This is a genomic window from Acinetobacter sp. NIPH1876 (genome assembly GCF_022808535.1).
Classification (GTDB): domain Bacteria; phylum Pseudomonadota; class Gammaproteobacteria; order Pseudomonadales; family Moraxellaceae; genus Acinetobacter; species Acinetobacter higginsii.
Map to the genome: position 1 here is coordinate 115343 of NZ_JALGBR010000012.1, position 57671 is coordinate 173013.

Below are 57671 nucleotides of genomic sequence, written 5' to 3' on the forward strand. Positions count from 1 at the left end.
GTTCTACGCCAAAGTGATTTTATTTTTTGTGTTGTGGTCTTCTTTGATCAAAACCTATAAAAGGGACAGCAGCATTTTATTGGAACAACGCCGTGCAGGATTACTCATCGGGACAGTGGCGATGGTGGGTATTCTTGGTTTGGTGATGATTAAGCCTGTTTTTGCCTGATTGTTCGACACATTGTTTGAGTAATTGTTTTGTCACTAGGTTAAACTGCGTGCAGTTTACAAAAATATTATAGAGGGAAATCATGTTAACGCGTGTGGTGTTTAACCAAAAAGGTGGTGTGGGGAAATCAAGTATTACAGTCAATCTCGCTGCGATTAGCGCGAAGCAAGGATTCAGAACCTTGGTGATTGACCTTGATCCACAAGCGAATTCAAGCCAATACCTTTTAGGTGAAGATGCAACCTATTCTGCTGACAAAGCAGCATTAGAGCCAAACATTGAAAACTTCTTTGATGATATTTTAGGGAGTACGCAGCAAAAGGGCTTGATCGGCAATGCGATTGGTTCAATCCTGAAAGCACCACGTGGCAAAGGCTTGGATAGTTATGTACATCGAACTACTTTTGACAATCTGGATGTGATTCCTGCAAGCCCAAGCCTAGGTGCATTAGAGCATGCACTAGAAAGTAAACACAAAATTTATAAATTACGTGATTCGATTCAGTCTCTCAGTGCGCGCTATGACCGTATCTTTATTGATACACCGCCTGCGTTTAACTTCTTTACTTTATCTGCATTAATTTCAGCAGATCGCGTGCTGATTCCGTTTGATTGTGACGTGTTTTCAAAACGTGCGTTACAAACTTTGATTGAAAATGTGCTCGAAACCCAAGATGATCATAATGATCGCTTGGAGATTGAGGGAATTGTGGTCAATCAGTTCCAATCTCAGGCAAAATTACCTCGTGAAGTGGTTCAACAGTTAAAAGATGAAGGTTTGCCTGTGCTGGGTAGCATGTTGCCGCCATCAATCTTGATGAAAGAATCACATCAAAAGAATTTACCCTTGATTCATTTGGCATCTGACCACAAATTGACCGTCGCTTATGTGACCCTGTTCAATGAGATTGAATCAAAGAAATAAGAGAATCTTATGAAACGCTTATATTGGATGCCTGTTTTGGCAGCGAGCATGTTATTGGGTGCATGTGCATCAACGGTTAAGCCAGCTTATGTATCGCCGACACAATATCAAGCACTGAATTGCCAGCAGTTGCAAGCCGAGTACAACCGTATTCAGCTTTATATCGAAAATGGTGTGCAAACGCCAAAACGTACAGGTGTGGGTGTCGGTCTTGGCCTTGGTGGTGGCTGGGGCAGAGGCGGTTGGGGCTTTGGTCCATCGATCTCGGTCAATATGGGACAGTCGATGAATACCAAAAATACTGAACTTGCCAATGTATTAGGCCAACAAGATGCGATTGTACAGGCAGCAAAATTTAAAGGTTGCCCAATCATTGTAAAACAACGCCCAAAATCGTAAATTTTGAGAACTGATCGTCATCGCAGAAGATGGCGGTCAGTAACTAAATTATAGCAAAATGTTTCAAAATATACTGATAAAAATCAAATAATTGAATTGGTAACGCCCCATAACTTACTGATTTGTCTCGTTCAGTCACACTGCTAAAATTTGTGTTTTTGCCCTAAATTCGTTTAAGGTGGCGCCCATGTATAGTCGTTCGGTATGTATATGATTGAGAGTTGGTTTTTTGTTTTGGCGATGTTGGCGGTATTGTTAATACCCGGTCCGACCAATGCTTTGCTTGCCAGTGCAACACATCAACACGGTGTTCCTAAAACGATGACTTTTATCCCAATTGAATGGTTGGGTTATCTGTATGGCATTAGTTTATGGGCGCTTTTCATTCATTTATTTGATCCGATTTGGCCCGCAATTGGGGCGATTCTACATACGCTCAGTTTGCTCTATGTGCTGTGGATGGCATTCCATCTGTGGAAAGGCTCACATCTACAAAAACTAGATCAACATCACCAACATATCCGTAAAAGACAGCTGTTTTTATCAACCTTGAAAAATCCTAAAACAGTCTTGTTGGCATCTGGTATTTTTCCAAGTGAAACATGGAACTCGATTGAGCAAGCCGCGCTGGTTTTTGCTATTTTTAGTCTTATTCTGATTCCAGTCAGTATTTTCTGGATGCTGTTTGGACGTGCTTTACTGGCGGGAAGTTTGGTGGGAATCAAAGCCGACCACTTATATAAAGGATCGGCCATGTTATTACTGATTTGTATGCTGCCAATGATCTTTCGTTTGTTTTAAACCAAGCTTCAACTTATTACGCTTTGGCGCCCTTCATTTTCTGGCGAATGAAGCCAATCACACCTGGTAATACACTGATAATAATGATACCGAAAATGAGATGGGTAAAATTATCTTTCACGATTGGCATATTTCCGAATAAATAGCCAAGGGTAATGAACGATGCGATCCAGCAAAATGCACCCACAACATTATAGGTCAAGAAATACTTATAGTTCATACTGCCAGCACCCGCCACAAAAGGAGCGAAGGTACGCGCAAAAGGCACAAAGCGGGCAAAAATAATGGTTTTACCACCGTGACGTTGAAAGAACGCTTGGGTTTTAAGCAAATGTTGTTTATTGATGAAGCGTGAATTGGTTTCAAATACGCGTGGGCCAATATAGCGACCAATATGATAGTTTAAGGTGTCACCTAAAACAGCGGCGATAAATAATAGAACGCCAAGCACCCATGGGTCCATTGCACCTGTAGACGCTGCTAATGCACCAGCTGCAAATAACAAGCTATCTCCTGGTAAAAATGGCATCACCACCAAACCAGTTTCAACAAAAATAATTAAGAATAAAATGGCATAAATCCAAACGCCATAATTGGTAATAAATTCTAAAAGGTGTTCGTCAACGTGCAGAATAAAATCAATGAGTTCCATGAAGGTGTTAACACTATGAATGTGGACTAAATCCTAGCAGCGCCTCTGTAGAAAGTCAGTATAAAAAGCAAATTAATTGGTAACTTTTCAGAACAAATGAGGAGAGGGCTTGAGACAGAAAAATATTTTTATTGTTGCAAATTAGGAACGATATGTTAACTAAATTGGTGTTTATTGCAAAATCAAAGCTACATAAACTGCTAGCATGTTAAAAAACAAACAGTGTGGAACTGAATTATGTTTAATCCGAATGTTGTTGTAAAAAATATCGTAACACAGTCTGGCGTGGCCAATGTTGTGACTTTGATTGCGCGTTTGTTATTGGCTTATATTTTTCTTGTTGCAGGTTGGGGCAAGATCGTAGGCTATGCGGGTACAGTGGGTTATATGGAATCCATGGGTGTTCCAGGTGCGTTATTACCTTTGGTGATCTTGGTTGAGTTTGGTGGTGGCTTGGCTCTACTATTTGGTTTCCAAACACGTTTTGCATCTTTGGGTTTAGGTCTTTTTAGTATTATTACAGCCTTTATCTTCCATGCTGGTGCAGAAGATGCGATTAACTTTATGAAGAACTTTGCGATGGCAGGTGGCTTCTTTATGTTGATGCTCTATGGTGCAGGTCGTATTAGCCTCGATCATCTGATTGAAAAATAATAAGCTCATCAGAGATTGCCCCGCGCTCAGTCGCGGGGTTAAATTCGTATGTCTCACTCGCTTACTTACAAACTGAAGCCGACAGCCGTGCTTATTTCTGTTTAGATCATAAATGGTTAAAACAAATAGGGCATGAAAATGAAAAAAATGTTGATCGGTTGTGGGTTGGTGGTCGTTACAGGTTTATCGAGCCTAGCATGGGCAGGTAAGGATGATCATGTATTGGTACAGGAAGCTGCAAAGAATGTGGTAACCGTAAGCCAAGTCGCGAAATTGGCCGATGAAACGGGTATCACCCTGACTGGCCAGATTAGCAAACACTTGAAAAGCGACCATTATGAGTTTAAAGATTCGAGTGGTACGATCGGCGTCGAAATTGATGATGATATTTGGCGCCAAGCAGGAATTAAAGTGGGCGATCACGTGCGTTTAGTCGGTGAGGTGGATACGCATCGTTATAAACCGACGGATATTGAAGTGATTAAAATCGAAAAGCATGCGCATAAATAATGCTATTAAAAAAGGAAGCCGAGGCTTCCTTTTTTATCGTTGAAATGATTAAAGCATAAAATGAATTTGCATTTCCCCAACCAGAAAACCGAGCACAGCACCGACAATAATCAATGACCACTCATCTTCTTTAAAAGCAGGACGTAGCATCCCTTCAAATTCTTCTGGACTCAGTTTCTGCATCCGTTCAACCAGCGTATTGCGCACATTCATCGCATCTTCCGCATAAGACTCCACATAGCGCATGGTGTCTGGAAGTTGCTTGAGAATACGCTCTGCCACTTCGGTTTTCAGGTTTTGATATTTCTCACCACCAATCGCATAGACCACCAATGGACGTACAATACCGGCCTGTAAATCGATTTCTTGTTTGACTTGACGACTCACTAACTCGATGACTTTGTCTGAATGCGTGCCTGAGAACAGCTCTTCCATCATATTGCGGGAGGTCAGCAACTGTTTAGAAATGAGTGCGGCATAGTCAGCGGCGACTTCATTTTGACGTTTAATGAATAGACCCTGCCAAGTATAACCCATGATCTTTTTTGGGTATAACGGACGGAACATCATTTGCAAGGCCATCCAGTCGCTAAAGAAGCCGACAAAGCCACCAAACATCGGCAGCATCCATGGATATTTACCTTGGGTCACAATCCAGCACAGCATTTGGACCACACCAATCGCAAAACCAAACACGAAACCGACATTACTAAAGAATTTAAATTCCTGTTTACCGACTTTCTTAAAGATTTCATTGAGTAGGCGTTTGTCTTTGAGCAGGTTGTTGATCACCATATGTTTGATGTCGAAGTACTTGGCAACGTCCTTCTGCACTTCACTCATAATGTGTTCAACAATCTCTGGTGCTTTGGCTTGAACACGCTTAATCAGTTTTTGTCGTGCAAACTCAGGCATGCCTTCCCATAGACCGGGTTGGTATTGTTGAGCCACTTCACGGGTAATGTCCTCAGCCGCTGCCATCAATGGTTTTTCAATTTCTTGGGCAATACGTTTGGGGTCGAGTCGGGCAAAAATTTCTTCGGGTTTAATCAGCTTGGAGGTCATCAACTCCACTGCTGTGGTGGCCATCTTCTCTGCTTTACGGGGAACAATCCCTTGCCATCCGAGTGGAAGACCAAATAATCGCAACCCTTTAAATTCAAGCGGTGAGAACATCATTTGAATGGCAATGACCTTGGTTACATAACCAATAAAGCCACTGATAAAGGGGATTGAAATATATAACCAGAAATTCTGTTGAAAATCCGCAATCATTTCTTGAAACATTATTTTATTGGTCCTTTCAAGTCCTAATTGTTGCTCGTGGTCGGGCAAGCGCTAGATGATAGTGAAATATTTTCGGCCATTGATGAAACATCAGGACCATTAATTTTTGAGTTACCCTTTTATTTTTCCTTTGAATCAGGACATCACAATCGTATAAAAAGGCAACGATGCTGTCGATTGAATACCTTTCCATGGTAATGCATATCTTGACTCGTCATCTTAGCACCAATTTTTGCTTTGTGTTGAGCAGAATGGGCAAGAATTGTTGATTTAATACTCCTTATTTTGTGCTTTGCTGTGAAATTTTAGTTTAAATATCAGTGTCGATTCAGCTGTTCAATGAAAAAACAAGATAGATGATGAATTGCGATGCGCCAAAGCGTGAAAAATGTTAGAATATGGCGCTTAATTCATTTGCCTTTAAGATGAACCATGACGACCAATACTCAAATTACTGAAGATCGTATCCTTATTTTGGATTTCGGCTCTCAATATAGCCAGCTCATTGCACGTCGTGTACGTGAAGCGGGTGTCTATTCTGAAATGTATGCATTCGATATGTCTGAAGAAGACATTCGTGCGTTTAATCCGAACGGGATTATTTTATCAGGTGGCCCTGAGAGCGTACATGAAGAAGGAAGCCCACGCGCGCCGCAAGTTGTATTTGAATTAGGCGTACCAGTGTTGGGTATTTGCTATGGTTTACAAACCATGTCTGAACAACTTGGCGGTAAAGTAGAGCCAGGTACAGTACATGAGTTTGGTTATGCAGAAGTGGATATTCTAGTACGTGATCATTTAATTGGTAACTTGCAAGATCGCGAGAACCAACTTCACGTATGGATGAGTCATGGCGATAAAGTAAGTGCAATTCCGGAAGGTTTCCAAGTTACCGCAAGCACACCTAGCTGTCCATTTGCTGCGGTGAGTGATGAAGCACGTCGTTTCTATGGCGTTCAGTTCCACCCAGAAGTGACTCACACTGCAAAGGGCGCTGAACTACTGTCGAATTTCGTACATCAGATTTGTGGTTGCCGCGGTCTTTGGACGCCTGAACACATTATCGACTTACGCGTAGAACAGTTACGTGCACAAATTGGCGATGAAAAAGTTCTATTAGGTTTGTCTGGTGGTGTGGATTCATCTGTGGTTGCTGCGTTATTGCATAAAGCTATTGGTGATCAGTTGACCTGCGTATTTGTAGACAATGGTTTACTTCGTTTAAACGAAGGTGATCAAGTGATGCAAATGTTTGCAGAAAACATGGGGATCCGTGTCATTCGTGCTGATGCTGAACAGCGCTTCTTAACTGCGTTGGCAGGTGAAGTTGATCCTGAGAAAAAGCGTAAAATCATTGGTCGTGAGTTCATCGCAGTTTTTGCCGAAGAAGCACGTAAACTTGATGGCGTGAAATTCTTGGCACAAGGGACGATTTATCCAGACGTAATTGAATCTGCTGCAAGCAAACAAGGTAAAGCACACGTGATTAAATCACACCACAACGTGGGTGGTTTACCTGATGACTTAGAATTTGAATTGGTTGAGCCATTACGTGACTTGTTTAAAGACGAAGTACGTAAATTAGGTACAACCATTGGTTTACCGCATAGCATGATTTACCGTCATCCGTTCCCAGGTCCAGGTTTGGGCGTGCGTATTTTGGGTGAAGTGAAAAAAGAATATGCTGATATTCTTCGTCTTGCTGACGACATCTTTATGCAAGAACTGCGTGACAGCGGTTGGTACGACAAAACTGCACAAGCATTTGCAGTATTCCAACCGGTAAAATCAGTGGGTGTAGTAGGTGATGGCCGCCGTTATGCATGGGTGATTGCACTTCGTGCGGTTGAAACCGTTGACTTTATGACAGCACGTTTTGCGCATTTACCGTATGATTTGGTTGATAAAATCTCAACCCGTATCATGAACGAAATTAAAGATGTTTCACGCGTCGTCTACGATGTGTCATCTAAACCACCAGCAACGATTGAGTGGGAATAAGACCAAGGGCAGGATGAAAATCCTGCCTTTTTTATGCGATTGAAAAAGAGGTCAAGTATGTCCGAAACCTTGCAACTCGAACAGTTAACAGGATCTTTACAGCAGCTTTTGGGTGAATCCCTCTTTGCTATTTATCTGTATGGTTCAGCTGTTGATGGCGGGCTAGGTCCAGAAAGTGATCTGGATGTTTTGGTTGTGGTGAGTCAAGCGCTGACACTCCAGCAACGACAGCAACTGGCAGAAACCTTATTAAAAATTTCGCATCCAATTGGTACTGCACAACGTGCACTTGAAGTCACCATCGTACGCAAAGATCATATTGTTTCGGGAAGTTATCCGCTCAGCTACGAACTGCAATTTGGGGAATGGTTACGGGAGGAATTAAGCCAAGGCAATATACTTAGCGAACATGCAGACCCAGATCTGAGTATTTTGCTGAAGAAAGCACAACTGCATCATCGTAGTTTGTTGGGGCCAAGTTTGACGCAGTGGTCAGCTGAGATTCCTGAACAGCAACTCTGGCAGGCGATGGCAGACACCTATCCATCGATTGTCGCGCATTGGGATGAGGATGCCGATGAGCGTAATCAAATTTTGGCCTTATGCCGTATTTATTTTAGTTTGGTGACGAACGAGATTGCACCTAAAGATCAGGCTGCGCAATGGGTGGTTGCTCAGTTACAACGGCAACATCAGCCTGTTTTGCAGCGCATGATCCAAGAATATAAAGGTAAGATAGGCAAGCAAAATTGGCAACAACAACATCAGGCTTTAGGTCCTGTTGTTGATTTCCTCAGTATGAAAATAAAAGTGCTTTTAGAGCAAAAGATACATAAATAATAAACAGTAAAGGACATTGCTTGGATTGTTGCATGGATAAGACTTAGTATTGCAATAACAGACTATTCAAGCAGGCACGATTAGACCTAACATCAATCTACGACTAAACCCAGATAGGGAGTGCCTTTTGAACCAGATTGTTGAAATGCAAACTTATATCGCTGTGGTTGAAGCAGGCAGTATTACCCACGCAGCGAAACGTCTGGGCATTACCAAATCGGTGGTGAGCCAACGAATTCAACAATTGGAACAGCGTTTATCTGCCGCACTGATTCATCGTGGTCGGAGTATGTTGCTCACCGAGGCTGGGCAGGAATTTTATCGGCAGTCGACCAAGATTCTGGCGGAGCTAAGTGACTTGGAAGCGTCCATTGGTGCTCGGCATGAGCATTTAAGTGGCAGTTTTCGTTTATCGGTACCACAGGCGTTTAACATTCAATTTCTCGCGCCTTATTTGGTGGAGTTCATGCAACTGTATCCTGAACTCAAGCTGGATATTGAGTCGAGTGATCAATTCGTCAATTTGAATAATGGTCATTATGATGCAGCGATTCGGATGGGAGAATTACCCGATTCCAATCTAATCAGTCAAACGATATCACCGAATCATCATTATATTTGCGCAAGTCCAGACTACTTACAAGCATATGGAAGACCAACACATCCCAATGAGCTGTTGCAACATCGTGGTCTGTTGTATTTGTCCCGAGAACCACATGGTATGTGGCAACTCCCTGTCGATGCTAAGAAGGCATTTTTTCGCATTTCACCTTATCTGCGCACAGATAGTGGTCATCAATTATTGGAAGCCGCCAAGCTGGGCTTGGGGATTGCGATTTTACCTAGTTTTCTTGCTGCAGATGCCATTTTCCAGCAGCAACTCAAGGTGATCTTGCCTGAGTTTTCTCCTTCGGGAGGCAATATTTCAGTGGTTTATCGCATGTCGAATCGAGCTTCTCCTAAAATTCAAGCTTTGGTTGATTTCCTATCCAGAAAAATTGGCCATCCCACGCCTTGGGATAGCCAGATTCAGAGCATTTTGCAACAGTCGTCATAAGGCATTGTTCGGAAAAAGCGAATCATGGTTTTGCTTTTTGTGGTCTAGCGAACAAAAAACTTCATTTGGTAGGGTGTTTGCCTCGCTTTAACCCCTATTGATATCGGGTGATCTCAGAAGATCGGGAATTCAATCCGCATTTACGCTAGCGATGTATTGCCATCACAAGTCAAACCCATGAATCCAAAGTAACTTGCAAGTGTTGTTTAGAAATCGCATGGGTTGCAGTTTGGCAATTGCTTAGATTGTCGATTGTGTGAGTGAAAGAGGATGGTGAACATGGTAGCAAACAGATATTTGATTGAGGACTCAGCCGATCTTCTCTTATTTTCATTTTAGGATGTGCAGATGAATAGACTAGCTAAAAACTGGATTAATGGTGAGTGGGTGGACTCTCATCAGCATATACAGTCGATTAATCCAGCAACGTATGAAGTGATCGGGCAATATGCCAATGCGACGGTAGAGCAGGTGCAGAATGCGATATGGGCAGCAAAGACCGCATTAAAAAAAACCGATTGGAAGCGTGACCGCCGTTTACGCGCAAAAGTACTCAATGAAATGGCCGATGCTTTTGAACGCCATGCAGATGAGTTGATTGAGATCCTTGCCACTGAAAATGGAAAAATTAAAGCAGAAGCCAGCTTTGAAGTGACGATGGTTCCTGCCAAATTACGTTATTACGCGGCATTAACCTTGACCGAGTACGGTCGAGCATTAGAACCAAAGCCAGGCAGCTATTCCATGGTTTTGCGTGAACCGATGGGTGTGTCTGGAATTATTGTGCCGTGGAATTCTCCAGTGGTTTTAATGATTCGTTCACTGGCACCTGCATTGGCCGCGGGCACTACAACAGTCATTAAGATGCCGGGTCAAACCGCACAAACCAATGCGGTGATCTCCCGAATTTTTTCTGAGCTTTCTTCATTACCACAGGGGGTGATCAATCTTTTTAGTGAGTCAACTGGAGGTGGAGCACGCCTATTGGTTGAATCAGCAGATGTTCCTGTGATTAGCTTTACCGGCAGCACGGCAACTGGTAAGGCCATTTCGGCCACAGGTGCGCAACATCTGAAACGATTTGGCTTAGAGCTAGGGGGTAAAACGCCGATGATCGTGTTTAAAGATGCTGATCTCGATCTGGTCTTGCCGAAGTTAGAAAAAGCGCTCACCATCTTCGCGGGGCAGTTCTGTATGACTGGTTCACGTTTATTGGTGCAACGTGAGCTGGCAGATGAACTAAAACAGAAACTGGCTCAGCGCTTGGAAGCAGTTAAAGTTGGCCCTGCTGCTGATCCAAGCAGTGATATGGGACCATTGATCGACAAAAATAATGTAGCACGTGTAGATGCGGTGGTTGAAAAAGCGATTGCCGAAGGAGCGAAGGTCATTGTTCGTGGTGGGCCGATCACTGAGGGTGAGTTGGCGAAAGGGGCTTTCTACCGCCCAACTTTGCTTGAAGTGAATGATAATTCGATGGAAATCATTCAGGAAGAAACCTTTGGGCCAGTGCTGACTTTACAGGTGTTTGATACGGAAGCGGAAGCGATTGCGCTCGCCAATGACAACCAATATGGTTTAGCGGCTTCAATCTGGAGTCGTGATGTGGATTTACCGTTGCGGGTGGCGACGGAAATGGAAGCAGGCACGGTTTGGATCAATGATTGGGCTGTGGTTTATGATGAGTTTGAGGAAGGCGGTTTCAAAAATTCTGGACTTGGCCGAATGAATGGTATGGCGGCGATGGATGACTTTATTGAATATAAGCACATTACCATTTCAACCGGTATTTCTAGAGCGGAATAGGTGTTCTGTTAGTCATTGAATCAGATATCAAATAGCGCATCGATTTCGATGCGCTATTTTATTTTAAGCTTGCTCTAAGCATTAGGTCGAGAACAGTTTAAAGCAAATTTGCCTTAACCACTGATTACTTGGGGTCTGATGGACACGTGAATGCCAGTGTTGTTTGACACTGAATTGAGGGAAATTATAAGGCGGTTCAAAAGTCTTGAGTCCACCTTGGGTCATAAAAACCCGCGCCAGATAGTGAGGGATTGTCGCAATGGTATCCGTATCTCGGACAATTAGACCAACTCCCAAATAGCTCGGTAAACGCACCAGAATATTTCGATTGACGCCGTGTTTTTGCAGCTCATGTTCCACTACATAATGTCCCCCAGTCGCCAAGATATCGACATGTAACTCCTGAGCGAACTCCAAAGCAGACAAGCTAGTTCCTGTCAGTCTCGGATGTTGTTGACTGGCGATACAGGTGTAATGCTGCTGAAACAGGGTTTGTTGGTAAAAACCAGCTTCCAACTGAGGGAGAAATCCAATGGCGAGATCAATATCCCCATTCGACATCATTGGTGCGGTTTGGCTATCAATCGGTAAAATTTCCAGTCGAATTGAAGGTGCGTGCTGGCGCATGTAATTCATTAGACGTGGTAAAAATACCAAATGACTGATGTCGGTCATGCTGATACGGAATTGATAAGTCGAAGTCTGTGGATCAAAGTCAATATTGTAATTCTGGACTAACTTCAAGCGGTTTAAGATTTCGACAACCATCGGATAGATCTGTTGAGCAAGCTCAGTGGGCTGCATTTTATTTTCAATACGCACAAACAATGGATCACGAAAATGTGCTCTGAGTTTATTCAGTGCAATACTCAACGTGGGTTGACCAATACCCAACTGTTCCGCTGCTTTAGAAATACTTTTGTGCTGAAAAATTTCAAAGAAAATTTTCAGCAGTCGTGTATCCAGATCAAACATGTCGATGAGCTACCGTATTGATTTTATCAATACAGCCTATTGTTTTTTGTGCATAGATTCAACACATCCTGATTGTTACATTGAGCCAACACCGAATATTGATGAAATTATCGTCATTAGTATTGTGCTCCATGCGCAGAAAAAGGAATGACATATGGAACAGTTAGGCACGCTCGAAGAGCTACCAGAACGTTATCGTGAAGAACTGAATGCATCCAATCTGGTGCCATTGTGGCCCAATTTAAGAAGCTTTATTCCACCTCATAAACCAAGACCGCAAACGGTTGCCACTGCTTGGTATTTTCAGCAGATCAAGCCGCTGTTGTTAGAAGCAGGTGAGTTAACACCGATTGAAAAGGCCGAGCGTCGTGTCTTGGCACTCGCCAACCCTGGGCATGGCTTGGAGAATATGAAAGTCAGTCCTGCCATGTATCTCGGCATGCAATTGCTGCTTCCGCAAGAGTGGGCGCCTGCACATCGACATGCACCGAATGCGGTGCGTCTCATTGTTGAAGGAGAGGGTGCCTATACCACGGTCGAAGGGCAAAAATGCATTATGGAACATGGCGACATGATCCTGACACCGTCTGGGTTGTGGCATGAGCATGGACATGATGGCGATCAACCCGTGATCTGGATGGATATCCTTGATTTACCGCTGGTTTACTATATGGAAGCCTCTTTTGTAGAAGAGGGTCGCCGTCAGGAAGTGGATCGGATTAATCAAGGGTCTACGCCTCAATATGCCGCGGGTATTGTGCCAACACCACATTTTAGTCGTGAAGATGCCCCTTATCCGATGATGCGTTATGCCTGGAAAGACACTAAAAAAGTACTGGATGCTTTGGCCGAAAAAGTTGGCTATCAGGACCCGTTACAAGTGGCCTATGTCAATCCTGAAACAGGTCAAGATTGTCAGCATATTCTCGGTTATTCAGCTTTACTCCTGCGTCCGAATGAAACCCTGTCTTTGCCTTTACGTTCCACTGCACAGGTCTTTCATGTGGTTGAAGGTGGACTGACCATCCAGATTGATCAACAGGACTTCCATTTAACCCAAGCAGATACCGCGTGTGCACCGTGTTTTGCTGCTATTGATTTAATCAATACATCTGCGCAGCCATGCTATGTGTTTATTGCCGATGAGGCTCCTTTGCAACGGAAGTTAGGCCTGTATTCGGTGCGTGAACGTCATGTTGAAGGAGTGAGTCCATGAAACTGTATGGTTTTTTCCGCAGTGGCACATCGCACCGTACCCGCATTGTCCTGAATCTCAAGGGTTTGGATTATGAGGCGAGCTATGTATCGTTGGCGAAAAATGAGCATCATCAAGCTGCTTTTCAAAGGCTAAATCCACAGGGTTTTGTTCCCGTCTTGGAAACGGAGACAGGTATGTTGTTACAAAGCCCCGCCATTATCGAATGGTTAGAACAGCAATACCCTGAGCCTGCTTTGCTGCCAGCAGATGCATTGGGTAAAGAGAAAGTACGTGCCATTGCAGCCTTGATCGGATGTGATATTCATCCCTTAAACAATAAGCGTGTACTGGAGTATTTACGCCAGCTTGGACTGGATGATGCCCAGATCAATGCATGGTGTGCCAAGTGGATTCAGGATGGCTTTTCAGCCTTAGAGCACATATTGGCTGAAGATTCAACTCGGGAAAAGTTCTGCTATGGCAAGCAAGTCAGCATTGCTGATGCGTATTTGATTCCACAAGTGGTATCGGCACAACGCTTTCAGGTCGACCTGTCGGCGTATCCTCAAATTAATGAAATTTATCAGCATTGTATGACCCTCGACGCGTTCCAGAAAGCTGCGCCTGAACAGCAAGCCGATGCGTTTTAAGGCTCTGATTTAACCTATATCAACAAGGAATATGCCATGACTTTTATTTTCCAGCCAATGACACCCGCGGGCCTGTTTATTCATGGCTCAGATCAGCAATTTCCAGTACGTCGTGTCTATTGTGTCGGCCGTAACTACGCTGCCCATGCACGTGAAATGGGTTTTGATCCAGATCGTGAGCCGCCATTTTTCTTTTGTAAGCCGAACGATCTAGAGTCGATCGTACCCGTTAATCAGGATGCAGTAGAGATTCCTTATCCAACTGAAACTTCAAACTATCATTATGAAATTGAGTTGGTGGTGGCGATAGGACGCGATGCTAAAAATGTTTCGGTCGAAGATGCCGTAAATTACATTTATGGTTATGCCGTTGGTTTGGACATGACGCGCCGTGACTTGCAAATGAGTATGCGTGAAAAAGGGCGTCCATGGGAAATTGGCAAAGCATTCGATTTTTCTGCGCCGATTGGCCCCATTCACCCGATGACGGAAACTGGTGAAATCAATCAGGCCAATATTCATTTGACCGTGAATGGTGAAACGGTACAACGCAGTGATATCACCCATTTGATCTGGTCAGTTGCCGAGACCATTGCCAATCTGTCAACCTTATTTGAACTGAAAGCGGGTGACTTGATCTTTACCGGTACGCCTGAAGGGGTCGGTGCTGTGGTTCGCGGTGATGTGATGCGTGCGGAGATTACAGGCCTAACAGGCATCACCGTGAATGTGAAATAACTCACTTGATCTGAGTGGTTTAAACAGGTGCTCACGCTGAACAATAAATAGAGTTGAGCACCTTTGCTAAGGATTGCACTAGCCAAGGTATTGGCAAAAGGAGTCGTTATGTCTCAGAAAACCATAGACGTACAAAATTTCATTGATGAAATTCCACTTTCAGCTTTGCAAAAGCTAATCATGTGGTTGTGCTTTTTGATTGTTGCAATTGATGGTTTTGATACCGCGGCAGTCGGTTTTATTGCGCCTGCATTGAAAGCCGAGTGGGGGTTACAACCCACTGATCTGGCACCTTTATTCGGCGCAGGTTTATTTGGCTTGATGGCAGGCGCACTTATTTTTGGCCCTTTGTCCGATAAACTTGGGCGTAAGCCGATTTTGATCGGCTCGGTGATCATGTTTGGTTGTGCCAGTCTATTTGCAGCTTTCTCATCCGACTTACAAACCCTGATTATTTGGCGTTTTCTCACTGGGTTAGGTTTAGGCGGTGCTTTACCGAATGCCATTACCTTAACGTCAGAATATGCACCGACTTCCCGTCGTTCCAATTTGGTCACCATGATGTTTTGTGGTTTTACCATTGGCTCTGCCTTGGGTGGGATTCTGTCGGCACAACTGCTGCCGCATATCGGTTGGCATGGCATTTTATTGATCGGGGGAGTTGCACCTTTATGTACAGTGCCTTTCCTATATTATCTATTGCCTGAATCGCTGCGTTTTCTGGTTTTGAAACAGAAAAGTGCCGAACAAATTGAAAGCATCATTCGTCGTATGGCACCGCATATCAGGCAGATTCCAAGTTTGGTCCCGCCTGCAAATGAAGTGGCAAAATCAAGTCTTAAAGACCTATTTAGCAAAGGTCTTGCTTTAGGTACTTTTCTGATTTGGTTTACATTTTTCATGAGTCTGCTGATCATTTATATGATCTCAAGCTGGATGCCGACTTTACTCACCAATGCAGGTTTTAACTTATCCAATGCCTCATGGCTCACCTCGATCTTTCAGATTGGTGGAACAATCGGTGCCATCGTCTTAGGTTTGCTGATGGATAAAATGGATGCGACTAAAATTTTAAGTGCAGCTTATGCTTTTGGTGGTTTGTTCCTGATCTGTTTAGGTCTCGGGATTGAACAGTCCAATACCATATTGCTGATGTTTGCCATGTTTGGTGTGGGTGTCGGGATCAGTGGCTCACAGGTTGGCGCAAATGCCTTTTCATCCAGCTTTTATCCAACACATTGTCGTGCAACTGGCGTGAGTTGGGCCAATGCGATTGGACGTGTGGGGTCTGTTGTCGGTTCTATCATGGGCGGCTGGCTGATGTCGTTGAATCTTTCTAGCTTTGCCATTCTCAGTTTGCTCGCCATTCCTGCTTTTTGTGCAGCCATTTCATTGTTGTTAATTAAACGTCTTAAAAAAGAACAGCCTAGCGTTGTGACAAGCCTCGGCTGAGATCACGCCATTCTCAATAAAAATAGATCGCTGTGCCAGTGGATGGCACGGCAGCTCAACACAGGATGATTTATTCGATGAACCATTTTGATACGAAAATTTTAACGCTGAGTATCTTGCTGCCGATGTCTGGAGTGAGTTCAGGCGTATGGGCAGCAGATCCAACCCAAGCCATCCAAGATGAATGGAAATTTAACCTAAAGAATGCCTATCTATATCGGGATTATGACAATCCGAATGCCAAAAATTTTGGCAGTTGGTCGCAAGGGGCATCTTTATTTTATACTTCAAATTTACACGACACGCCTTTCGTGATCGCAGACCAGCCGATTCGTATTGGCGCAGATGCTTCGCTGCAATATGCCGTACGTTTAAGTGCAGATCGACATGTCAGCGATATGGTTTTGCCCTTTGATCGGCAGACCCAATCGCAAGCGTCTGATTATTCAAAATATGGGGCAACCCTAAAATTGGGTTATGGCAAAACGTTATTGAGTGTCGGAGAACTTTGGTTGGACTTGCCTGTCACCACTTCAGATGCCAGTCGCCAGTTGATCACCTCCTATTGGGGAAGTAATTTAAAATCCCAGATTTCGGATCAGCTCTATGTTGAACTGGGTCGGGTGACAAAAGTATCTCCGCGGAATGAAGATAACTTTCATAAGTTCTCCTTCACTTCGAATGGTAAAACCGCCTATTCCGATGGTTTGAATTATCTTGACTTCCGTTATCAGTTTACGCCTAGCCTGAAAGGAGAATACTATTTTGGTAATCTGGAAGATTTATATAACAAACACTATCTCGGTCTAGAGCATACGTGGAAACAGCCGACTTTTTCGCTTAACTCCAAGTTTAAATATTTCAACGCCAAAAATGATGGCAATAACTTCGAGGTTGATGCGCAAAATATTGGGTTACTGGAAATGCTGAAAGTGAATAATCAGAGTTTTGGTTTGGGTTATCAACAGATTGTTGGTGAATCTGCCTATCCCTTACCCGATGGATTTTTACCTGAATTGTATTTTATTAACTGGAATGCCACAGGTTTCTTTAAAAAGAATGAAAAGTCCTATCATCTGATGTATGGCTATGATTTTAAAGATTATGTACCTGGACTAAATGCCATGGTGAAGTATGTCTATGGCTATGACTTTAAAGCGGCCAATGGTGTGAAAAATCATGAAACTGAATCCAATGTCTTGATCAATTATGCTTTTCAGCAGCCTTATTTAAAGGGATTTGCCATTCAATATCTGCGGGTTGATTACAAGGTCAAACATGGCAATGACTTTGGTGAAGATCGGTTATTTGTGAACTATACGAAGCGGTTTTAGTCGTATTTAAGGTCGTAAAAAAAGAGTGTTTGAGCACTCTTTTTTATTTTTTAAAATAAATTTTAAATGTTTGATATTAATTAAAAAATTTGGATTTTTTCTGCATAAACCGTATTATGCTAATTTTATAAAAATTAAGAAATGGGGAAGTGAAATATGTGGTTTCTAATAGTATCTATAGGTTTAATTTTTATTGGCGAATTTGCGATTAAGAATCGAAAACCAGACATTGCAAAAGATGACAGAAAAATGCGATTTATAAGAGCAATATTATTAGCTATAACCTCCCCTTTCTTAGCTATCGGATTACTTTCACTTAGAGGAGATGATCTAAGTGAAAATGTATGGTTTATAATTCTATTAACTACAGCATTCATTGGTATAGCAATAAAAAAAGCAATTGATTTAAAAAATAATGCTTAGGATAGTTCTATAACAGCAGATAAGCTACGCTATCAAAATAAAGGCATTATGGAAAATTACCTTAAAATATTTATTATCAATATCTTAAATTACATTAAGACTGTATTTAAAGGTAAATAGACCTTTTTTGATCAATTTCAATACTTACTACCAATAAAATAAGAGCGCTTAGAAGCTCTTTTTTATTACTTAATTTTCCAAAAGTTCTTTTGAGAATAAATAACTCCATAAATATCAAATTATTAAAATTTAAGTTATATCTTAACTTGATAAAAGATATATTAAGATATATCTTAATAAGCGTAAATTAAGCAAATATAGAGAAAAATAACAGATGAAACATCAATCCGAGCATCCTCATGATGAAGCCGAAGCGGCTTTACACCATCGAGAACATCACCGTTCAGGCCGTCGTGGTCGCTTATTTGAATCAGGTCGCATGAAACTGTTGGTACTGCATTTGATTCAGCAAAGCCCCAAACATGGCTATGAAATTATTAAAGAAATTAGTGATCTGGTCGGGGATGGCTATACCCCAAGTGCAGGAACGATTTATCCAACATTAACTGCGTTGGAAGAAATGAATTTGATTCGCGTGCTGGATGCTGAACGTAAGCAATACCAGATTACCGACTATGGCGACAGCTATTTAAAAGAGCAGCAAGACATGCTGTTGGCACTTCTACAAAAGCTGCGACTAAGACGTGAAATTCATAATAATGATCAGTTGATTGATATTCATCGCGCGATGGAAAATCTGAAAACCGCATTGCGTTTAAAGCTAAATATTGCAGATTTGCAACAAGAACAGATCCATCAAATTGCAGAAAAAATTGATCAGGCTGCCATCGCCATTGGACGTTTATAAGTTGGGAGCGAAACATGTTAGAGCTACAACAGAAAATCAAGCAGGCGGGTCTAAGGGTGACTCATCCACGTATGGCGGTATTGTCTGTGCTGGCACAACAATCAGACGAGCTCACGGTAAAGCAGATCTATCAACGACTTCATGAACAGAAACAGCAGTTGAGTTTGGCAACGGTGTATCGGGTGGTTAGTGATCTGGTGCAGGCAGGCTTGATTGCCAGTTATCAGTTTCATCGTGCTGAGACCAAGTTTAATTTAGCTTCAATCCCTAACGGCCAAGTGCTGCAAATTCGTTGTGCCGATTTAACCACAGCCAAACAGACTGCATTTTTACAGTCGTTGGCTGCGGTCTTTCATCAATTTCAAGTCGACCTAATGCAGGTTGAAATTAAAGAGAGTGCTTAAAAGCCTCTTGGAGCAGAAGCATGAAACAACATCAATATCATGTCACGGTACAGCATTTAAAGGATGCGAAAGGACAGGTTTCAACCTATACCGAGCGTTTAGAGTTTTATACGGGTAATCATGATGATATTTTCGAGATTGTCGAACGTTTGAAGAAAGCCGATTTTTTTGATGATCAAACCACCAAATCATTTGCAGTAGGTTTAAAGCTGTTTAGTGAAGTGATGTTGGAAAATAAAGATCATCCTTTATTTGAAACTTTTCTACCTCAGTTTGGTCAGTTTATGAAAAATTTAAAGCAGCAGGTGAAGAAAGATCACCCTGAATAAGTTTGCTTTAAAACAAGGTTTATTGCTGATTCGATGGCAGATTGTTGCATAGATAGCATCCTGCGTATCATGAATTGGTGATGTTGATAAAACCTTAAACTGTTAAAATTTACTAAAGATTGTTTTTATTAAAACGAGCTAAAAATGCAAGAATTGAAAGCAAGCCCACGACTGATTGCGAAATTACCCGCGAAGTATGCAGTGTGGATCTTACCGCTGATTTTATCTTTTTTTATGAGTGGGACTTTATCACTGGTTAATCTATGGATGAGAACGGGCTTTATTTCAGGATTTACCATGATCTGGTTGGAAACATGGATGTTTTCTTGGTTGATCGCTTATCCATTGGTCTTGGTTTTATTGCCTGTGGTAAGGCGTTTAACAGGCTTGATTGTCGATATGCAAGCTAAGCCATAAGCCTCATGAAGCGTTATTTTATCGAAGCATATTAGGTCTATATCAAGATTGTCTCATGAATAACACTCTGTGTATTACTAAAAGACTATATTGCTGAGTAATGGTATTGTTAAGATCAAGCTATCAACTCATTGCATTAGCATAGGTAAAAGAGAGCAATATCATGAGCAATAATAACGACTACGATATTTCTGATTCAAAAGACTGCGAAACATATATTAATCAATTTATTCAGGAATTTACCATTCGTTCTGCCGAAATTGGCAAGGGAACCGTGATTAAACGTGCTCTGCCGAGTCGACAAAAACGCTTGGTTGGGGCATGGTGTTTTCTAGATCATGCTGGGCCTGTGAGTTTTCCAGCGGGCGATGGTTTAGATGTGGGACCGCATCCGCATATTGGTTTGCAGACTTTCACATGGATGATTGAAGGCACCATGATGCATACCGACAGTCTGGGTTCAAAACAATTAATCCGTCCGAAGCAGGTCAACTTGATGACGGCTGGTCACGGGATTTCACATACCGAAGTTGCACCCGATACCGAAACTAAAATGCATGCTGCTCAGCTTTGGATTGCTTTACCAGATAACAAACTGAATATGTCGCCTAAGTTTGAGCACTATCCAGAATTACCAATCGTGAATAAAGATCAGGTTGAATTTACGGTACTGGTCGGAGATTTCCTCGATACAACTTCACCTGTGCAAGTGCATACGCCTTTGGTTGGGGTAGATCTGACTGCACAAGCCGATACCAAAACCCGTATTCCACTCAATCCAAAGTTTGAATATGCTTTTATGGCGTTGGAGGGCACGGCTCGCGTCAATGGTCATGAGCTGACTGCCGATAATATGGTGGTTTTGGAAACTGGACTCACTGAAATTGAAGTCGAGTTAACTCAAGGTCATCGCGTGTTATTGATTGGTGGTGAACCGTTTGAATCGCCGATTTTACTATGGTGGAATTTCGTAGGGCGTACCATGGAAGAGTTAAAGCAAGCGCGTGAAGACTGGATTAATCACGATGCTCGTTTTGGGGAAATTCCAGATTACCAAGGTAAACGCCTAGAAGCACCTGTATTACCTGATCAAATGAGGGCATCAAAATGAGTATTATTGCTAGTGCAACCGTCCAGACTTTGCCTGAACCTTGGAAGGGGGCGGTGAAGAGTGGTACACATCAATTTCTTACTGATAAGCCAGAACAGTTTGGTGGACACAATACAGGTCCTGCACCTTATGATTTCCTCACCACAAGTCTGGCCTCCTGTACCATGATTACCTTGCGAATGTATGCGCAGCATAAGGAAATCGATTTGGGTGAGTTTGCGGTGGAAGTGGACTTCCATACTAATCGGGAACAGCAGGAAAGAATTGAGCGTCGAGTAATATTTAAACAACCTGTTTCACAAGACTTACAAGAAAAGCTTCTCAATGTCTGTAGCAAAACGCCTGTTACTAAAACTTTGTTACGTAGTTTAGACATACAGACCATGATTCTTTAAGACTAAAGTGCTATTGTGCTTGGGCAAAACATAATTCTAAGCGTAGCTATGAGAGGGACTAAAACCATAGTTACGCAGCTAAAAAGCAGGCACAAAAATGATTACCTTACATTACCTACAATGCTCACGTTCGTTCCGCATCTTGTGGGCGTTAGAAGAACTTGGTGTGGATTGCCAAGTTGAGTATTACCAAAGGTCAGCCAGTTACGCAGCGCCAGAAAGCCTTAAACAAATTCATCCTCTCGGTAAAGCACCTATTTTGGTCGATGGGGATGATGTGATTGTTGAATCTGCTGTGATTCTAGATTATTTACAACAGCAGTATGATCTTCAAAGCACATTTAAACCTCAACAGGCATCTGATCAACGTCAATATTTGTACTGGATGCATTATGCAGAAGGTTCATTGATGCCTTTATTGGTCATGACCCTAGTGATGAATAATGTCAGCAAACACGTTCCTTGGGTGATTCGTCCGATTGCGGAAAAAATTACCGATGGTGTTAAAGCTGGCTTTGTCCGTCCACGAGTGAAAGAACATATATTGTATCTTGAGGATTATTTGTCAAAACATGATTATTTTGCAGGTGATTTTTCTTTTGCAGATATTCAAATGGCCTTTCCACTGATTGCGATTCAGAACCGCTTACATGGTAAGTATCCAAACATTCAGGCTTTTGTACAACGTGTTCAGCAGCGTCCAGCTTTTCAACGTGCTGAACAAGGAACGCTGCATTCTCAATGCGCATAAATTTTTAAGCATAAAAAAGGGAACTAATTGTTCCCTTTTTTATTGTGACTCTATTTTTAGCGTTTAATGACAATTGAATCAATGCCGCTATGTTGTAAGGTCTGTTGAGCAGCAAGCGCAGATTCTTGGCTGTCATAAGGCCCAGAGAACACACGATACCAAGTTTGGCCATTTTCAACGCTTTTCACCACATCTGCAGATAAACCATTCAGGATGATTTCTGCACGACGTGCGTCAGCACTGTCTGGGTCAGGGTAGCTACGTACTTGTAAAATATAAGTCGCATGTGCAGGCGCTGCAGCTTGTTCACTAGGGGTGATGCCACTTGGATCTTCTGTTGTTGTGGTTTCAGGTTTTGGTGACTCGATAATCACAACATTGCCCTGAGGTTTGGCCTCAGGCACAGCTTGTTCAGGAATTGGGGTTACCTGCTGTTGCGGAAGTAAGTCATAAAAACGGTAGTCTTTATTGGTATTTTCTTCTTCATAGTGTTCAGACGTTACCTGATTTTTTGCAGGAACAGGCTGCCATGGTTGCCAAAGCATGAGCATCACGGCAGCGCACAGGATCGCGAGAACTGCGACAAGCATTCCTAACCACTTCGGAATGAGTGGTTTTTTAGGCTTGTTTGGTCGTTCAGATACACCACGTTGCGTTTTTCCAAACACCAGAAATTCCTCTTGATCCTATTAGGTTATTTGTAACTTGAATCTGCTTAAAAACAAAGCATTATGTTTGAAAATAATGCTTTGTTTACCATATTGTTTAACAATCATGGTTTAAGTTTACATGTGTTTAAAGCGTTACTTTGCTGATTACCGCTCACCTCAGGCATAGCCTTCGGTCTTGCGACGATGTGCAAAGCGTTGCTTTGCTATTTACATCGTTACTTCGGGCACAGCCCTCCGTCTTGCGACCATGTGTGAAGCTTTCGCTTCACTTTTTTACATGGTCTCAGGAGCGGATACACCGAGTAATTCTAGGCCATTGCGTAAAACTTGCTGTACATTGATTGAAAGCAATAAACGTGCTTGTGTAAGCGCTACATCATCACCCAAAACCTTATGCTCATTATACCAAGCATGGAATAGCGCAGCTAACTCTTTAAGATAGTTCCCAATTTGGTGTGGTTCATAGACATTTGCCGCACGGACTAAAATATCAGGATAAGCAGCAAGCTTAGACAGAATTTCTGTTTCAGCATCAAGTTCTAAACGATTGGCTTGCTCGCGTGCTGCAACAGCATCAAAATTGATCCCTGTCGTAGCTGCTTTTTCTAACATACGACAAATACGTGCATGGGCATATTGAATGTAATACACAGCATTGTCCTTGCTTTGTGAAACCGCAAGGTCTAGGTCAAAGTCGATGTGTTGTTCAGACTTACGCATCACATAGTAGAAACGCGCGGCATCATTACCCACTTCTTTACGTAGATCACGTAAAGTCACGAACTGACCCGAACGAGATGACATTTGTACCATCTCGCCACCACGCCACAAGCTCACGAACTGAACCAAAAGTACAGTCAGTTTCTTCGAGTCGTAGCCCATGGCATCAATCGCTGCTTTGACACGTGAGATATAACCGTGGTGGTCAGAACCCCAAATGTCAATCAGGTCGGTATAGCCACGTTGTAATTTATTTAAGTGATAAGCAATGTCAGAAGCAAAGTAAGTGGTTTGACCATTACGACGTTTCACTACGCGGTCTTTTTCATCACCAAATTCAGTTGATTTAAACCAGATGTTACCATCTTTTTCATAGAGGTAGCCACGTTGGTCCAGAGTCTCTAGTGCTTCGTCAATTTTGTCGGTCAATGAGTCTTCACTGAACCATTTATCAAAGGTCACGCCAAAGTCAGCCAAGTCATCTTTGATGTCATCTAAGATGGCATGCAAGGCTGCTTGATGGAAAACACGGTAGTCCGCACCCAAGTGTTGTTGTGAGTTTGCAATCAAACCATCGATGTGTTTTTCTTTGTCGCCGGAAAGGACAACTTTGTTGCCCTCTGCGTCGAGTTCTTCAGCGTATTGAACATCTTCTGGTACATCTTTATAAATGTCAGCAACTGCACGAACATGTGCATTGCCATCTTTATCAATAATTTCTTGTGCAATTTCTTTGACGTAATCGCCTTGGTAGGCATTTTTAGGGAAAACTAAGGTTTGTCCTGTCAATTCTAAATAACGTAAATAAGTTGAAGTCGCCAAAATGTCCATTTGACGGCCTGCATCATTGACATAATATTCACGATCAACTTTGGCACCCGTTGCTTCTAATAGATTCGCAACGGTCATGCCATAAGCAGCACCACGACCATGGCCGACGTGCAGACTAGAAGTTGGGTTTGCAGAGACAAATTCGACTTGGATTTTTTTAGCTGCATTGGCTTGGCTACGACCATAGTCATTTTTTTGTGCTTGGATTTGATCAAGCACTGCATAGCGTTGGTCTGCATTTAAAAAGAAGTTGATAAAACCCGGACCTGCAATTTCTGCTTTGGTAATGTCAGCCACTTCTGGGAGGGCTGCCAAGATTTTTTCAGCAAGATCGCGAGGTTTCATCCCTGCAACTTTTGAGCCGATCATGGCGATATTTGAAGCAAAGTCTCCGTGACTTCGGTCTTTGGTACGGGTTAAATGGCTCGTGTTGGTCCAATCTGAAGGAAGTACACCTTGTTGTTGCAGGGTTTGTACCGCATGATCGAGAGCTGCTTGTATTGCCGTATTCATAGTTACCGAAAATAAATGTCGCGGAAAAACGACCAATATAGCAAATTTTATCGGCTTAAGGGGAGTGGGATTTGTGCGGAATTAACATATTCACATAAATCTTTTTGCAGTGAGTAGCAACTTGGTGATCATGCAGATGCTATGTTATTGATAAACATAGCATCTGATGGTTTTAATCTTCTAAAATCTGTTCTAATAATTCATCGCTTGGCGCGAAATAATAAGCACCATCAATGGCAGTGGTGAAATGCAGCAAGCGATCATGAATACCATCACCTGTGGTCCCAAACATACGTTTCAGCATCTCGTCAATAATGCTTAAATTATTGGTGTAAGCGACAAAGAATAAGCCTTGCTCACCTTTGCCATCACCATAAGGCAGGCTGTGACGCAAGATTTCCATTTCCTCACCTTCAGCGTCTTCAACCACGGTACGTGCCACATGTGAGTTTTCTGGTTTCACATCATCATCAAGCTCAATTGATTCAAGTTTGGTACGGCCAAACACATGTTCTTGTGCATCGACTTTGAGCATTTGCCATTTTGTAAGATCATGAATATAACGCTGTGCAAAGATAAAGCTGCCATCGGCAAAGGCACCTGCTGTTGCTGGAAGTAATGCTGCTTCTGCGCGGTCATCTGGAAATTGTGGATTCTCGGTTCCATCAATAAAGCCGGTCATATCGCGGCCATCAAAGAAGCGGAAGCAAGCACGCTCTTCCAAAACTTCGACTTTATCTTGAATGCCGTTAAAAAAAGCTTGGCTCATGGCAAAACAAATATCTGCACGGGCGCTGGCGAGATGAATAAATACATCAGCAGGCACCACTGGCATATTAAACGCACCCTGTTGCGGATCGAGCTGTTTAAATCCTTCAGGTGTTTGTGAGTTGAGTTGCGCCCAAAGTTCGGGACCAAACGCGATGGCTGTTTTAATCTGGTCATTGGGGTGCTGTGTGATTAAACGGTCACGGGTCGAAAGGAGTGCTTCAATCTGTTGTTTTAATTCGGCAATGCTTAAATCTTTTAAACGTAAAACAATAAAGCGGGCGTGGTCAGAAGGTAATGGAAGAATGACAGATTGCGCAGCCATTAAAAACTCCTTAGTTATTTTTAAGGGGAAAACAATAATTGTGCCTGATGTTATGTGGGCTGAGTAGCTTATTTGCTAAATTTTCTTGCCTAAAATATCAATGCGATGCGCTGATAAAACGGTATAATTCACCTTTTATTGTTCGACCGTCGTTGTTATGTCTTTGCAGATTTGGTTTGCTTTTATGTTGGCATGCTGGGTGATTAGTATCTCACCAGGCGCAGGCGCAATTGCCTCAATGTCGAGTGGGTTAAACTATGGATTTCGACATGGCTATTGGAATGTCATAGGCCTACAAGTGGCTTTATTGATACAAATTCTGATTGTGGCAGCAGGTGTTGGTGTGCTGTTTGCGACAACACCTTGGGCTTTTCAGGTGGTGAAATGGTTTGGCGTCGCTTATTTGGTTTATTTGGCGTATAAGCAGTGGACTGCACCGATTCAGGCGATCGAGATTCGACAGGAACAACCTCAATCCGCTTTAGCCTTAATATTGAAAGGCTTTGTGGTGAATATGAGTAATCCTAAAGCCATTGTATTCTTGTTGGCTGTTTTACCGCAATTTCTGGATTTGAGTCGACCGCAATGGCTGCAATACTTCATCATGGCGGTCACGATGGTGACGATCGACCTGATTGTCATGGCGGGCTATACTGGGTTGGCTTCGAAAGTATTGAGACTGCTTCGCTCACCGACACAGCAAAAATATTTAAATCGTGGTTTTGCGGTGATGTTTAGTGGTGCAGCACTTTTACTCAGTGCGATCCAACAGTCAAGCTGACTGCCCGATTAGGCAGATTGAGCTTGGCTTTTGAGTTTTTGCGTGATGAAAATAGCGGCAAAGCAAAGTGCCATACATAGCACAATACTTAAGCCTGTAGAAATATTCAGTGCAGCACTTGACCATAGACCAACCGTAACCCCGAGCTGTGCCAACACAAATGCCCAAACCACCATTTGTTTTGGTGAGTGCGCCAATAAGCGTGCACTCAAGGCGGGAATCACCAGTAAAGCACCCATCAATAATGAACCGACTGCACGTAACGCCAATACGGTAAACAGTGCCAATAACAACATGAAGATCAAACGTTGCCAGTTCGCACTCACGCCTTCACTCATGGCGATATCTGGATCAATCGCAATTTGAATCTGCGCTGACCACGAACGATAAAGTACGATTAATGCACCTGCAATCACCATTGCAAACATTGGTAAATCAGCCCACTCGATACTCAGCAGATCACCAAACAAATAGCTAAGCAATTCAGGACGCAAACTTGGTACTTGTTGAATCAGTAGCAGACCAGAGCAGAGTAGGGTGGCAGAGCTTAAAGCGAGTAATGCATCATTGGGTAGGCGTGAATCGTGCAAAACCCAAAGAAGAGCAACCAGCAACAGCGCCAGACAGGCAACACCCAGCCAAAAAGGTAAATTCAGAATCCCTGCAACCGCGACACCAAGTAAGGTGCCGTGCGCCATGGTGTCGGCAAAAAAAGACATTCTTCGCCACAGCATCAAACAGCCGAGAGGAGCGGTCAGAAAAACCAGCAGTGACCCCATGATCCAAGCAGGGAGGAGGAGTTGTAACCATTCCATCATGGCTTAGACCTTTGGCTCAGGGTGAATGTGTGGGCGTGGATCGTGCGAACACGGTTCGGCATGATCACTATGCCCACAGTGATTGTGATGATGCTGATAGAACATACGTTGAGTGCCAAAAATCGCTTGGTATTCTGGATGCTGTTGAATACTTTCAGGTAAGCCACTGCAACAAATATGTTTGTTCAGGCAGACCACGCGATGTGTACCTTGCATCACCCATTGCAAATCATGTGACACCATCAACACAGCACAGCCATAGCGTTCAGGCAAACTGCGGACATATTCATAAAGCTCAGCTTCGGACTGAATATCCAAGCCTTGCATTGGTTCATCTAGTACTAAAATATCGGGTTGACGTAATAAAGCACGCGCCAGTAACACCCGTTGCCGTTCACCACCTGAAAGCTGCTGTACTTTGGATGACTGTAATTTTTGAATGCCTGTGTCGCGAATAATCTCTTCGCGTAACGCCTGTTCGCAGACTTCTAGATCCAGCAAATCTTGTACACGTAAAGGGAGGCTCGCAGAAGGGTTAAACTTCTGCGGAACATAGGCCATTTTTAATTTTTTAGAAAAGTGAATTTTGCCTTTATTCGGCGGCATGATACCCAGTAGCACTTTGATCAATGTAGATTTACCTGCGCCATTGGGACCAATCAACGTCACAATTTCTTTTGCTTGCAAGGCAAAATCTACATTTCTTAAAATATCCAGCTCATCACGACGAACTGAGATTTTCTCCAGCTGAATAAGTGGAGTGCTTACTGGCGTGTGCTGCACTGATGACATTTTCCAGAGATTTCAATAATGCTATGTTGCGCTAAAAACTGGTCTGATGACGCAAGTTGATCGAGTTGCTGGATCAGGCCTTGAGCTGATGCTTCTTTCACAGAATGACATTCCGTACAGATCAGAAAAGCCGCTTGATGACCTTCACGCGGATGACAGCAAGGGATATAGGCATTAATAGACGTGAGTCTGTGGATTAAGCCTTTTTCTAATAAAAAGTCTAAAGTACGGTATACCGTAGGAGGCGCAGCAGGGCGGTCTGCTTGACCTTTAATTTTAGCCAATAAATCATAGGCACCCATTGGGGCAGAGGCATTTAAGATGAGTTCAAGCACTTCTTTACGCAAAGGTGTCAGACGAGCGCCAGTCGCAGTACATAACAGTTCTGCTTCGGCAAGGCGCGCTTTAATATCGTGATGACCGTGAACACCATGTAAAGCATTGTCATGTTCATGTGAACAAGAACTCATAGATTGACCTCATTGTTTTTGTAGGGCTGATTGAATTTTCACTGACATGAAGTGTCTGAATCGTACTCCAATCGCCCCGCTATCATAACATGCTATTTATGATAACTATCTATATAAGTTAAATGCACGATGGATAGTGCAGCGAATCTAAAAATAGACATAGGCATTTTTTAACTTTTGTTATATTATAACATGCTTCGTTAAATTGAGTAATGTTGTGATGTCTCGCCTATTTGTTTTTGTCTTGTTTTCGATGTTAAGCACATGGGGCTGGACACAAAGCTTGGTGGTTTCAACACACCCAATTTATTTGATTGCCAAACAAGTAACGGACGGGATAGAAGAGCCGATTCTGTTATTAAAAGATCAAAGTGGTCATGACGTACAACTCACACCAGCACACCGTAAAGCGATTCAAGATGCCTCTTTGGTGATTTGGTTGGGTAAAGCGCATGAAGCTCCACTCGAAAAAATGCTCAATCAGAACCGTAAAGCAATCGCAATCTTAGATTCAGGCATTTTAACGACCTTACCATTGCGTAATTTACGTGGCGCTTCTATGGCGAACACGGTTGATAGTCATGTTTGGTTGGACCCAAATAATGCGGTACGTATTGCTTTCTTTATTGCAACTTTGCGTTCGCAGCAATATCCAGAAAATAAAGCCAAATATATGGCCAATGCGAAAGAGTTTTCGCAACAAATGCTGCAAGCCTCTCAACAGTATGAAAGCTCAAATAAGGCTAAAAACTATTGGTCTTATCATGATGCCTATCAATACCTAGAAAGAGCATTAAACCTGAAATTTGCAGGCGCGTTAACCGATGACCCACATATTGCACCGACTGCAGCCCAAATTAAGTACTTAAGAGACAATCGTCCGCAAAATAAAATGTGCTTATTGGCCGAAACGACAGCAAGTGCCAGTCAGTACCAAAAAATGAACCCAGTAGTTTTCCAATCCGTTGATGAAAGCATGCGTGGTGAAGACAATTTTGTAACAGCATGGCAAAAATTGGCTTTAAAAACCGATAAATGCGTAATAAGTGCACAAAATTGATCAAAAAAATAAAAATCAATTGACTCTAACGTCAAAAAATATGGTAACGAAAAAAGCAGACTTAAGTCGAGAAAAGATTGCATGTTCAGGGGTGTAACTCTATAATGCCTGCGATTCGAAACGATCATGATTAAAACTTGTCAAGCAGTTCTGCTGTAAGTGGGTAAAAAATGAGCCAAACTAGTCGCATGATTGACCGACGATTAGCAAAAGCTTTGGTCTTCTTACAAGCATGTATGATTCCTGTTGCCGCTTTACTGGCATGGGCAATGAAAGATACAACTGCTGCTTTGAGTGCTGCGCTTGGGGCTTTGGTATGTTGGTTGGCACATTGTTATTTTGCTTGGCAGTCGTTTAGAACGGCAGGCGCAAGAGCATCAAAACAAGTCATGCTGAATATGTACCGAGGAATGCTCGGTAAGTTTGCGATTGTGATCGTGGGTTTTATATTAATTTTGAGCAATGTTAAACCGCTGTCACCGGTTGCATTGTTTTGTGGATTTATTCTCGTACAAGCGATGTCGTGGGTCGCGCCATTTTGGGTGGCACGTCTACAAAAACGAGGGTAAAGCACATTTTGAGATTTTTGGAAGTAGAGGCGGGATCTTTGCCATCCGCTTGATTCGTTTCTACTTCTTTTTAATGATTGACATTGACCAGGTGTGATTTATGGCTGCTGAAGAACATGCCCTGACTTCGACCGAGTATATCAAGCATCACTTGACCAATATGACCTATGGCAAAATGCCTGATGGTACATGGAAATTGGCTGAGACTGCTGAAGAAGCTCATTCGATGGGGTTCACTGCAATTCACTTGGATTCAATGGGTTGGTCTATCGGACTTGGTGTGATTTTCTGTTTGTTGTTTTGGACAGTTGCGAGAGCTGCGAATGCAGGTGTTCCAACTAAATTCCAATCAGCGATTGAAATGATTATCGAGTTTGTAGACTCAAGTGTTCGTGATACTTTCCACGGCAAATCACGTTTAATTGCACCCTTGGCATTAACCATTTTCGTGTGGATTTTCCTCATGAACGCAATGGACTTAATCCCTGTTGACTGGATCCCGTATACAGCTCAATTGATTGGTGCAAACGTATTTGGTATGGACCCTCACCACGTTTACTTCAAAGTTGTTCCATCTACTGACCCGAACATTACCCTTGGTATGTCGTTGTCTGTATTTGTTTTAATTTTGTTCTATAGTATTCGTGAAAAAGGGATCGGCGGTTTCGTCGGTGAATTGGCACTTAACCCATTCAACCCAAGTAACAAATTTGCAAAAGCGTTATTGATTCCAGTGAACTTAATTTTGGAATTAGTAACTTTCCTTGCTCGTCCAGTTTCGTTAGCTCTACGACTGTTCGGTAACATGTATGCGGGTGAGTTGATCTTCATCTTGATCGCATTATTGCCGTTCTGGATCCAGTGGGCGTTATCTGTGCCTTGGGCTATTTTCCACATTCTTGTAATCACGTTGCAAGCATTTATCTTTATGATGCTGACCATCGTTTACTTGAGCATGGCAAGCGAAAAGCATTAATGGTATTGCCTAACTATCACCTGATCGTTGGGCTTAAATTTTAGTTTAATTTGGTAATAACCTAACCTCTGAGGAATTTTTCATGGAACTCACTTTAGGTCTAGTTGCAATTGCATCTGCTATCTTGATCGCTTTCGGTGCTTTAGGTACTGCGATTGGTTTTGGTCTTTTAGGCGGTCGCTTCTTAGAAGCTGTTGCTCGTCAACCAGAATTGGCTCCACAACTTCAAACTCGTATGTTCTTAATTGCGGGTCTTCTTGATGCTGTGCCTATGATCGGTGTTGGTATTGGCTTGTTCTTCATCTTCGCTAATCCATTTGTAGGTTAATAGCTTAATTCCTAAATCCACATATTGAGGAATAGCGAAATGAATATCAACCTCACATTGATTGGCCAAGCAATTGCATTTGCGATCTTTGTCGCATTCTGCATGAAGTTTGTTTGGCCTCCACTAATCAATGCGATTAGTGAGCGTCAGCGTAAAATCGCTGATGGCTTAAACGCTGCTGAAAAAGCAAAAGCTGACCTTGCTGATGCGCAAGCACAAGTTAAGGCAGAATTAGACGCAGCGAAAGCACAAGCGGCTCAATTGATCGAACAAGCGAACCGTCGTTCAGCACAATTGATCGAAGAAGCGCGTACCCAAGCATCTGCTGAAGGTGAGCGTATTCGTCAACAGGCGAAAGAAACTGTTGATCAAGACATCAATTCTGCTCGCGAAGAATTACGTCAACAAGTTGCTGCTTTGGCAGTTGCTGGTGCAGAAAAAATTCTGAACCAACAAGTTGACGCAGAAGCTCATAATGCCATGCTGAATCAGCTGGCTGCTAAACTTTAAGCGAGGCGAATATGGCTGAACTCTTGACGTTAGCACGCCCGTACGGCAAAGCAGCATTTGCTTATGCATCTGAGCAGAATGCAACTGACGCTTGGTCAAATGCGTTACAACTGCTCAGTGCTGCGGTGCAAGATGAAGCATTTTCCGCTTATTTAAATCGCCCTGAGCTGACTCCTGCGGAACAAGTAGGTCTTTTTGCCAAGGTTTTAGGTGAAGATCAAACTCAATCAGTGTCTAACTTTTTGACATTGCTTGCAGATAATGATCGTTTAGTTTTATTGCCTGAAATTGCAACAGAATACGAACTACTTAAATCGCAGAACAACAACACATTGGAAGTAGAAATTGAATCTGCTTTTCCAATCGATGCGACACAAGAGCATATTTTAGCTCATGCGCTTGAAAAACGTTTTAACAGAACAGTTCATGTCACTGTTAACGTTAATCCAGCGTTGATCGCAGGTGTTGTGATTCGTGCAGGCGACCAAGTGATAGATGACTCTGCGCTTAACAAGCTTGAAAAAATGCGGACTCGTCTTCTTGCGTAATAGCAAAAAGACTGAACTTAAAAAAGATTGAGGAATAGCGCAATGCAACAACTGAATCCATCCGAGATCAGTGCGCTCATTAAACAGCGTATCGGCGATCTGGACACCAGCGCGACCGCGAAGAATGAAGGTACCATCGTCATGGTATCTGACGGTATCGTGCGCATTCACGGTCTTGCAGATGCAATGTACGGTGAAATGATCGAATTCGACGGCGGCTTATTTGGTATGGCACTGAACCTAGAACAGGATTCAGTGGGTGCCGTTGTTTTAGGTAACTACCTAAGCCTGCAAGAAGGTCAAAAAGCTCGTTGCACAGGTCGTGTATTAGAAGTTCCGGTTGGTCCTGAACTTCTTGGCCGTGTCGTAGACGCTTTGGGTAATCCAATTGATGGTAAAGGCCCAATTGATGCAAAATTAACTGATGCTGTTGAAAAAGTAGCACCAGGTGTAATTTGGCGTCAGTCTGTCGACGAACCTGTTCAAACTGGTTATAAATCAGTTGATACCATGATCCCTGTAGGTCGTGGTCAGCGTGAGTTGATTATTGGTGACCGTCAAACTGGTAAAACAGCAATGGCGATCGATGCGATCATCGCTCAGAAAAATTCTGGCATTAAATGTGTATACGTTGCGATTGGTCAAAAACAATCAACAATTGCAAACGTGGTACGTAAGCTAGAAGAAACTGGCGCTATGGCGTATACAACTGTTGTCGCAGCTGCGGCCGCTGATCCTGCAGCAATGCAGTATTTAGCTCCGTACTCTGGCTGTACAATGGGCGAATACTTCCGTGATCGTGGTGAAGACGCGTTAATCATTTATGATGATTTGTCTAAGCAAGCTGTTGCTTACCGTCAAATTTCATTACTTTTACGTCGTCCACCAGGTCGTGAAGCGTATCCAGGTGACGTATTCTATCTTCACTCGCGTCTTCTTGAACGTGCTTCGCGCGTTTCAGCTGATTATGTTGAGAAATTCACGAACGGTGCAGTAACTGGTCAAACTGGTTCTTTAACTGCGTTACCGATCATTGAAACTCAAGCTGGTGACGTATCTGCATTCGTACCAACCAACGTAATTTCGATTACTGACGGTCAGATCTTCTTAGAAACATCATTATTCAACGCAGGTATTCGTCCTGCTGTGAACGCGGGTATCTCTGTATCACGTGTTGGTGGTTCTGCTCAAACGAAGATCATCAAAAAATTGTCTGGTGGTATCCGTACCGCTTTAGCACAATACCGTGAATTGGCTGCGTTTGCTCAGTTCGCTTCTGATCTTGATGAAGCAACTCGTAAGCAACTTGAGCATGGTCAACGTGTAACTGAGTTAATGAAGCAAAAACAATATGCTCCTTACTCAATTGCTGACCAAGCTGTTTCTGTTTATGCATCTAACGAAGGCTATATGGCTGACGTAGAAGTGAAGAAAATCGTAGACTTTGATGCTGCGTTAATTTCTTACTTCCGTTCTGAACAAGCTGCGTTAATGCAACAGATCGATGAAACTGGTGATTATAACAAAGACATCGAAGCAGCAATCAAATCAGGTATTGAAAGCTTCAAAGCGACTCAAACTTACTAATTTTAGCAATAGCTAAAACTTTAGTTAAGTTTGGTTCACGGATCAACCTTCGGAAGCTCGCAAGAGCTTTCGAATACTAGGTTAAGCGTATGGCAAATTTAAAAGAAATTCGCGCCAAAGTAGCTAGTATCAAGAGCACGCAAAAGATTACTCGCGCGATGCAAATGGTAGCTGCTTCTAAAATGCGTCGTGCGCAAGAGCGCATGGCTCAGGGCCGTCCGTATGCCGATAATATGCGCCGTGTAATTGCTCACTTAGTCCAAGCAAACCCTGAATACAAACACCGTTATATGGTTGAGCGCCCTGTTAAGCGCGTTGGCTATATTGTGGTGTCTTCAGATCGTGGTTTGGCGGGTGGCTTAAACATTAACTTGTTTAAGAAAGTTGTGCAGCATGTCAAAGCACAACAAGAGCAGTCAATTGAAGTTGAATTTGCTTTGATTGGTCAAAAAGCGGTTTCGTTTTTTAAGAGCTACGGCGGTAAAGTGCTCGGTGTGACCACTCAGTTGGGTGATACACCAAGTTTGGAACAGTTAACAGGCTCAGTGCAAATTATGCTTGATGCATTTGATAAGGGCGAATTAGATCGTATCTACCTCGTATCAAATGGCTTCATCAATGCAATGACACAACAGCCTAAAGTAGAACAACTCGTTCCTTTAGCACCAGCAGAAGAGAGTGATGACCTTAACCGTACTTATGGTTGGGATTACCTCTATGAACCAGAAGCAGAAGAATTGTTAAATGGTTTGTTGGTCCGCTATATCGAGTCTATGGTTTATCAAGGTGTGATTGAAAACATCGCCTGTGAGCAATCTGCACGTATGGTCGCTATGAAAGCAGCGACTGACAATGCGGGCGATCTCATCAAGAGCCTACAACTCATTTATAACAAGCTGCGTCAAGCCGCGATTACTCAGGAAATTTCCGAGATCGTTGGTGGTGCCGCTGCCGTTTAACATTATTTTTGAATTGAGGAGACAGCAATGAGTAGCGGTCGTATCATTCAGATCATCGGCGCGGTTATCGACGTCGAGTTTGAACGTAATAGCGTTCCTAAGATCTATGAAGCTCTCCAAGTTGATGGTACTGAAACGACTTTGGAAGTTCAGCAACAGCTTGGTGATGGTGTCGTTCGTACCATCGCAATGGGTTCTACTGAAGGCCTTAAACGCGGTCTTAACGTGACTAGCACTGGCGCACCGATTTCTGTTCCAGTTGGCCCAGCTACGCTTGGTCGTATTATGGACGTTTTGGGTCGCCCGATTGATGAAGCGGGTCCTGTAGCGACTGAAGAGCGTTTGCCGATTCACCGTCAAGCACCTTCTTATGCTGAACAAGCAGCTTCGACTGATCTTTTAGAAACTGGTATCAAAGTCATCGACTTACTTTGCCCGTTTGCGAAAGGTGGTAAAGTTGGTTTATTCGGTGGTGCGGGTGTTGGTAAAACCGTTAACATGATGGAGTTGATCAACAACATTGCGAAAGCACACTCAGGTTTATCTGTGTTTGCTGGTGTTGGTGAGCGTACTCGTGAAGGTAACGACTTCTATCACGAAATGAAAGATTCTAACGTTCTTGACAAAGTAGCAATGGTCTACGGTCAGATGAATGAGCCACCAGGTAACCGTTTACGCGTAGCGTTAACTGGTTTGACCATGGCTGAATATTTCCGTGATCAAAAAGACGAAAATGGTAAAGGTCGTGACGTATTATTATTCGTCGACAACATCTACCGTTATACACTTGCGGGTACTGAAGTATCAGCATTGTTAGGTCGTATGCCATCTGCAGTAGGTTACCAACCGACACTTGCAGAAGAAATGGGTGTTCTTCAAGAGCGTATTACGTCTACTAAGTCTGGTTCGATCACTTCGATCCAAGCAGTATACGTACCTGCCGATGACTTAACAGATCCATCGCCTGCGACAACATTTGCTCACTTAGATGCAACAGTTGTATTGAGCCGTGACATCGCATCTTCTGGTATTTATCCAGCGATCGATCCACTTGACTCAACTTCACGTCAGTTAGATCCATTGGTTGTTGGTGCTGAGCATTATGAAATTGCACGTTCTGTACAGAACGTATTGCAACGTTATAAAGAGCTTAAAGACATCATCGCAATCTTGGGTATGGATGAGTTAGCTGAAGAAGACAAATTGGTTGTTTACCGTGCGCGTAAAATCCAACGTTTCTTCTCTCAACCGTTCCACGTAGCTGAAGTATTTACTGGTGCGCCTGGTAAATTAGTACCACTTAAAGAAACGATTCGTGGCTTTAAAGGTCTATTAGCTGGTGAATACGACCACATCCCAGAACAAGCGTTCTATATGGTTGGTGGTATTGACGAAGTGATTGCTAAAGCCGAGAAACTTTAATTAGCAACTCTAATTTAAGGAGATTCTCATGGCGACTATGCAGTGTGATGTCGTAAGTGTTAAAGAGTCAATTTACTCTGGACAAGTTACGATGTTAATCGCAAAAGGTGCGGGCGGTGAACTTGGTATTTTACCAGGGCATGCACCACTCGTAACTTTACTTCAACCGGGCCCGATTCGTGTTCAGTTGGAAAATGGTACAGAAGAAATCGTTTATGTATCTGGCGGTGTGTTAGAAGTTCAACCTCATGTTGTTACCGTACTTGCAGATACTGCAGTTCGTGCTGACAATTTAGATGAAGCTGCAATTTTGGATGCTCGTAAACAAGCTGAAGCATTGCTAGCAAATCAAAAGAGTGACCTGGACTCTGCTGCTGCACTCGCATCTCTATCTGAGATTGCAGGTCAGCTCGAAACGATTCGTAAGATGAAAAACCGCGCATTGTAATTTGCAGGTTTGACATAAAAAAGCCACCGTAAGGTGGCTTTTTTATGTCTCATCTATTTTTGAAACCTCAATTTGAAGTTAAACAGTCGATGCTTTTAAGTATTTGACTCGTCTTTATTTCCCAACACTAAGGTCGCTAGTTTTACCATATCCATTTGAATCGTATTAAACTGCTTTTCTATCTTGGCAAAATCAATTTTTGAAAGATCGGTTTGACCATGTAATAGCGGCATATTCAGCAGCTGTTGATTTGCACTCAATAAGCTTTGGCGAATTTGATCCACTTCCGTACTTTTTAAATTAAGTGCCAGTAAGGCATCCTGTAAACCATTCAACTCTTGGTTGAGTGTAGCCGTGGTACTTTGTAAAGTTTGGACATTTTTATCTTGAATCGCTTGTTCAAGATTGGTTTGTGATTGCTTAAGCAGAGTCACGTAATCATCAGTCTCGATTTGCAATTTAGCGATATCACGGGCGATGTTCAACATATTGCCACGACTTAAGGTTTGGGTATCCTGAGTGACTGATGTTGCGCTTTCTTCATTTTCAGAATTTGTGTCTGTCTGATCAAACGCAGTTGTTTGCTCAGCTTGTTCACTCTCTTGAGGGGCTTGGTCACAACCAGTGAGCGTTAATGCCGCTGCAAGTGTAGATACAGAGAGAATGGCTTTGAGAGATAGATTTTCCATCATGGCTGAACGACACCAGATTATAAGAGATGGTCACTATAATCAGAAAGTGTGGAGAAAGAAGTGATTTTTGCAATTCAGCAACAGTTTGATAAATGCAGGGTGACGAAGGGCTTTCTAGGTTTGGAATAGAAAAGAGCAGATCAAATGCTCTTTTCTATAGATGTTTCTCAAGTTTACTTCGCTAATTCAGCTTCAATCGCGCTGACAATACGCTCGTCATCCGCAGTAATATCTGGTGCAAAACGCGCAACAATTTCACCATTCTTATTCACTAAGAACTTTTCAAAATTCCATAACACTTCTGGTGGGTTGTTTGGCGTTAAACCATAATCGACCAAGTCTTTCCACCATGGACCTTCGCCTTGACGCTCTGGAATCGCTTGGGTCAGGGTTTGATATAAGGCATGTTTATCCTCACCCGCAACAGAGATTTTTGCGAACAGAGGGAAGTGTACGTCATAGTTCAGTGAGCAGAACTGCTGGATTTCATCATTTGATCCCGGCTCTTGTTCTAAGAAGTTATTCGCAGGAAAACCAAGAATTTCTAAACCTTGATCTTTTTTGGCTTGATACAGTTTTTCCAAACCTTCATATTGTGGTGTTAAACCACATTTTGATGCTACGTTAACGATCAACAGGACTTTGCCTTGATATTGATCGAGATCGACTTCTTGACCTTTGATGTCCTTAACAGGAATGTGATAAACCGATTGGCTCATGGAATACGTCCTAATTTGTTGTTGTGACAATACCCGTTTGTTTTAACTGCTATTGCCGCAGAGTGCAATGCTCTTGATATGAATCCATACAAATAATCAGAAAAACCAAGCCTTTATTTCAGAGAGAAGCATTTTTAAGTTGAATCGGTGTTTGCCCTGTATAGCGCTTAAAGAACTCAATAAAGCTGGAGCTGTGATGATAGCCCAAAGCAAAGGACAACTGTTTAATGGTCATCCCTTGGCGGATTTGGTTGATGGCAAAAATAATCTTGGCGCGATTACGCCATTCTGACAGCGACAGTTGTAACTCTTGTTGACTCAAACGTAGAACATGCCGCTCGCTCACGGTAAAGTTCTGTAATACCTGCTGTAAACTGCTATTAAATAACTCAGGATCAGACAGCTTCTCTAAGATTGGCGATAAAATGGGATGGCTACTTTGGGGTAAATAATGTGAGTAAGCAGGTGCTTGTTTGAGCTGATCGAACAGCACTTGTAGCAGGTGTTCGAGATATTCAGGGGGCGCAGCTTGTTTTTGTTGCTCTAAAATTTGCAGTACCAATGCCCGAAAGAAAGGCTCGATACTAAAACAACGACAAGTATTCCCTAAAAAATCGCCAAACTTTGGATGTAGGCGAATACAAATATAATGAATTTCATGCTCAACAGGGAGTGATTGGTGTTCGGTTCGTGAGGGTAACCATAATCCATAACTAGGTGGTGATAGGTAGTATTGACCTTCAATATCAAACTCTAAAGTTCCATTCAAACTGAAATTGAAATCACCCCAAAGTGAAGAATGAGGTGTGACAATATCATCTTTTTGATATAGAAATTCGTGCACTTCTATACCATGTAAAAAGGGAAATTGTTCAGCAACATCATGCTTCATTTGAGGATCTCATTCTAATTCTCGAAAGTCACTTTCGGGTTATTCAAGCCTTTGGCCAAAGTGAAGATACTAATCAAAGCTAAGGCAACAAAACTAATTACACCATAAATTAAGATATTTTCGTTGAAATGATCAACCACATAACCACCGAGTAGTGAACCTGTGGCAATCATGACTTGGAACATGCCAACGAACAGAGGCATGCCTTTTTCCACGGCATGAGGAGCATGCACAAACATCCAGATATTGGCTGAGGTCGGGAAAGCACCGAAAGCAAAACCCCATAAGGCTGTCAATACAATTGCCCCAAACTCATGAATTGCAAAGATTGGGAAGCCAAAGAACACGATTGCAAAACAGATTCCGACAAAGGCAAGGGTATAGCGTACATTTAAATTGCCGCTATAGCCTGCAAAGGCATTACCAAAAATACCTGCAATACCATAAAGCAGAAGCAATGAGCTAATGGTGGTCCCATTAAAACCAGCAATATTTTTAAAGAAGGGTGCCAAGTAACTATAGGCACAGAAGTGCGCAAGACCAATCAGTAATACGATTAACATGCCGCTACGTGCTTTGGGGGTGCGCAATAATGCAGGTAGGTCGCGTAAATGAATGGCAGACTCAGGTTTCAGTTTTGGTAAGAACATCACTTGTAGAACCAAAACCAGTAGTCCAATCACCGCAGTAATGCCGAAAGCACTTCGCCAGCCATAGAATTCACTGAGCCATGTCCCGATTGGAACACCGAGGACGGTCGCAAAAGTAACACCTGCCATCACAATTGCAGTGGCTTTGGCGATGGGTAAATGTGGGGGTGCAAGCTTACCACTGAGCGCGATTGCGGTTGCCCAGAAGCCACCAATTGAAATTCCGAGCACTAGACGACTGAGCAATAACACATTGAAGTTATCGGCAAATGCCGTAATGGTGTTGGCAATCACCATAATTGCAGTCAATAAGATCAATACATAGCGACGATCAAGTTGTTTGACCCAAATAGGTAATAGTGGTGCAGCAATTGCTGCCATCACCCCAGGTAAGGTAATGATTAAGCCTGCAGTCCCGACGGAAATATCTAAGTCCGCTGCGACACTATTCAATACGCCTACCGGCAAGAATTCGCTGGTCACCAATGCAAAAGCACCAATGGCAACAGCTAAAATTGCATACCAACTACCTTGCGTGGTTTCGATGGGTCGTGCATCTGAGGAAGAGGATTGTTCCATGTGAATTTCCTTATTTGTCATTAAGATGACAAAAGGGTTAAGAATAAATTAAGTTTTTATAACGATCGTTATGAAATAAAATAGTAGATAAATGCAAGGTCGTCAATTAATTTAATAGTGATCGTTATAAAAATATTTGTAAGGCTTATGATAAATATGCATAGCTTGGGAAAGCCACGTGGAAACGGAAATGAATCAATAGGGTCGCCTTAACAGGTTGTGTAGAGGCGACCAGTCATGATGCGAATAGAAGAAATATCTAAGCAGAGGACCCTGTTTGATCTCTGCATCTATCCTTGCGTTTGATAATGGGTTTTAGGGTTGTTCAGACCTCGTGCTAGCGTAAAGATCAACACCAGAGAACAGAGGACCAATGGCAGCATGGCGAAAAATAAGACCGTACCATTAAAATAATCCACGATAATGCCACCAAACATACTGCCCAGCGCAATCAAAATTAAAAAGGTCAATGTCACCATTGGCATGCCTTTTTCAACGGCTTCAGGCGCATGTGTAAACATCCAAATATTGACTGCGGTTGGGATAATGCCATAAGCGAAGCCCCATAAAGCAGTTAATATGATTGCAGAGACGACATGTGCTCCAGACAGCGGTAAGCAGAGAAAGGCAAAGAAGAAGGTGATAGCACTGACTGCAAAGGTATAACGGATATTCTTCTGACCCAGATAGCCTGCAAAAATATTGCCAAAAATCCCTGCAATCCCATAGACCAGCAGTAAACGGCTAATCAGACCATCAGAGAAGTCTAGCTGGTGTTTAAAAAAGGCAGAAAAATAACTATAAGCTGCAAAATGTGCAAAGCCCATAAAAATAAAGATGATCAGCCCTTTACGCGCTGCAGGATGTTGCAACAGGATTGGAAGTTCTTTCCAACGCAATGAAGAGGCGGGTTTGAGTTGAGGCAGATATAGATATTGGAAGATAAACAGGAATACCCCCATCAGTGAAATTACAGTGAAAGAGGTCTGCCAACCATTATACTGAGCCAACCACGTACCCATCGGCACCCCCAATACACTGGCCAAGGTCACTCCGAAGGCCACCCAAGCAGTTGCTTTGGCAATAGGTAAATGAGGTGGTGCAAGGCGACCGCTTAAGGCGACGGCAGTGGCCCAGAATCCGCCAACAGCAACGCCCAGAATGATACGTCCGACTAACAGCAGGATAAAGTTAGGCGCAAATGCGGTGAGAAGATTGGCAACAATCATTAATAGGGTAAGCATCAGTAACAGAGTGCGTCGATCCAGTGTCTTCGCCGAAATTGGTATCAGCACTGCCGCAAACATACCGACGATTGCGGTCAATGAAACGGTTAGACCTGCTGTTCCAACCGAGACTTGAAAGTCCCGTGCGATGTCATTGAGTACACCAATCGCAAGAAACTCACCTGTGACCAAGGCAAAAGCGCTGAATGTAACAGAGAGCAATGCGAGCCAGTTCCCTTGCGAGGGGTTTGACTCCAGTGAGCTGAGGTCAGTTGCAGATGGGTTTTCCATAAAAATTCCCTTTATTGTTAGTTAGATAACAATAAAATTGAAAAGTAGTAATTTTTTATAACGATCGATATAAAATAAAATAGTTGATTAATGTTGCTGCGTCAATTAATTTGATAGTGATCGTTATGAAAATACCTGTGACTGTTATGACAAATGCACCTGATCCTCTGCCAACACCCTGTGATGACAGCTTGAAAAAAAAGCGTGGCCGTCCAAAGTGTTTTGACGAGCAGCAGGCTTTGGAAAAAGCCATGTTGCTATTTTGGGAGCATGGTTATGAAGCCACGTCGATCAGTGATTTAACGCAAGCGCTAGAGCTGACTGCACCGAGCTTATATAGTAGCTTTGGTGATAAAGCTGGGCTGTTTTATAAATGCATCGATTATTATTTGGCCCATGAAGCGTGTCCGATTGTTCCTATTTTTTTAGAAGCCAAAACCGCCAAAGTTGCATTTGAGCTTTATCTATATGACAACGTTAAACGTTTGGCTCAACCGAATAAACCAGCAGGGTGTATGTTGGTTGTTGCAACCATGAACTGCTCGGACAATGCACAGGCGGTGCAACACAATATTCTGGAAAAACGTTTGCAGACCAAGCAAAAACTGTTTGAGCGTTTAGAGCAGGGCGTTGCCAACGGTGATTTGCCAGCAACAGCGCCTTTACAGGAAATGACCGACTTCTATGCAACAGTTGTGCAAGGTCTAACCATTCAAGCACGAGATGGGGCGACTGTTGCACAACTTCATAAGGTGGTTGAACACGCGATGCGCGGGTGGGAGCTGTTTTAAGCCACGATGTCGTGACTGCGATATAAATGTCTGAAATACGATATTTCAATTATTTTGGACATCTTCCACAATACTCTCATTGCTGAGATATGGTGAGAAAATGATGGGTCAGTTGAGTAAATACCAGAAATGGGCCTTCGTATTGCCTTTGATTGCGGTTTTGATTTGGTCGTTGAATATTGCGGTGACACGCTATGTGGCGGACTATATTTCACCCGTCAGTATCAGTTTTTACCGCTGGTTAGTCGCCTTTCTGATTTTAACGCCGTTCATGTTACCGAAAGTATGGAAACAGCGCAGTTTAATTGTGCCATACCTTCCTAAATTGGCCGTACTTAGTGCTTTTGGTATGGTGTTGTATCAAGGTCTTTCTTATACCGCGGCGCACTATACCACGGCGACCAATATGGGCATTGTGAATGCCTTTGTCCCGATCTTTACCATCTTTATCTCTTATTTTATTTTAAAAGATGCACCGAATCGTTTTGCCATTTTTGGCAGTCTCTTATCTTTTGCAGGCTTGATTTATGTGATGAGCCAAGGTCACCTGTCAAACTTATTTGATCAAGGCGGGCACTGGGGCGATGCAGTCATGGTATTGGCTGTAGGCTTCTATGCGTTTTATGGCGTGTTCTTGAAAAAATGGCAGCTACAGCTTCCTTTATTAAGCAGTTTGTATGTACAAATTGGTTTTGCGTTGCTGTATCACGTCCCATTCTTGCTCTGGTTTGGCCTAGATGGGATTAATGCACAGAATGCTGCGAGTGTTCTGTATGCGGGCATGTTCCCTTCATTAATTGCCCCGTTATTATGGATGGTCGCAGTACAGGCCATTGGCCCAAATCGTACCAGTATTTTCATGAATTTAATGCCAGTATTTACTGCGATTATTGCCAGTTTCTGGTTGTCAGAGCACTGGACGATTTATCATACCATTGGCGGTCTGATGATCCTGTTGGGGATCATTATGGCGCAGAAGAAAACGGTTAAAGCATTGGCTCCGCTGGCTGAATCTGCATCCTAAATGTGAAAGTTGATGGTGCGTTTGTTTAAAATATCAACAAACGCACCAAAAATATTTTTTGATGACTGTTCTTTCTATATGATTTGCAAATATATTTTTAAGATTTACTAAATTTATGATCAAAAAAAAGCTGAATAAAAATATAAATATAATTTTATTGAAAATGATGAAGTGACAAAATTGGTACGCTTTTCACACTTTTTGTTAGATAAATAATATATTTGTATAAATGAGACGATTCCCTCATAATAGCAACCACAGCAAGATGATTCATTTTTAGAATGAATAAGTTGCTCACCAAATTTACGAACCCTCTGGATGTGATTATACACATCCTTTTTATGCTCAGTTATCCCTATATAACTGAGCTTTTTTTTGTCCGCTATTCACCTAATTAGGCGCGAACAACTTCACCTGTCTGTGCATTCAAAATGCGACTTGGTTCTCGGCTCAACCCTAAATCACCTTCGAGATAATGTAATGAAGTTTTGAAGTAATGCTGTGCTTCTTCTAAGCTTTGTGCGGGTGAGAGACCTGCTGGGTTGGCGCTGGTAGAGACAATAAAGCCGCCAAATTGCTGGCATAGCTGCATACACAGCGGATGTGTCGTGACACGAACTGCGACCAAAGGATGTTGGCCTTTGATCCATGTTGGAATACTTTGATCAGCAGGGAGTAGCCACGTTGTAGCACGTTCTGTCTCAAGACGATTCGACCAACTGGCGATCACTTGCTGACGCAGGTCAGCACTCAAACCTTGCAGTAAATGTTCAACTTGGTCTAAATGCCCAGCCAATAAGATCACGCCTTTTTCAACGGGACGATGTTTGAGTTCTAAAATGTTCTGAAACGCTTGCTCATTGAAGGGATCACAACCCAATCCCCAAACTGCTTCTGTCGGATAAGCTAGAACTTGTCCTTGTTTTAAAAGTTGAGCTGCTTCAGAAATAGAGGAAGTAATCATGAGATGTATGTGAAAACGAGAGAGTACGACTAGTTTAATGCATTGGGCGACAACGTAAATAGCGTCCTGCTTGTTGCATGCATAAACCGAGTAATTCCAATTCCATTAATTGGGCGGTCAGCTCTGCAATCGTGATTGGATGGCGCAGCGCCAGTTGATCCAAATCTTGTCCAATCCAGTCCAGACTCTGATACAACGCAATCAAATGTGCGGGTAGGCTTGGCGGAGGAGCAGCACTGGCTTCATTAGTTGGGTGTTGTTGGGCTTGCCATTGCGTCGGTAGCGCTAAATCTTCAATGACCTGTTCGGGATGATCGACTAGAATCGCACCTTCGCGAATCAGTTGATGACAGCCTTGATGGTGTTCACTATAAATATGCCCAGGAATTGCAAATACCATTTTACCTTGGGTTGCTGCCTCATTCGCGGTGATTAATGAACCACTTTTCAATGCCGCTTCTACCACTAAGACACCGAGGCTAAGACCACTGACAATACGATTGCGCCGTGGAAAATGTTGTTGTAAGGGCATCGTGGTCGGCAGAAACTCAGTTACGATGGCTCCAGACTGGGTAATTTGTTGTGCCAGTTGTTTGTGCTGAGCAGGGTAGACGCTATCGAGGCCTGTACCCGTCACTGCAATGGTTCGTTGATGTGCCAATCCACCTTGATGTGCGGCCTGATCAATACCGTGTGCCAAACCACTACTGATATAAAAGCCTTTTTCACTTAAATAATAGGCAAAATCATAAGCGACTTGGCGTCCATGTGGACTCGGTTTACGGCTGCCCACCATGGCAATCTGTGGTTGTAATAAGGCTTGTGCCTGACCTTGACCAAATAAAATGGGAGGACGATCTGCATAAGGTAAGAGCTGAGTGGGATAACCCAGATCTTCAGGCGTTAAAATAAAATCGCTATATTTGCAAACCAGATCAAGTAGTTGTTGGAATAGTTGTTGACCCTGAGGGCTTTGAAATTCGGTTAAACGTTTTAAGTGGTTGGCGTGTAAGCCCAGTTGTGACCATTCTGAGAAACGATGCGGTTGTGTTGCATGTTCACAACCACCAAAGTGCTGCTGAATTTTGCTGAAACTCGACAGCGAATGCTGAACCAAGTACCACACCAACACAGTGTGATAGTGATGAGGTGATAATTGATTCAACATAGGCGTTTACTTAGTCATCTAATCGAGGTGGTTTAATATCCGAGCCAAGCTTGATCGGTAGCTCGCTTTCAAGGATATAGGCGTAGCTGATACGATCAAAACTCTTAAAGATCATGGCGCTACCTAGGTATTGTCCAGGGAGTTTCACTTTCTCCTTGGTCTTTGGATCTCTGACTACTTCACCATCTTGATAGACACTGAATACTTGACCAATTTCAACACCATCAGCGGTACCACGATCAACGGTGACCACGCCATTTTTGGCTGCTGTGCCAATTGAACCCATCACACGAATGATTTTGCCGCCGTCTTTTACCTGATTGGCATCAATTGGGTAGAATAAAGTCGGTAGCATGGCATCCTGTTCAGCCATCACCCGATCGCCACGACGAACTTCACCGTTATAACTATCGGTGAGCTCAACTGTGGTGATGTCATTTTCATTGCGGATGGCAACAGCCGAAGCCACTTGCGTCAGTTCAACCCCAAGATTCTGTTTCTTGCCATTTTGGTCTAATACAATGTACGGCTCACCTTCACGGAATACGCCATAACGTTGACCGTTTTCAAGACCTTTACCACGCACATAAACACTTTGGCCTTTACCTGCAAGTACGCGGTTGTCTGCTGTGCCCAAGATATAAGGGGTATTGGCAATCGCGTCTGCTGGCAGAACCGAAGTACGCTCTAACCATTGTTGAATATGAGCCAAAGGAATGACAGGAACACTATTATTCAAGGCCTCAACACGGACTTGAGGACGTAAATTTGAGGTGTTGCCGGTATAGCGACGAATAATCCCATCACAACCATCACCTTCATCTTTACCAATCAATGGTTTACCATTCAAGCTACACAGCAGTAAGCGATCGCCTGGATAAATCCAGTGCGGGTTTTTCACATGTTTATTGCTTGCCCATATTTCTGGCCAGCGCCAAGGCTTACTTAAAAATTTCCCTGAGATATCCCAAAGCGTATCGCCTTTTTTCACCACATAAACATGTGGCGCACCGACTTTCACTGAAGGTGGACTGACATTTGGGCTGGCTGCGTGGGCGAAATTAATGCTCATGCCTAATCCCGCACAAATTGCAGCGGCAATCAGTTGTTTTTTTAACCCCAAGGCATGAAATGAGTGTATGCCGTTTAAAACCTTTTTCATTATCATAATTCCTAAAAATTATGTGTGTAGTTGCGTTATAATAACGACTTTACACACAATTTTTTGATCAAGTATTCCCTTTAGTTGGTTTTTTGATCAATGGCATAAGTGAGGACGACTGTATGGCCTTATTACCTATTCTAAGTTTTCCTGATCCCCGCCTTCGTACCATCGCCAAACCAGTCGAAGAAGTCACTGATGATATTCGTCAGCTTGCAGCAGATATGTTTGAAACCATGTACGAGGCACCGGGTATAGGTTTAGCGGCAACTCAGGTTGATCATCATATTCAGCTTATTGTTATGGACATCTCTGAAGAGAAAAACCAACCAATGGTGTTCATTAACCCCAAAGTCATTCCACTGACCGAAGATACTCAGCCGTATGAAGAAGGCTGTCTCTCTGTGCCTCAAATATACGACAAAGTTGAGCGTCCGTCACGCGTAAAAATCGAGGCAATTAACCTTGAAGGTCAAGCATTTGTGTTAGAAGCTGACGAACTTCTCGCTGTTTGTATCCAACATGAAATGGATCACTTAAATGGCAAACTTTTTGTTGATTATTTATCGCCTTTAAAGCGTCAACGTGCACGTGAGAAAGTGGAAAAAGTGGTTCGCCAACGTGAAAAAGAAAAAGTAACCGTCAAACGTTAAGCGATAGACACTTTTTAAAGATGTTCTCTTTGTTTCGTTGTGGCTTGCTGCTTGCTTTAACCGCGGTCTGTTTGCAGATTGCGGTTTTCTTGCAGCCGTTACTTCCGAAGCAATATCAAATCGCGCCTGTCTGTGAAACCATTACTCAGGCGTTGTTGTTGCCTAAGCTACAAGCTTCGCACAGCCATTCGGTCCATGCATCTCTGCAGCATGCGCATCAACTTGAACATGTTCAAGTGTCGATGCCAAAACATGATCATCACGATCCTAACCACCAATGTCAGTACTGTACGGTCTATGCCAATCTGGTATTGCCGCCTGAATTGGGGGTGAAAGAGGTTCTGGTCCGTATCCAAGTCCGTTTAGTTGCGTATCAACAAGCCTTTAAGCATGTTTATTTTGCACTGCAACGGTTGTTCTTATTGCCTCAAGGGCGGGCTCCGCCACTCTTTGCATAAATTAAAACTTTCTTTTCGTTAGGGTTTTTTTGGAACTCTGACTCTGTTTTATCTATGTTTTAAGAGAGACCGATGATGGCTCAACCTAAATTTTTATTACAACCGCTAACGGTTGCGATCTTGGCTGCTTCAAATACCGCAATGGCGTGGGCAGAACCTGTTCAGCATGAGCAGGCACATGTCTCAATGGCACCGATTGTGGTCACGGCACAACAACCGAATGAGCGCAATGGTTTGGTGGTGCAAGCTGATCCGAAGAAACCGATTCAACCCATCCCTGCGACAGATGGTGCCGACTATCTACAAAGTATTATGGGGTTTAACTCAATACAAAGCGGTGGCACCAATGGAGATGTGACCTTTCGTGGTATGTTTGGTTCCCGCATCAAGATTTTAACCGATGGTACCGAGAACCTTGGTGCATGTCCTGCGCGTATGGATGCACCGACCTCTTATATTTCTCCTGAAAGCTATGATCGAATCTCAGTGATTAAAGGGCCACAAACGGTTCAATATGCCAATACTGGTTCAGCAGCAACAGTGATTTTTGAACGTGAACCTGAAAAGCTCACTAAAGAAAAAACCTATCGTGGACAGGCGAGTGTATTGTGGGGTTCATTTGGGCGCTTAGACCAGAATGTTGAAGCGGCGATTGGTGATGAGAAAAAATATATCCGTTTAAATGCCAATCGTTCTGAATCGAATAGTTATCAAGATGGCGATGGCAACACCATACCGTCTTCATGGGAACGTTGGAATGCCGATGTTGCATTGGGCTGGACCCCAGATGAAAACACTTGGTTGGAGTTGACCGGTGGTAAAGCAGATGGTGAGGCTGAATATGCTGGGCGTGGAATGGATGGGGCACAATTCGCCCGTGAAAGTTTAGGTCTACGTTTTGAGAAAAAAAATGTCACTGATGTAATCAAGAAAATTGAAGCTCAGGTGAACTACAGCTATAACGACCACATCATGGATAATTTTAGCTTGCGTAAGCCAGAATTGAAGCATGATCATGAAACTCATGAAATGTATCTAGATAAAGCAGCTATGCAAGTGACACGCCGTACCTTGAACTCACGTTTGGCGATGACCTCTGAATGGGATCAATGGAGCTTAATCACTGGGGTCGATTCTCAGTTTAATAAACATGGTGGCAGCATGGTATCTCCTAAGATGAACATGCCGTTCCGTCAGGATATGCGGTTTCAGTCTTATGGTGCTTTTGGTGAGTTGACTTATCAATTAAACCCACAGAACAAGATCGTGACAGGTGCTCGCGTAGACCAAGTCACTGTTGATGATGAGCGTGCGGATTCTAAAGCTAAAGGTTTCAATACCCAGCTTGAAAAAACCTTACCCAGTGCGTTTGTCCGTTTGGAAAATCAAAATGCCGAGCATGGCGTGAACAGTTATGTGGGCTTGGGTTATGTTGAACGTATGCCAGATTATTGGGAATTATTCAGCCCTGAACATGGTAATGCAGGTTCGAGCAATACCTTTAATGGGGTACGTCCAGAGAAAACCTTGCAGTTAGATCTGGGTTTTACTCAGCAGCAGGGGGCATTTAACTCATGGGTGTCGGCATACGCAGGGCTGATTGATGACTATATTCTGATGAATTATCACGATCATAGCCATATGCATGCAGGTGGACATGGCGGGCATGGCAGCAGTGGCATTACTGCTGGCGCGAAGAATGTGGATGCAACCATTGCGGGTGCTGAGGCAGGTATTGGTTATCAGTTTACCGATCACATTCAAGCAGATGTGAGTGCGATGTATGCGTGGGGGAAAAATACCACGGACAATACCCCGTTACCACAAATCGCACCTTTGGAAGGTCGGGTTAATCTGCGCTATGTTGCTGATAAATATACGCTCGGTATGTTGTGGCGTGTGGTGGATCAGCAAAATCGCATCAGCTTGCATCAAGGTAATATCGTGGGTTATGACTTGAAACCAAGTGCAGGTTTCTCAACGATTTCATTGAATGGTAGTTATAGTCTGAATAAAGATGTCGATCTTTCTGTAGGGGTAGATAACGTCTTGGATAAGACCTATACCGAGCATTTGAATAAAGCGGGAAGTTCAGGTTTTGGTTTTGCCAGCGAGGAGCAATTCAATAATACCGGTCGCAATTATTGGATGCGTATGAGCATGAAGTTCTAAGCAACAATAAAACAAGGTGGCTGAGCCACCTTGTTTTATTTTAGCGTTAAGCCAAGCAATCTTGTTTTGGCATTAAGCTATCGCAGTACAATGGATTCAATGCACATTGCAAGTCATCGATTTGTTCTTGGGTCACATAGCCTTTGGCTTTGAGATATTCTGCGACGCGATCATCACGCAGACTTAAAAATGCGGCATCATAAACGCCTAAATCAACAAATAAAGCCGCGGTTTCCAAGCTATTAAAATGGTCTAAGAACACATCATTTTCATACATTAAGAAAATATGCGTCAAATTGGCGTTGGTATCGACTTTTAAACGTTGTGCTAATTGTTCGGGGCGTGTTTTGATAAACAGTAAATCCGAAAGTTCATCGAACTGGGTTTTATCCAGTTGGTTTTCACCACCTTTGGCATGTCCTAACCATGCTTTAAATACCAAGACAGCACCACCACGTAACAGCATACTCCAGATTTGATGGCGTGTTTCATGATCAAGATGGGATGATTCTGCTTCAAGTGCTTCTAAGAAAGAATCTTCTTGCTCTGCCAGTTTTGCAAATAAGCCAAGACCTTGTGGGTGATAAGCTGCAGGTACAAATACATCAAAATTGAGTTGATTAAATACATTGAGTGCCAGTGGAACAGCAGCTTGGTAAAGCGTATTCAGTGCGCGTAAATGTGTTTCATCCAATTTGCTGTGCACAAAGATGGTTTGCCAGTCCAGTTCAGGTAACAAGGCATTCGCACTGTATTGGCGATAAAACTGTTGTGAGCTATGGTCTGTTGTGGGGTGACTGTTATTCATGATCAATGTCCTTTTTGACAATTTGTAATGAGAAACCCAACAAGCCGAGGTCTAGGTTTCGTTGAACTTGATCAATTTATGCGGTATCGAGAAAACAAGTAGAATACGACTAAAGTTGTAGATGTAATTTTAAGGGTAAAATTCAATAATAAAAACAATCACTTGTTAAATTGTAAGTAAGTGTACAAATGTTCACTAATGTAAGTGAACGTTTTTGCCATAGTCAATAATGATTTGAGCACTTTGGTCAATTCATCATCGAACAAAGTGCATTTTTTTGATCATTTTGGCCTATGTTGCAAAATATTTTGCTAGTTATTGCATGGGCATGATTTTTAAACCAGAAAGCCACGCACGTAAACCCGCAGGTTTGAGTGGCTTTCTCAACAACACAATATTCTGCTGTTTTAAGTATTGTGGGAGTTCTGGATCAGAATCTGCGGTAATTAGTGCTACTGGAATATGGGCCAGTCGATGTTGCTCAATGAAGTCTAGACCGCGTTGATCATGGTTCAAATGCTGGTCGATCAGCCAGACCTGAATATCTTCTTGTTCAATCAGTCTTAGTGCTTGCTCAGGTTCTGTTGCAGTAAAAATCTGATAGCCCCATTTGCTGAGTAAAGTCCGCATACCTTCTAAAATGGTTTCGTCATTGTCCAAGCACAACACTTTATAGGCGGTATGTTGCAGTGCTGGAACATGCGGTATTGCCATTTGAGTTTTTGGTGCTTCAGCGAGTGGTACTTCAATCATGAAACAAGAGCCTTTACCTAGTTCAGAATAGACATGCACAGGAAAATCAAGCAGGCTGGTCATACGTTGTACAATGGCAAGTCCGAGACCTAGACCTTGTTCACCCCAAGGTGAAGTATGTCCACAGCGTTCAAACTCTTGGAACAGTTTCAGGCGTTGTTGTTCATGAATACCGGGTCCCGTGTCCCAAACTCCGATACGAATATGCTTCGGACGTTGTGCAGAACGTAACACGCCGACCACCACACGACCTTGAGCGGTATAACGTAATGCATTGCTGACAAAGTTCTGAATAATACGTCGCATCCATTGCGGATCGGTATCGACCCAAAATTTAGTGTCGTGAACAGACAGTTGAATATTGCGTTGAGCAGCAATCGATTTGAACTGTAATTCCAGATCATTTAATAAATCATGCAGTGCATAAGCTTGGCGTTTTGGCTGGATTGTTCCACCTTCCAAACGGGCAATATCTAGGAGTGCAGAGAGCATACTTTCTGCACCATAGAGTGCGCGATCCAGTTGTTGCAAGGTCTGTTGGTCTTCCGTTGAATGCACACTTTGCTCTAAAGCGGTACTAAATAAACGGGCAGCATGCATGGGTTGTAATAAGTCATGACTGGCTGCGGCAAGGAAGCGGCTTTTCGATTGATTAGCTTTATCGGCTTGTTCTAGCGCGAGTTGTTGCTCGGTCAATGCATTGGCAAGCTGCTGAGTTCGATCACTGACACGTTCCTCCAACACTGCTTCATTTTCTCGGAAGGCGGTAATATCGGCGAAAGTGGTCACGAAACCACCACCCTCAATCGGATTACCACGCATCTGAATGACCAGACCATCTTTACGAATCCGCTCGAACTCATGGGCGCTACCGACTTTCATCCAGTGCAGTCGTTTACGCACATGTTGCTCGACAGGGCCGGGACCACATTCACCACGTTCCGCGTTATAGCGAATCAGATCTGCAATCGGACAGCCGACGTAGACCAGATCTTTAGGGTAATCAAATAACTTTAAATATTGGTTGTTCCATGCCACCAGACACATATTTTTATCTACCACACTGACGCCTTGGGTCATATGGTCGATCATGGTCATGAGTAGGTTCTGATTAAAACGCTGCCATTGTGAGGCTTGGTCGAGAATATTGGCGACTTGTCCGAGTGCCAAGCCATTGTTAATCATCGCGGTGGTGAGCAAGGTACGTGCAGAAGCGGCACCAATAATCCCTGCTAGATACTGCTCAGTGAAACGCCACCACATGCCATTGGCGACATGGTTTTCATTTAAAACCACATGGTTTTGTTCACAAAACTGTTGGAAGGCTTGAAGGGTTGGCTTATCCCCTGTGACCCGTTTAGCCAAGGCCAATAAGTCCCCGACTTTCAGACGTGCAGCATTCAAGTGTAGATCAGTTAGATCGGTATTGGATTGAGCCGATGGCAGAGGTTTACTTTCATAATAGAAAAAGCTTTCCGCCTGAATTTGTTCAGCCACACTTGGACGATACAAACGAGATACCCAGATATACAGCACCACGTTCAGGCCTAGTGACCACAGCACACCATGGGTAAGCGGGGCAAAAGATTCAAATCCAAGTAGGGCTTCAGGGCGTAGGCCATTAATATCAAAGGGACCAAACAATAACAGATGTTGTGCAAATTCTTGATAATGATCAGGCAGGCTGCGCAATACTGTTGGGAACAGTAGCGTGTAGCTCCACATGGCAAAGCCCATGAGTAGGCCGACATAGACGCCTTGGCGACTTGCCCCACGCCAATAAAGTCCGCCGATTAAAGCTGGAGAGAATTGTGCCACCGCACTAAAGGCCAATAAACCAAATACAGACAGCTGATTGATATCATTAAAAAAGTGGAAAAATAAAAAACCCAGCAACATCACACTGACGATACTAATGCGGCGGGTCAATTTGAGCACGCGAGGTAGGTGCTGATCATGACGAGAAATGATTTTAAAGCGCCATAATGCGGGCATGATCAGGTCATTACTGAGCATGATCGAAAGTGCCACTGAAGCCACCAACAGCATCCCCGTTGAAGCCGAAAAGCCTCCTAAAAAGGCCAATAAAGCTAACCATTCTTGTTGATAGCTTAACGGCAGAGCCAATACCGCAATATCAGGTGTACCCAATGATTCTGGTAAAGAGTGTAAAGCCCAACTGGCAATTGGGATGATCGCAATCACGGTGAGAATCAGGTAGGCTGCGAACCAGCGTCGTGCGCCACGGATATGCTTTTCATCACGTAATTCCACCACGGCCACATGAAATTGGCGCGGTAAGCAAATCATGGCTAAGCCTGCCAATAAGGTCTGAACCCAAAAGGTTTCAGGCACACCCAATTGTTGCAGGTCATGGAAATGCTGATGGACGTCGCTACTGACTTGTTTAATATTATCAGGCGATTTTAATAAGAAAAAAGCAGCGACACAGAGCAAAGCAAATAATTTAACAAAGGATTCAAATGCGACGGCCAACATTAAACCGCCGTGCTGTTCGGTATGCGCAATATGGCGTGTGCCAAAAATCATCGCCAAAATCGCCAGTACCGCAGTCAGCACTAACACACTATTGGTGGTGGTATGGATATGCGCATTTTGCTCAAGAATAACGGATGCACTGAGGGCAATGGCACGTAGTTGCAAAGCCAGATAAGGCACGATCGCAATCACGGCAAGAATCGTTACCAATGCAGCTAAGCTACCACTTTTGCCATAACGTGCTGCGACAAAATCGGCAATCGAAGAAATGGCATGATGTTGACGAATCCGGCCTAAGCGTTTCCAGATGTCATAACCAAACCAGATGAACAGCAAGGGACCAAGATAAATCGGTAGAAAAATAACCCCCTGACGTACCGCAGCACCCGTCGCACCGTAAAAGGTCCATGATGAGCAATAGACCCCTAAAGTCAAACTAAACAGTAGCATACGACCGCGGGTGCTTAAACGGCTGGCATGTTTTTCACCAAAAAAAGCGCAGCCGAATAACAGCACAATATACAGGGCAAGGACACCAAGAATAAGCCAACTGTTCATATTGCTCACGTGATCAAATTCCATTTTTTATCATACCCGAAGTGCAGGTATCGCAAGGAGTAGAGATTGTCATTTAGAGACCAAAGTCTAAGTTACGAGTCAAGCATAATCTTGTTACTTTGGATAATGAAAAATCCCATGTGAAAAAGGGGTCCACGGTTGGACACAAAAATAAGGAGTCAATTATGGATGATTCACAGGTAGATCGAATTCTACGAAATCCAAAGTTTCAAGAGATGGTCAGCAAAAAGCGCACATTAAGTTGGACATTAACAGCAATCATGCTGTTTATCTACGTTGGGTTTATGCTTTTGGTTGGCTATAACAAAGAATTTTTAGCAAGTTCATTTAGCGGTGGTGTGACCACATGGGGAATTCCCCTTGGTTTAGGCATTATCGTATTGTCATTTATCTTATGTGGTGTGTATTCCTATATTGCCAATACTAAACTTGACCAACTGAATGAAGCAGCCCTCAAGGAAGTTGAGGCCATTGCACATGAAAAAGGGATGCACTGAGATGAAAGGGACATCATTCAAAGCGAAATTATTCGCACTGCTAAGTTTCTGTTGTTCGAGTGTCGCATTTGCAGGCCCTGATTTAGGTGCAGCAGAGCAGCAGGCAACCAACTGGCATGCGATCATCATGTTTACGATCTTTGTCGGTTTTACCCTGTTCATTACCAAATGGGCGGCAAAGCAAACTCAATCTGCACAAGATTTCTATACCGCTGGTGGCGGGATCAGTGGTTTCCAAAATGGTTTAGCCATTGCGGGTGACTATATGTCAGCTGCATCTTTTCTGGGTATTTCGGCACTGGTATTCAGTTCGGGTTTCGATGGTTTGCTCTATTCACTGGGCTTCATGGTGGGTTGGCCAATCGTACTTTTCCTTGTCGCCGAACGTTTACGTAACTTAGGGAAATATAACCTTTCAGACGTAGTGTCATTCCGTCTGGAAGAAAAACCTGTGCGTACTTTGGCTGCTTTCAGTTCATTGGTTGTGGTTGCGTTCTATCTGATTGCACAGATGGTCGGTGCAGGCCAGTTGATCAAACTGCTATTTGGTTTGAACTACAACATCGCCGTGGTGATTGTCGGTCTATTGATGATGGCTTATGTGATCTTCGGTGGTATGTTGGCAACAACTTGGGTACAAATCATCAAAGCGGTGATGCTACTCAGTGGCGCGACTTTTATGGCCTTTATGGTGATGAAAGCAGTGGGCTTTAGCTTTACCAATATGTTTAACCAAGCCATTGGTGTGTATAGCCAAGCGCATAGCATGAGTTGGGAAGAAGCATCAAAAATCATGGGGCCAGGTAAACTCGCGGCCAATCCAATTGATGCGTTATCACTTGGTCTTGCCTTGATGTTTGGTACAGCAGGTTTGCCGCATATCTTGATGCGTTTCTTTACCGTAAAAGATGCGAAAGAAGCACGTAAATCAGTTGTGGTTGCAACAGGTTTTATTGGTTACTTCTACCTGTTAACCTTCATTATCGGTTTCGGTGCGATTCTGTTTGTTGCAAACAACCCTCAATTCCTTGATGTGGCGAAAGCAGCAGTGACAGGTAAATTAGAGTTAGTCGGTGGTAACAACATGGCTGCGGTTCACTTAAGTGATGCTGTTGGCGGTGACTTGTTCATGGGCTTTATCTCGGCAGTGGCGTTTGCAACAATCCTTGCTGTAGTGGCTGGTTTGACCCTTTCAGGTGCATCTGCAATCTCACATGACTTATATGCCAATGTGTTCAGAAAAGGTAAAACTACACCTGAGTCTGAATTGAAGATGTCAAAAATCGCAACTTTAGGTTTAGCGATCTTTGCTATGATCTTGGGTATTCTGTTCGAGAAGCAAAACGTTGCCTTTATGGTTGGCTTGGCCTTCTCTGTAGCATGTTGTGCAAACTTCCCAGTGTTAGTGTTATCCATGTTCTGGAAAGGCTTAACCACACGTGGTGCAGTGATTGGTGGTGTAGTTGGTTTGGTTGGTGCGGTGAGCCTAATCATTCTGTCTAAAGCCGTTTGGGTGGATACGTTGGCAATTTCTGAAACTGCGCCAAACCCATTCAATGGCCCAGCATTATTTGCAATGCCACTCTCATTCCTTTGCTGTTGGTTCTTCTCTGTAACAGACAAGTCAGCACGTGCAGAGAAAGAGCGTAAAGCCTTTGATGCTCAGTTTGTTCGTTCAATGACAGGGATCGGTGCGTCTGGCGCGTCAGATCACTAATCAATAAGTCATAAAAAAAGCCCTCATTGATTGAGGGCTTTTTTTATGACTTATTGATGCATGCTGGCCAGTTGCTGCCCTTGGTTGCGGTATAACGACAAGCCAATGCGTTGCAGATGACGTCCGTTGTGTTCA

61 protein-coding genes (2 of these 61 running past the window's edge) are annotated in these 57671 nt (G+C 43.2%); 41 read left to right on the forward strand and 20 right to left on the reverse strand.

Features of this window, described 5'->3' with window-relative positions:
- The 4 genes from MN869_RS14335 to MN869_RS14350 all read left to right on the forward strand — a co-directional run.
- Positions 1 to 169, forward strand: the end of a protein-coding gene (locus tag MN869_RS14335; protein ID WP_243308403.1) for a SirB2 family protein. 221 nt of this gene lie to the left of the window's left edge; the window shows 169 of its 390 coding nt (coding positions 222-390); its start codon lies off the left edge, out of view; the stop codon is at positions 167 to 169.
- Positions 170 to 251: 82 nt separating this feature from the next.
- A complete protein-coding gene (locus MN869_RS14340) occupies positions 252 to 1094 on the forward strand; it encodes a ParA family protein (protein WP_243308405.1) in 843 nt (280 codons plus the stop codon).
- A gap of 9 nt (positions 1095 to 1103) precedes the next feature.
- Positions 1104 to 1493 (forward strand): hypothetical protein, encoded by a 390-nt coding sequence (locus MN869_RS14345; RefSeq protein ID WP_004801913.1) that lies wholly within the window; start codon positions 1104 to 1106, stop codon positions 1491 to 1493.
- A gap of 210 nt (positions 1494 to 1703) precedes the next feature.
- Positions 1704 to 2294 (forward strand): LysE family transporter, encoded by a 591-nt coding sequence (locus MN869_RS14350; RefSeq protein ID WP_005200752.1) that lies wholly within the window; start codon positions 1704 to 1706, stop codon positions 2292 to 2294.
- A gap of 16 nt (positions 2295 to 2310) precedes the next feature.
- Here MN869_RS14350 and MN869_RS14355 read toward each other — a convergent pair whose 3' ends face one another.
- Positions 2311 to 2946 carry a DedA family protein gene (locus MN869_RS14355; protein WP_243308407.1) on the reverse strand — a complete coding sequence of 212 codons (636 nt, stop codon included), beginning with the start codon at positions 2944 to 2946 and terminating at the stop codon, positions 2311 to 2313.
- Between the two features lie 237 nt (positions 2947 to 3183).
- On the opposite strand from MN869_RS14355, the gene MN869_RS14360 reads away from it, so the two are divergent.
- Together MN869_RS14360 and MN869_RS14365 are read left to right on the forward strand one after the other, a co-directional pair.
- Positions 3184 to 3600, forward strand: a complete 417-nt coding sequence (locus tag MN869_RS14360) for a DoxX family protein (protein ID WP_243308409.1) — start codon at positions 3184 to 3186, stop codon at positions 3598 to 3600.
- 138 nt (positions 3601 to 3738) lie between these two features.
- Positions 3739 to 4110 carry a NirD/YgiW/YdeI family stress tolerance protein gene (locus tag MN869_RS14365; protein WP_243308411.1) on the forward strand — a complete coding sequence of 124 codons (372 nt, stop codon included), beginning with the start codon at positions 3739 to 3741 and terminating at the stop codon, positions 4108 to 4110.
- 48 nt (positions 4111 to 4158) lie between these two features.
- Here MN869_RS14365 and MN869_RS14370 read toward each other — a convergent pair whose 3' ends face one another.
- Positions 4159 to 5385 carry a DUF445 family protein gene (locus tag MN869_RS14370; protein ID WP_171487949.1) on the reverse strand — a complete coding sequence of 409 codons (1227 nt, stop codon included), beginning with the start codon at positions 5383 to 5385 and terminating at the stop codon, positions 4159 to 4161.
- A gap of 444 nt (positions 5386 to 5829) precedes the next feature.
- Between MN869_RS14370 and guaA the strand changes: the two genes are divergently transcribed.
- The 4 genes from guaA to MN869_RS14390 all read left to right on the forward strand — a co-directional run bounded on the left by guaA (position 5830) and on the right by MN869_RS14390 (position 11101).
- Entirely contained in the window at positions 5830 to 7398 is a 1569-nt protein-coding gene (gene guaA, locus MN869_RS14375; RefSeq protein WP_243308413.1) for a glutamine-hydrolyzing GMP synthase, read from the forward strand.
- A gap of 57 nt (positions 7399 to 7455) precedes the next feature.
- A complete protein-coding gene (locus MN869_RS14380; protein WP_243308417.1) occupies positions 7456 to 8238 on the forward strand; it encodes an ANT(3'')-II family aminoglycoside nucleotidyltransferase in 783 nt (260 codons plus the stop codon).
- Positions 8239 to 8365: 127 nt separating this feature from the next.
- Complete coding sequence (locus MN869_RS14385) at positions 8366 to 9295, forward strand: LysR family transcriptional regulator (RefSeq protein WP_243308418.1); 930 nt, start codon at positions 8366 to 8368, stop codon at positions 9293 to 9295.
- A gap of 348 nt (positions 9296 to 9643) precedes the next feature.
- Positions 9644 to 11101 (forward strand): aldehyde dehydrogenase family protein, encoded by a 1458-nt coding sequence (locus MN869_RS14390; protein ID WP_243308419.1) that lies wholly within the window; start codon positions 9644 to 9646, stop codon positions 11099 to 11101.
- An 81-nt stretch (positions 11102 to 11182) separates the two neighbouring features.
- Here MN869_RS14390 and MN869_RS14395 read toward each other — a convergent pair whose 3' ends face one another.
- Positions 11183 to 12076 (reverse strand): LysR family transcriptional regulator, encoded by an 894-nt coding sequence (locus MN869_RS14395; RefSeq protein WP_243308422.1) that lies wholly within the window; start codon positions 12074 to 12076, stop codon positions 11183 to 11185.
- 154 nt (positions 12077 to 12230) lie between these two features.
- On the opposite strand from MN869_RS14395, the gene MN869_RS14400 reads away from it, so the two are divergent.
- From MN869_RS14400 to MN869_RS14460, 13 genes are all read left to right on the forward strand, one after another.
- Positions 12231 to 13292, forward strand: coding sequence for a cupin domain-containing protein (locus MN869_RS14400; protein ID WP_243308426.1), 1062 nt, complete (start codon positions 12231 to 12233; stop codon positions 13290 to 13292).
- Positions 13289 to 13924 carry a maleylacetoacetate isomerase gene (gene maiA / locus MN869_RS14405; protein ID WP_243308427.1) on the forward strand — a complete coding sequence of 212 codons (636 nt, stop codon included), beginning with the start codon at positions 13289 to 13291 and terminating at the stop codon, positions 13922 to 13924. The genes MN869_RS14400 and maiA overlap by 4 nt, the downstream gene beginning before the upstream one ends.
- A 36-nt stretch (positions 13925 to 13960) precedes the next feature.
- Positions 13961 to 14662, forward strand: coding sequence for a fumarylacetoacetate hydrolase family protein (locus MN869_RS14410; protein WP_243308429.1), 702 nt, complete (start codon positions 13961 to 13963; stop codon positions 14660 to 14662).
- A gap of 108 nt (positions 14663 to 14770) precedes the next feature.
- Positions 14771 to 16114, forward strand: coding sequence for an aromatic acid/H+ symport family MFS transporter (locus MN869_RS14415; protein WP_243308430.1), 1344 nt, complete (start codon positions 14771 to 14773; stop codon positions 16112 to 16114).
- A gap of 125 nt (positions 16115 to 16239) precedes the next feature.
- Entirely contained in the window at positions 16240 to 17448 is a 1209-nt protein-coding gene (locus MN869_RS14420; RefSeq protein ID WP_243308486.1) for an OprD family outer membrane porin, read from the forward strand.
- 156 nt (positions 17449 to 17604) lie between these two features.
- Positions 17605 to 17871, forward strand: coding sequence for a hypothetical protein (locus MN869_RS14425; protein WP_243308432.1), 267 nt, complete (start codon positions 17605 to 17607; stop codon positions 17869 to 17871).
- A gap of 334 nt (positions 17872 to 18205) precedes the next feature.
- On the forward strand, positions 18206 to 18739 hold the full coding sequence (locus tag MN869_RS14430) for a PadR family transcriptional regulator (RefSeq protein ID WP_243308434.1): 534 nt from the start codon (positions 18206 to 18208) through the stop codon (positions 18737 to 18739).
- Positions 18740 to 18753: 14 nt separating this feature from the next.
- Entirely contained in the window at positions 18754 to 19143 is a 390-nt protein-coding gene (locus MN869_RS14435; protein ID WP_243308435.1) for a transcriptional repressor, read from the forward strand.
- Positions 19144 to 19163: 20 nt separating this feature from the next.
- On the forward strand, positions 19164 to 19472 hold the full coding sequence (locus tag MN869_RS14440) for a DUF3861 domain-containing protein (RefSeq protein WP_243308438.1): 309 nt from the start codon (positions 19164 to 19166) through the stop codon (positions 19470 to 19472).
- 144 nt (positions 19473 to 19616) lie between these two features.
- Entirely contained in the window at positions 19617 to 19889 is a 273-nt protein-coding gene (locus MN869_RS14445) for a DUF2798 domain-containing protein (protein ID WP_171552408.1), read from the forward strand.
- A 163-nt stretch (positions 19890 to 20052) separates the two neighbouring features.
- The gene (locus MN869_RS14450; RefSeq protein WP_243308439.1) at positions 20053 to 21000 is read left to right on the forward strand and encodes a pirin family protein; all 948 of its coding nucleotides are present in this window, start codon (positions 20053 to 20055) and stop codon (positions 20998 to 21000) included.
- Entirely contained in the window at positions 20997 to 21395 is a 399-nt protein-coding gene (locus MN869_RS14455) for an OsmC family protein (protein WP_243308441.1), read from the forward strand. The genes MN869_RS14450 and MN869_RS14455 overlap by 4 nt, the downstream gene beginning before the upstream one ends.
- A 97-nt stretch (positions 21396 to 21492) precedes the next feature.
- Positions 21493 to 22146 carry a glutathione S-transferase gene (locus tag MN869_RS14460; RefSeq protein WP_243308442.1) on the forward strand — a complete coding sequence of 218 codons (654 nt, stop codon included), beginning with the start codon at positions 21493 to 21495 and terminating at the stop codon, positions 22144 to 22146.
- 56 nt (positions 22147 to 22202) lie between these two features.
- Here MN869_RS14460 and MN869_RS14465 read toward each other — a convergent pair whose 3' ends face one another.
- From MN869_RS14465 to MN869_RS14475, 3 genes are all read right to left on the reverse strand, one after another.
- The gene (locus tag MN869_RS14465; protein ID WP_243308443.1) at positions 22203 to 22814 is read right to left on the reverse strand and encodes an SPOR domain-containing protein; all 612 of its coding nucleotides are present in this window, start codon (positions 22812 to 22814) and stop codon (positions 22203 to 22205) included.
- 276 nt (positions 22815 to 23090) lie between these two features.
- The gene (gene argS / locus MN869_RS14470; RefSeq protein ID WP_243308444.1) at positions 23091 to 24881 is read right to left on the reverse strand and encodes an arginine--tRNA ligase; all 1791 of its coding nucleotides are present in this window, start codon (positions 24879 to 24881) and stop codon (positions 23091 to 23093) included.
- A 172-nt stretch (positions 24882 to 25053) separates the two neighbouring features.
- Positions 25054 to 25974 carry a Dyp-type peroxidase gene (locus MN869_RS14475; protein WP_243308445.1) on the reverse strand — a complete coding sequence of 307 codons (921 nt, stop codon included), beginning with the start codon at positions 25972 to 25974 and terminating at the stop codon, positions 25054 to 25056.
- Between the two features lie 157 nt (positions 25975 to 26131).
- Between MN869_RS14475 and MN869_RS14480 the strand changes: the two genes are divergently transcribed.
- Complete coding sequence (locus MN869_RS14480) at positions 26132 to 26755, forward strand: LysE family transporter (RefSeq protein ID WP_243308446.1); 624 nt, start codon at positions 26132 to 26134, stop codon at positions 26753 to 26755.
- Between the two features lie 8 nt (positions 26756 to 26763).
- Here the strand turns inward: MN869_RS14480 and znuB are convergent, their stop codons facing one another.
- From znuB to MN869_RS14495, 3 genes are read right to left on the reverse strand one after another with little or no spacing between them, the layout of a single operon-like run.
- Positions 26764 to 27573 (reverse strand): zinc ABC transporter permease subunit ZnuB, encoded by an 810-nt coding sequence (gene znuB, locus MN869_RS14485; protein WP_243308447.1) that lies wholly within the window; start codon positions 27571 to 27573, stop codon positions 26764 to 26766.
- 3 nt (positions 27574 to 27576) lie between these two features.
- Positions 27577 to 28365: a zinc ABC transporter ATP-binding protein ZnuC gene (znuC, locus tag MN869_RS14490; protein WP_005200711.1), complete on the reverse strand. Its 789-nt coding sequence runs from the start codon at positions 28363 to 28365 to the stop codon at positions 27577 to 27579.
- Positions 28338 to 28835, reverse strand: a complete 498-nt coding sequence (locus tag MN869_RS14495; protein ID WP_167250937.1) for a transcriptional repressor — start codon at positions 28833 to 28835, stop codon at positions 28338 to 28340. Before MN869_RS14495 ends, znuC begins: the two co-directional genes overlap by 28 nt.
- A 220-nt stretch (positions 28836 to 29055) precedes the next feature.
- Here MN869_RS14495 and MN869_RS14500 point away from each other — a divergent pair, with 220 nt between their 5' ends.
- The 10 genes from MN869_RS14500 to MN869_RS14545 all read left to right on the forward strand — a co-directional run bounded on the left by MN869_RS14500 (position 29056) and on the right by MN869_RS14545 (position 37242).
- Complete coding sequence (locus MN869_RS14500; RefSeq protein ID WP_243308448.1) at positions 29056 to 29895, forward strand: metal ABC transporter substrate-binding protein; 840 nt, start codon at positions 29056 to 29058, stop codon at positions 29893 to 29895.
- Positions 29896 to 30065: 170 nt separating this feature from the next.
- Positions 30066 to 30464: an ATP synthase subunit I gene (locus MN869_RS14505; protein WP_004801974.1), complete on the forward strand. Its 399-nt coding sequence runs from the start codon at positions 30066 to 30068 to the stop codon at positions 30462 to 30464.
- 100 nt (positions 30465 to 30564) lie between these two features.
- Positions 30565 to 31440: a F0F1 ATP synthase subunit A gene (gene atpB / locus MN869_RS14510; RefSeq protein WP_004801976.1), complete on the forward strand. Its 876-nt coding sequence runs from the start codon at positions 30565 to 30567 to the stop codon at positions 31438 to 31440.
- 82 nt (positions 31441 to 31522) lie between these two features.
- Positions 31523 to 31768 (forward strand): F0F1 ATP synthase subunit C, encoded by a 246-nt coding sequence (gene atpE, locus MN869_RS14515; protein ID WP_000424060.1) that lies wholly within the window; start codon positions 31523 to 31525, stop codon positions 31766 to 31768.
- A gap of 39 nt (positions 31769 to 31807) precedes the next feature.
- Positions 31808 to 32278 (forward strand): F0F1 ATP synthase subunit B, encoded by a 471-nt coding sequence (locus MN869_RS14520; RefSeq protein ID WP_004801977.1) that lies wholly within the window; start codon positions 31808 to 31810, stop codon positions 32276 to 32278.
- 11 nt (positions 32279 to 32289) lie between these two features.
- Positions 32290 to 32826: a F0F1 ATP synthase subunit delta gene (locus MN869_RS14525; protein WP_171552418.1), complete on the forward strand. Its 537-nt coding sequence runs from the start codon at positions 32290 to 32292 to the stop codon at positions 32824 to 32826.
- 42 nt (positions 32827 to 32868) lie between these two features.
- Positions 32869 to 34413 (forward strand): F0F1 ATP synthase subunit alpha, encoded by a 1545-nt coding sequence (gene atpA, locus MN869_RS14530; protein ID WP_004801981.1) that lies wholly within the window; start codon positions 32869 to 32871, stop codon positions 34411 to 34413.
- Between the two features lie 89 nt (positions 34414 to 34502).
- Positions 34503 to 35372 carry a F0F1 ATP synthase subunit gamma gene (atpG, locus tag MN869_RS14535; protein WP_004801983.1) on the forward strand — a complete coding sequence of 290 codons (870 nt, stop codon included), beginning with the start codon at positions 34503 to 34505 and terminating at the stop codon, positions 35370 to 35372.
- A gap of 27 nt (positions 35373 to 35399) precedes the next feature.
- A complete protein-coding gene (atpD, locus tag MN869_RS14540; protein WP_004801985.1) occupies positions 35400 to 36794 on the forward strand; it encodes a F0F1 ATP synthase subunit beta in 1395 nt (464 codons plus the stop codon).
- Between the two features lie 28 nt (positions 36795 to 36822).
- Positions 36823 to 37242 (forward strand): F0F1 ATP synthase subunit epsilon, encoded by a 420-nt coding sequence (locus tag MN869_RS14545; RefSeq protein WP_004801986.1) that lies wholly within the window; start codon positions 36823 to 36825, stop codon positions 37240 to 37242.
- 95 nt (positions 37243 to 37337) lie between these two features.
- Here the strand turns inward: MN869_RS14545 and MN869_RS14550 are convergent, their stop codons facing one another.
- The 5 genes from MN869_RS14550 to MN869_RS14570 all read right to left on the reverse strand — a co-directional run bounded on the left by MN869_RS14550 (position 37338) and on the right by MN869_RS14570 (position 42291).
- Entirely contained in the window at positions 37338 to 37934 is a 597-nt protein-coding gene (locus MN869_RS14550; RefSeq protein WP_243308450.1) for a hypothetical protein, read from the reverse strand.
- Positions 37935 to 38107: 173 nt separating this feature from the next.
- The gene (locus MN869_RS14555) at positions 38108 to 38653 is read right to left on the reverse strand and encodes a glutathione peroxidase (RefSeq protein WP_004801991.1); all 546 of its coding nucleotides are present in this window, start codon (positions 38651 to 38653) and stop codon (positions 38108 to 38110) included.
- A 118-nt stretch (positions 38654 to 38771) separates the two neighbouring features.
- Positions 38772 to 39545: a helix-turn-helix transcriptional regulator gene (locus tag MN869_RS14560; RefSeq protein WP_004801994.1), complete on the reverse strand. Its 774-nt coding sequence runs from the start codon at positions 39543 to 39545 to the stop codon at positions 38772 to 38774.
- Between the two features lie 14 nt (positions 39546 to 39559).
- Positions 39560 to 40774, reverse strand: coding sequence for an MFS transporter (locus tag MN869_RS14565; protein ID WP_243308451.1), 1215 nt, complete (start codon positions 40772 to 40774; stop codon positions 39560 to 39562).
- Positions 40775 to 41064: 290 nt separating this feature from the next.
- Entirely contained in the window at positions 41065 to 42291 is a 1227-nt protein-coding gene (locus tag MN869_RS14570) for an MFS transporter (protein WP_243308452.1), read from the reverse strand.
- Positions 42292 to 42437: 146 nt separating this feature from the next.
- Here MN869_RS14570 and MN869_RS14575 point away from each other — a divergent pair, with 146 nt between their 5' ends.
- Both MN869_RS14575 and MN869_RS14580 read left to right on the forward strand, forming a co-directional pair.
- Entirely contained in the window at positions 42438 to 43082 is a 645-nt protein-coding gene (locus tag MN869_RS14575) for a TetR/AcrR family transcriptional regulator (protein WP_243308488.1), read from the forward strand.
- Between the two features lie 103 nt (positions 43083 to 43185).
- A complete protein-coding gene (locus MN869_RS14580) occupies positions 43186 to 44106 on the forward strand; it encodes a DMT family transporter (RefSeq protein ID WP_243308490.1) in 921 nt (306 codons plus the stop codon).
- Between the two features lie 394 nt (positions 44107 to 44500).
- On the opposite strand, the gene MN869_RS14585 is transcribed toward MN869_RS14580, so the two are convergent.
- The 3 genes from MN869_RS14585 to MN869_RS14595 are packed head-to-tail and all read right to left on the reverse strand — an operon-like array spanning position 44501 to position 47400.
- Complete coding sequence (locus MN869_RS14585) at positions 44501 to 45070, reverse strand: Sua5/YciO/YrdC/YwlC family protein (RefSeq protein WP_243308454.1); 570 nt, start codon at positions 45068 to 45070, stop codon at positions 44501 to 44503.
- Positions 45071 to 45104: 34 nt separating this feature from the next.
- Entirely contained in the window at positions 45105 to 46238 is a 1134-nt protein-coding gene (dprA, locus tag MN869_RS14590; protein ID WP_243308462.1) for a DNA-processing protein DprA, read from the reverse strand.
- Between the two features lie 10 nt (positions 46239 to 46248).
- Positions 46249 to 47400: a LysM peptidoglycan-binding domain-containing protein gene (locus tag MN869_RS14595; RefSeq protein WP_004802007.1), complete on the reverse strand. Its 1152-nt coding sequence runs from the start codon at positions 47398 to 47400 to the stop codon at positions 46249 to 46251.
- A gap of 122 nt (positions 47401 to 47522) precedes the next feature.
- Here MN869_RS14595 and def point away from each other — a divergent pair, with 122 nt between their 5' ends.
- The 3 genes from def (at position 47523) to MN869_RS14610 (ending at position 50683) form a co-directional block, all read left to right on the forward strand.
- Entirely contained in the window at positions 47523 to 48053 is a 531-nt protein-coding gene (gene def, locus MN869_RS14600; protein ID WP_005319693.1) for a peptide deformylase, read from the forward strand.
- A 20-nt stretch (positions 48054 to 48073) separates the two neighbouring features.
- A complete protein-coding gene (locus MN869_RS14605) occupies positions 48074 to 48511 on the forward strand; it encodes a DUF2946 family protein (protein ID WP_243308464.1) in 438 nt (145 codons plus the stop codon).
- Between the two features lie 75 nt (positions 48512 to 48586).
- On the forward strand, positions 48587 to 50683 hold the full coding sequence (locus tag MN869_RS14610; RefSeq protein ID WP_243308492.1) for a TonB-dependent copper receptor: 2097 nt from the start codon (positions 48587 to 48589) through the stop codon (positions 50681 to 50683).
- 46 nt (positions 50684 to 50729) lie between these two features.
- Here the strand turns inward: MN869_RS14610 and MN869_RS14615 are convergent, their stop codons facing one another.
- Both MN869_RS14615 and MN869_RS14620 read right to left on the reverse strand, forming a co-directional pair.
- Positions 50730 to 51491: a hypothetical protein gene (locus MN869_RS14615; RefSeq protein ID WP_243308466.1), complete on the reverse strand. Its 762-nt coding sequence runs from the start codon at positions 51489 to 51491 to the stop codon at positions 50730 to 50732.
- 315 nt (positions 51492 to 51806) lie between these two features.
- Positions 51807 to 55301, reverse strand: coding sequence for a PAS domain-containing hybrid sensor histidine kinase/response regulator (locus MN869_RS14620; RefSeq protein WP_243308468.1), 3495 nt, complete (start codon positions 55299 to 55301; stop codon positions 51807 to 51809).
- Between the two features lie 185 nt (positions 55302 to 55486).
- Between MN869_RS14620 and MN869_RS14625 the strand changes: the two genes are divergently transcribed.
- The gene (locus tag MN869_RS14625; RefSeq protein WP_004656466.1) at positions 55487 to 55819 is read left to right on the forward strand and encodes a DUF485 domain-containing protein; all 333 of its coding nucleotides are present in this window, start codon (positions 55487 to 55489) and stop codon (positions 55817 to 55819) included.
- 1 nt (position 55820) lies between these two features.
- A complete protein-coding gene (locus tag MN869_RS14630) occupies positions 55821 to 57536 on the forward strand; it encodes a cation acetate symporter (protein WP_171552429.1) in 1716 nt (571 codons plus the stop codon).
- Positions 57537 to 57586: 50 nt separating this feature from the next.
- On the opposite strand, the gene MN869_RS14635 is transcribed toward MN869_RS14630, so the two are convergent.
- Positions 57587 to 57671 carry the 3' portion of an oxygenase MpaB family protein gene (locus MN869_RS14635; protein ID WP_243308470.1) on the reverse strand. Its footprint extends 1124 nt past the window's final position, so only the last 85 of its 1209 coding nucleotides appear in the window; the start codon falls outside the window, past its right edge; the stop codon is at positions 57587 to 57589.

Coding starts and splice junctions, on each gene's coding strand:
- MN869_RS14440 (WP_243308438.1), top strand. CDS start 19,164: ATGAAACAACATCAATATCATGTCACGGTACAGCATTTAAAGGATGCG.
- MN869_RS14430 (WP_243308434.1), top strand. CDS start 18,206: ATGAAACATCAATCCGAGCATCCTCATGATGAAGCCGAAGCGGCTTTA.
- atpA (WP_004801981.1), top strand. CDS start 32,869: ATGCAACAACTGAATCCATCCGAGATCAGTGCGCTCATTAAACAGCGT.
- atpD (WP_004801985.1), top strand. CDS start 35,400: ATGAGTAGCGGTCGTATCATTCAGATCATCGGCGCGGTTATCGACGTC.
- atpE (WP_000424060.1), top strand. CDS start 31,523: ATGGAACTCACTTTAGGTCTAGTTGCAATTGCATCTGCTATCTTGATC.
- MN869_RS14445 (WP_171552408.1), top strand. CDS start 19,617: ATGCAAGAATTGAAAGCAAGCCCACGACTGATTGCGAAATTACCCGCG.
- MN869_RS14630 (WP_171552429.1), top strand. CDS start 55,821: ATGAAAGGGACATCATTCAAAGCGAAATTATTCGCACTGCTAAGTTTC.
- MN869_RS14495 (WP_167250937.1), bottom strand. CDS start 28,835: ATGAGTTCTTGTTCACATGAACATGACAATGCTTTACATGGTGTTCAC.
- znuC (WP_005200711.1), bottom strand. CDS start 28,365: ATGTCATCAGTGCAGCACACGCCAGTAAGCACTCCACTTATTCAGCTG.
- MN869_RS14560 (WP_004801994.1), bottom strand. CDS start 39,545: ATGAAGCATGATGTTGCTGAACAATTTCCCTTTTTACATGGTATAGAA.
- MN869_RS14545 (WP_004801986.1), top strand. CDS start 36,823: ATGGCGACTATGCAGTGTGATGTCGTAAGTGTTAAAGAGTCAATTTAC.
- MN869_RS14425 (WP_243308432.1), top strand. CDS start 17,605: ATGTGGTTTCTAATAGTATCTATAGGTTTAATTTTTATTGGCGAATTT.
- MN869_RS14455 (WP_243308441.1), top strand. CDS start 20,997: ATGAGTATTATTGCTAGTGCAACCGTCCAGACTTTGCCTGAACCTTGG.
- MN869_RS14355 (WP_243308407.1), bottom strand. CDS start 2,946: ATGGAACTCATTGATTTTATTCTGCACGTTGACGAACACCTTTTAGAA.
- MN869_RS14345 (WP_004801913.1), top strand. CDS start 1,104: ATGAAACGCTTATATTGGATGCCTGTTTTGGCAGCGAGCATGTTATTG.
- MN869_RS14475 (WP_243308445.1), bottom strand. CDS start 25,974: ATGGCTGCGCAATCTGTCATTCTTCCATTACCTTCTGACCACGCCCGC.
- MN869_RS14555 (WP_004801991.1), bottom strand. CDS start 38,653: ATGAGCCAATCGGTTTATCACATTCCTGTTAAGGACATCAAAGGTCAA.
- MN869_RS14410 (WP_243308429.1), top strand. CDS start 13,961: ATGACTTTTATTTTCCAGCCAATGACACCCGCGGGCCTGTTTATTCAT.
- MN869_RS14460 (WP_243308442.1), top strand. CDS start 21,493: ATGATTACCTTACATTACCTACAATGCTCACGTTCGTTCCGCATCTTG.
- MN869_RS14520 (WP_004801977.1), top strand. CDS start 31,808: ATGAATATCAACCTCACATTGATTGGCCAAGCAATTGCATTTGCGATC.
- MN869_RS14400 (WP_243308426.1), top strand. CDS start 12,231: ATGGAACAGTTAGGCACGCTCGAAGAGCTACCAGAACGTTATCGTGAA.
- MN869_RS14505 (WP_004801974.1), top strand. CDS start 30,066: ATGAGCCAAACTAGTCGCATGATTGACCGACGATTAGCAAAAGCTTTG.
- MN869_RS14395 (WP_243308422.1), bottom strand. CDS start 12,076: ATGTTTGATCTGGATACACGACTGCTGAAAATTTTCTTTGAAATTTTT.
- MN869_RS14390 (WP_243308419.1), top strand. CDS start 9,644: ATGAATAGACTAGCTAAAAACTGGATTAATGGTGAGTGGGTGGACTCT.
- atpG (WP_004801983.1), top strand. CDS start 34,503: ATGGCAAATTTAAAAGAAATTCGCGCCAAAGTAGCTAGTATCAAGAGC.
- MN869_RS14480 (WP_243308446.1), top strand. CDS start 26,132: ATGTCTTTGCAGATTTGGTTTGCTTTTATGTTGGCATGCTGGGTGATT.
- MN869_RS14595 (WP_004802007.1), bottom strand. CDS start 47,400: ATGAAAAAGGTTTTAAACGGCATACACTCATTTCATGCCTTGGGGTTA.
- MN869_RS14525 (WP_171552418.1), top strand. CDS start 32,290: ATGGCTGAACTCTTGACGTTAGCACGCCCGTACGGCAAAGCAGCATTT.
- MN869_RS14500 (WP_243308448.1), top strand. CDS start 29,056: ATGTCTCGCCTATTTGTTTTTGTCTTGTTTTCGATGTTAAGCACATGG.
- def (WP_005319693.1), top strand. CDS start 47,523: ATGGCCTTATTACCTATTCTAAGTTTTCCTGATCCCCGCCTTCGTACC.
- MN869_RS14615 (WP_243308466.1), bottom strand. CDS start 51,491: ATGAATAACAGTCACCCCACAACAGACCATAGCTCACAACAGTTTTAT.
- MN869_RS14610 (WP_243308492.1), top strand. CDS start 48,587: ATGGCTCAACCTAAATTTTTATTACAACCGCTAACGGTTGCGATCTTG.
- MN869_RS14435 (WP_243308435.1), top strand. CDS start 18,754: ATGTTAGAGCTACAACAGAAAATCAAGCAGGCGGGTCTAAGGGTGACT.
- MN869_RS14415 (WP_243308430.1), top strand. CDS start 14,771: ATGTCTCAGAAAACCATAGACGTACAAAATTTCATTGATGAAATTCCA.
- MN869_RS14605 (WP_243308464.1), top strand. CDS start 48,074: ATGTTCTCTTTGTTTCGTTGTGGCTTGCTGCTTGCTTTAACCGCGGTC.
- MN869_RS14585 (WP_243308454.1), bottom strand. CDS start 45,070: ATGATTACTTCCTCTATTTCTGAAGCAGCTCAACTTTTAAAACAAGGA.
- argS (WP_243308444.1), bottom strand. CDS start 24,881: ATGAATACGGCAATACAAGCAGCTCTCGATCATGCGGTACAAACCCTG.
- atpB (WP_004801976.1), top strand. CDS start 30,565: ATGGCTGCTGAAGAACATGCCCTGACTTCGACCGAGTATATCAAGCAT.
- MN869_RS14570 (WP_243308452.1), bottom strand. CDS start 42,291: ATGGAAAACCCATCTGCAACTGACCTCAGCTCACTGGAGTCAAACCCC.
- MN869_RS14380 (WP_243308417.1), top strand. CDS start 7,456: ATGTCCGAAACCTTGCAACTCGAACAGTTAACAGGATCTTTACAGCAG.
- dprA (WP_243308462.1), bottom strand. CDS start 46,238: ATGTTGAATCAATTATCACCTCATCACTATCACACTGTGTTGGTGTGG.
- MN869_RS14450 (WP_243308439.1), top strand. CDS start 20,053: ATGAGCAATAATAACGACTACGATATTTCTGATTCAAAAGACTGCGAA.
- guaA (WP_243308413.1), top strand. CDS start 5,830: ATGACGACCAATACTCAAATTACTGAAGATCGTATCCTTATTTTGGAT.
- MN869_RS14580 (WP_243308490.1), top strand. CDS start 43,186: ATGGGTCAGTTGAGTAAATACCAGAAATGGGCCTTCGTATTGCCTTTG.
- MN869_RS14575 (WP_243308488.1), top strand. CDS start 42,438: ATGACAAATGCACCTGATCCTCTGCCAACACCCTGTGATGACAGCTTG.
- MN869_RS14550 (WP_243308450.1), bottom strand. CDS start 37,934: ATGATGGAAAATCTATCTCTCAAAGCCATTCTCTCTGTATCTACACTT.
- MN869_RS14360 (WP_243308409.1), top strand. CDS start 3,184: ATGTTTAATCCGAATGTTGTTGTAAAAAATATCGTAACACAGTCTGGC.
- MN869_RS14625 (WP_004656466.1), top strand. CDS start 55,487: ATGGATGATTCACAGGTAGATCGAATTCTACGAAATCCAAAGTTTCAA.
- MN869_RS14340 (WP_243308405.1), top strand. CDS start 252: ATGTTAACGCGTGTGGTGTTTAACCAAAAAGGTGGTGTGGGGAAATCA.
- MN869_RS14565 (WP_243308451.1), bottom strand. CDS start 40,774: ATGGAACAATCCTCTTCCTCAGATGCACGACCCATCGAAACCACGCAA.
- maiA (WP_243308427.1), top strand. CDS start 13,289: ATGAAACTGTATGGTTTTTTCCGCAGTGGCACATCGCACCGTACCCGC.
- MN869_RS14620 (WP_243308468.1), bottom strand. CDS start 55,301: ATGAACAGTTGGCTTATTCTTGGTGTCCTTGCCCTGTATATTGTGCTG.
- MN869_RS14350 (WP_005200752.1), top strand. CDS start 1,704: ATGATTGAGAGTTGGTTTTTTGTTTTGGCGATGTTGGCGGTATTGTTA.
- znuB (WP_243308447.1), bottom strand. CDS start 27,573: ATGATGGAATGGTTACAACTCCTCCTCCCTGCTTGGATCATGGGGTCA.
- MN869_RS14365 (WP_243308411.1), top strand. CDS start 3,739: ATGAAAAAAATGTTGATCGGTTGTGGGTTGGTGGTCGTTACAGGTTTA.
- MN869_RS14370 (WP_171487949.1), bottom strand. CDS start 5,385: ATGATTGCGGATTTTCAACAGAATTTCTGGTTATATATTTCAATCCCC.
- MN869_RS14420 (WP_243308486.1), top strand. CDS start 16,240: ATGTCTGGAGTGAGTTCAGGCGTATGGGCAGCAGATCCAACCCAAGCC.